Source organism: Methylomonas defluvii, from assembly GCF_033949435.1.
In the GTDB taxonomy this organism is placed as follows: Bacteria; Pseudomonadota; Gammaproteobacteria; order Methylococcales; family Methylomonadaceae; genus Methylomonas; species Methylomonas defluvii.
On sequence record NZ_JAXARY010000001.1, the window covers coordinates 229931 to 287601 of the forward strand.

Here is a 57671-nt window from a genome sequence, read left to right on the forward strand (position 1 = left end):
TTACTTTTTTAACCCCGATTATCAACGCACAATTTCTATTGAGCGGAACCGATTAGCTAAAAGCTATAGCAAATGTCGAATTTTATTTTGCCAAATTAATCACCATAAAGCGGCCGGTCGTGACCGGCCGGTATTGGCCGGGTCTTGTCTGCCAGTTCCTAAAAAACTAGGAAATTTGAACGACAGGTTTCGGGTTTAAATCCGTTTAAAAATATCCCGTTTCGTCTTTATTTGGCTGCGTTGTGGTGGGCGAAGCCTAGAGGTCACAGAACTTCAGAGTCAATGGCTATCAATCGAATTGGCCTAAAGCTAACTTGGCAGCTCAGCCTATTCGCAGTACGATAATCCTGTTATGCAAGATCGGAGATATCAATGCCCTCGTTTTCATCGCGCTCACGTCGCTTAAGACAGTCAAGTAAGCCGAACCAAACTGGATTCGTAAATTCGGTATTGTCTGGTCATCATGCCACGGTCAATTGCCTCGAATGCAATCGACTCATGGCACCCAGGGTCGTGACGTATTATGGTCAACCACTGCGATCAATCTGCCCGTTTTGCGGTGCGACCTTTGCAAAGTTTCCGAGTGGCTTACAGCGCCTTTTGCAGCGTTTTCATACTCGGAAGCTATCGTTTACTGTTTTTTTTCGTCTTTTGATTATTGCTATTGGTTTTGCCGTCATCGGGTATTTAAGTTCTTGGGAGTTTCTACCTCGCAGCTTGGGACGTTTTGCAATATTCGGTACCATTGTCTTTGCACCGCTAGCCTTGGCAGAACTGATTTTTCAATGTGTTGAAATCATAGCAGCCAAGTTCTCTCACCAAAGTAATCACTATTGGGCGGCTATAGTCTTATTGGCCATATTTATTGCTAATCAAGTTCAAGAAGCTACTGCTTACCTCGTGATGTTTTTCATTGTGATGTTGATTCGCTGGCTCATTTCTGGCTTAGCTCAATTCCGCGAAGCATCACAAGAAACACACTTCAATAATTAACCAATCCGCGGGCTCGATTGTAGTTAGCGACCTGATTGATCAGATCATTTCTATTTTGTCCCGCAGCACTTTTCAATAGTTCGGCGATATTATTTCCATCGTTCGAACCCTCCTCATCTAGGAGTTTCCGCTTTGCGTAGCCCAAATCTCCAGCATTGTCACCATAGACGGAAATGCCTGAGAAGGCATCAATCATAGCCGCTCGGTAATAGACTTGCTGGCTGGGAGTTAGTTTATCCGCTACTTCATTAACTCTTTGGTCGGCCCAGTTTTTTGTTGCCTCTTTAAATCCAGAATAAGATTGAGATGCACCATACTTTATAGCGTCCCAGTAATCAGCACCCTTAGTATATGCTTCGTTAGCATGAGTCCAGAACTCCTTGACGAATTGTTGGCTACCAACTCCTACTGCCTCGATGTTTTTGACTGAATTATAAAGACTGCCCCCCAGATAATTGTAAGAAGCCTCTGCGGCCGAAGGCGTGTCATTAGCCGCAGCCGTAATCGATTGCCTAAAGTGCTCCGCCTTGACATTCGCCAATTGCCCAAAGCCTTCTCTTGAATTTTGTTCACGCTCAGCCAGATTTCGATCGTGTTGTGCTTCAACACGGGCTTCGCCACCGGCAATTTTTCCCGTCGCTGAACCAATCTGTGCCCGTGCTCGTTGATTTAGCGATTCGGTTTCAGCGCGTGGGTCTTTGAGATTGGCCTGTTCGACGATTGATTGAACCCTACCAGTTTCCGGTGCATTGGTTTTCAGAGATTCGTTATGGTTAGCGTTCCAGGATTGATCGGCCTGTGGCGCATTAAAGGCATCGCCCAACAGTTGGTAACCCGAGATGTGCGCTTGGTGCGATTGTTGATCGTCCAGCGTGCGGTAACTGGGTGACGAAAATCCGGTCAGTAACGAGATGCCGGCAGCAGCATAGGCTTGATCGGCATCGCTGATCCAACCTGCCGCTTTCCATTGCGACGCCAACCGCTGTGTATCACCTCGTAAGCCATACTGGTCCAACGTACGATCCAGACGTTCCATCAAGCCAGAATCATGCGCGATTTTGTATCCCGTTTCCGCCGCACCGAAACTCGCTTGTGACCCGAAGCGTTGTTGAGCCGATAGCGTTTGTTGATAGGATTCACTGGCAGATACGACATCGCTTGCACTGTGTTGCAAGGATGACAGATCTTGGTTTTGCAAGCCCATAGACGCCACTTGACGTGTACCCGTTTGCGCATCCAGCGCCAGGCTTTTCGCTAACCCCGCTTGATAGCCCTGACTGTCATTGACGGTTTGACTGATGTCGGCGGCGATAGCGTCGGACTTGTCCTGACTGACTTTGAAATCGTTCTGCAAGCGGCCGGAGATTGCGCCGCTGAGTTGGTCGTTACCGAGCTTGGCCCCGGCGTTGGCACTACCGGCCACCAAGGCCGAGAACTGATCGGCGGATATGCCGGTATCGGCATGTTTTTTGGCAAAGGCTTCACCGAACTGGCGGTTGTAGGCATCGGTATAACTGGAACTGCTGGCGATTTGATTACCCAAGGAACGGCTGTCAAAGGCATCGCTGGTGATGCTGGCCGACTTCGAGGCCGTGGACGACACGCTGTGCATGAAGCTGCTGGTGGCTTGCTCGGACGCTGAATAGGCCGACGATACGGCCGCACTCATGTCCTTGCCGGCGGTAAAGGTCGGCAGCACCTTGTCAACGCCGGTTTGTGTGACCGCCGACAATGGACTGTATTGATGTTGCGCTTGCGCATTCAAGACCGGTGCCGGGCTAATCACATCGGGCGTAGCGATTTTTTCATTTACGTAATCGCCACCGTCCATCCGCCCCAGGAAATGGGTGGCGGTCACCGCACCCCGATAGATCAGCATCAAGGTAATAGCCGGCGTCGACGCCGCCAGCATGCCGCCGATCGACAGCCATTGCTGCAACTCCATATCCAGCTGGTAAATGCCCATCATCGATGGCAATTTGTAGGTGGCCGTGGTCAGTGCCGCCATTTTGCCGGCGGCCGACATCTGGATGAACAGATTGATCACCGCCAGAATCGGCATCCACAATTGGATCCACAGCAGCATCGAGAAGTAGCCGATATTCATCCGGATGCCGACACTACCCAGCATTACCACAAAGGCCATGATAGGCGCAATGGCATAACTCAAACCTTCGATGAAGGCCATCATCGGCCGCACGATTTTCGAGAACAAGGTTTGTTCAGCCGCCCATTGGGTATTGCGTTGTTGAATGGCTTGTTCCACCATCGCTGCTTTGTTCCAATGCAAGCCGTCTTCATGCCGGCCGATCACGCCTTTCTCAAACATCGGCATGATCGCCGACATCAGCATGTAATCGGCGGCATCGACTACGCCGGGGCCGACCAACGCATCGAAGGCATCCTGGACTTTCGGCACGGTGTCGGCTGCCGCCGGTACGCCCAAGGTCGGTTGCAACAAACTTTCCAGCGCCGTCGTGAAATTACCGTTGGCCACGACACTCAAATCGGCCCAAGCATCGGTGCAGGTTTTGGTTTGCGGTTGACCACCGACATAGATTTGGGTCATGTAGATGTCGGAATCAAACCTGATCGCATTCAGTGGATCGGCATCACGTAAAATCGCATCCACCGATTTCAAATTCAAATCTACCCCGGTCAAGGTACATTCGCGGACATAGTTGGCAAACGAGGTTTCCATGTCGCTACCGGCATTCGGTGCGTTAGCCGCACCTAGATTCACCCGCGACAACAGATTCTTCCGCACCGCCGTCAAGGTCTGCAAACTGTCGGCAAAGCCGTTGCCGGTCATCGACGGTGTGCCAAAGCCTTGTTCGAACAGCCGTGTGGTGCGATAGCCCATGTTCGACATGACGCTGCCCACCACGGCTGGCCCCAACGGTACATTGTCGACCACCACCACGCTACCGGTATAAGCATCCTCAATCGACACCCGTACCGACGGCGCATACAGCATCAACCACAACACATAGGCCAGCAGTAAATCCTGATAGCGAATGCCGCGGCCGTCCCATTGCAACAAAGCCCGAAGCATCACAATGATGACGCCGATCAAACCACCGACGGCTGCCGCGGTCCGGTAATCGCCGGTTCCGGAAATCATCGCTATGGCATTGAGGACGGCTTGCAAATAGGCGGAATCGCCCACGGAGAAGATTTCAAACATGGGCAACCTGCCTTTTAAAGAACGCGGGAGAAATACATAGCGTGAGACGGAGAATGAGCGTTTAAGGACTTGGCCAAGCCGTACCGGTAGCCGGCAACTGCGCCACGGTACCGTAGTGTTTAGGCTTCACGGAAGTCATCAATTGCTGATAAAACGCCATCAAGGTTTGCGGATTGCCATAGCGTCCGGCGATGGTGACGTATTCGTCCTGAATCTGCTCGCGGGCATCCTTCAAGGCATCCATCAGCAACTTGGCATAGGCATGGTCATTCATGTGTGCGGCGGTTTGCACGGCATTGAGTAAGTCGTTGACGATCAGCTGCGCCAATTCCAAAGCAATCACCGGCGCCGCTTCTTCGGCCCACAGTTTGGCGATGCCAGCGTCTTCCCGTGCCAGGTTGTGGATCATGCCGCCGATAGCATCCGGCACGGTTTGCATGAAGGCTTTTTCGCTGTCGGTGATTTGACCGCTGTTGGTTGAGAATTTGAAGATAAGGCCGTTGCCGGTATTGGCCGAACCCAACAGGATCTCCATCACCCGCTGCTTCAAACCCACCAGATTGACGTTCTGGACAATGGGTTTCAGACATTGATCGGCATCGTGTCCATCCGAACAGGTATACAGCCTGACGGTTTGATAACTGTTGCCGGCGTCGTTGCCGTACATCAAATCCTTGATCCGCAACACCGGCGGCGGTGCGCTGATGGCGTTGTTCTCGCCTTTGCCATCGGGCGCAGCTTGCGGCGCATCGACGATCACGGTGCCGGAAATACTCATCGCCGCTTCCAGTAAACTGTTGCCGCCGAAACGAAACCAACCGCCGGCGTTCTGATTGACCAAGGCCCGCCAGACCAGATTACCCTGAATGATCTTGGTCATATCCGTCGGGTCGTTCTGCTTGATCTGCTGTACCGGATCGCCCAAGGTGCTGGTATTGGTCCAGCTGGAAAACACATCCGAAATACCTTGGGTAAACGAGGCATTGGACAGATTGGTTTTACTTTGCAGATCGAAGGCTTTGACCGTATCGTTGACCAAACCCTGAGCCAACCTGCAGGAGTTGCTGAACATCTGGTTCATCTCCTGGATCTTCTTTTGCAGGTCGGTCATCACTGACGCACACCAGGGACACATTGCACCTACCGCTAGCTGAAATGCATACCCTGCGGCATTGCCGGCCACGTTGCGCAGCAATTGCACGAACTGGTTGAAGTTGATGAAACTGAAGCTGCCGGCAAACAAATCGATGCCTCCGCAGCCGGCGCTGAATGACGGCGGCACGAACGACACCAGATTGGTGTTGGTGATACCGTTCCGCGCCACCAAGCTGCCACCGGTAATCACGCCGCGGCGCTGTCCCAAATGCGCGGTGGGTGCCGTGAAGTTGGTCATGGTGCCGAACATGCTGTCCATTTCCTGTTGCAGGTCGGCATAAGCTGGTGTGGCACTCTCTACCAACAGGATCAAGACCACCACCTGGCGATAGCGTCGTGATAGCGAAAATGACGTCATGGCGTGCTCCCAAAATGTGCACTGCGTTGCAATGCCTGGATCAGTGACAGTGGATCTTGAGTGACCGCAGGGCTGATGCTACCGGTGGCCGGTAACAACATCGGCGTATTACGAATGCCCTGAGTGGTTTGGTATTGCGAGGCATCGATCCAACCGGCTTCCTTGGCGGCCAGTAGAATCCGACCGGTGATTTCTTCCAGCGACAATGCGCCTTGCGCCAACGGTACAATTTGCTTGGGCGGTTTCATCAGAAACAGCGCCGGGGTTTGCTCAACCCCCAACATCGCAGCCTGACCGTTATCACGTTTGAACTGGCTAAAAAAACCGTTCGGCATCGGCAAACCATCGAGCGACACGGGGTAGATTTTGAAACCGTAGGCGTTTTCCAGCATGGCCAAAATCGGTGCCTGGACGTGGCAATAAGGGCAATCGGAACGAAAGAAAAACAATAGGCCGGCTTGGGCGGCAATCGCTTTCAAAGCGCGCTCGGCCACCACGCCGGCCTGATGATTAGCTTCATTGGCCGCATAAGTTGCCACCGGCCGACGCACCGTTTCATCGAGTTGCGGATCGGACATCACCACGTAACGGGCCGCGTTGGTAAAACGCTCGGCTTTATCCATCATCACCCGCTGCAGGTAATAAAACGCCGCCACATTCTCGGGACTGGGATCGTCGATGGCCTGGTTCAAGTAATGTTCCAGGTTTTGCTTCAACCAGGCGGAGGACAGCGGTTGGGGTTCCGCAGAAGACTTGGCTTGTGTTTTGGGTTCAATGTCAGCTTGAACGACGCTGGGCGGTTTGATTTCAGGCTTGGGTTTTTCCTGATCCGCTTGAATTTCGGGTTGCGATTTTTTAACCGGCTCCGGCAGCACCTCATACCAAAACCAGCCGCGTTGCTTGTCTTCGAAATACGACGCAGCCGGCCTGTCGACATACGCATCCCTACAAACCGCCGATGTCGGCAGTAGCAGTACGAGCAAAAAGTGATATGGGGTTTGCCTTGGGTTCATACCCCAATTGTCTACGACACCCAAGACCTGGTCGTCATCGAAATCGCAATAATTTTGGCGATTTCGACAAAGCGGTCCAAAAAAATGCCACTGAGTGGCCTGTATCGACGAAACCGCCGAAATCATCCTCATTTCGCAACCGTACCACGCGCCCGAATCTCTACAATTCGGTTCGGAGTTCTGAAATGTGCTGCAAAAACCTAACAACGCCTGGAAGGCATGAACGCCATGCGCAATCGGACTTTGTGGATTAGGCACTGGCCATGACCACACACGGGAAAACCTATTCAGGGTTTTTGTTTAGAAGTCTGTATAGGTAAACACCATCGAAAATGTCGTGCCAGCAGGAACCGGCAAGCCCATGGCCTCCATGGGTTAAGGCGGGGCGTGTTGGTATTAGGTCGTTCCCTCGATTTTTGACGGTGCCGGAGGCATTGAATATTCATCATCAAGCTCACTAGGTTTTTTGCCGCGAAAAACCTGTGGTTAAGGATAGGTTTTTTACATGAATTCGTTAAATGCAGAGCACGATGAATCGGCATTAGTCGATGAACGCGTGATTGAGTGGCTGGAAGCCCAGGTTGAGAGTTTGCATGGCCAAGCCCGCATGCTGGTCGATGATTATTGGCGACGCGTTAACCTGGAACGCAAAATACATCCGGCATCGCTACGCGGCAGAATGGGGGTGCGCATCCGCCGCCGGGAAAGCGCTTATTCGTTCACCATCGAGTGGTTTCTGATCGCCTCGCTATCGATCGACGGCAAAACCAAACCGGTCACCCAGCACATCAAAAAGGGCAAAGGCTATCGCTATCCCTTGCAGCACATTCTGAAAAAAGAACCGGATTGGGAAGTCTCGCTTGTGGAGGAATTTGAAAACGAGTTTGTCGATCTACGCAAACAAATCGATTTATTGGGTAAGTTCCGCGATGCATTTCATCGCTGTCGGCAAAGTTTACGCGAAGGTCTGGACTGAAAGTTATCCACAGGGGCGTAGCCCCTTATTAAGATTAAAAAAAGATTATAAATAGATTAGCACCCGATTTTTCGAGTCGTTGAAAATCGCTGTAGTCCACGCCGAACATGGCTTGCAGCGATTCCAAAAAATTGACCGAGCGTTAGTCGAATGCCGTGTGTTTTGTCAGCCGAATGCCGTGCTTTGCGTTAGCCGAATGCCGTGGGGTGTCAGTCGAATGCCGTTACCTTGTTAGCCGAATGCCGTGCCTCTGTCAGTCGAATGCCGTGTGCCCGTCAGCCGAATGCCGTGTCGGGGCGGCATCGACCGGGCTAAAAGTGCGTCAGTCGAATGCCGTGCCTTTTTGTTCAGTGTTGATTGAGCTCAAGATGCCGTTTTTGCGTCGGCGTCGGTTGTTTTTTGACCTTGACGACATCCTCATCGATTTCAAAATTCTCCAAAGCACCGATCATGACCAAAGCTTGCAAGGCTTTTCGCATCCGTAGTTTGAAGTCGCGGGGGTTTTGGGTGCTACTGCCGCTAAGTTGGTAGAGCGTTTGCAGTTTCAACGGATACGGTGCGGCATGCGACGACAGGAAGCCATGCAGCCATAACGCCAGTGGATGTTTACGCAATTGCTGCCGCTGTTCGAATTCGATATGGGTGTATCCCTCTTCGAACAGTCGCAGCATCGATTCGGTCAGTTCCACCACATAGCGCTGAGTGAGTTCGTCGCGGTGGTAGCGCAGAAAACCTTTTTCACCAAACGTCTGCCGACCGTGGTAGGTGATTTCGACGAAGGCGCCGCCTAAACGCGCCATGGATTCCTTCAACCATTCGTGTTGACTTTTGCCGGTCGATCGGGCTAACGCCACCAGCAGCGCGTGCGCACTGAAGGTGACGCTAAAGCCCGGCAATTGCATTCTGGACAGATGCACGATCTGCATCCAGACGTCCAGATCGGACTGATTGAGCTGAACGCCCAGATAACGGACTTCGATGCCCTCGACTGCGGCCAACAAGGTGCGTTTTTTGTATGCAATTCGCTCATTACCCTGCACACCAGCAAACAACGCACTGCGCAAACAGGCATTCGGCGTGCCGCGCATACCGGCTGGCCAACTGGGAAGTGTCGCTAAAGGCTCCACGTGTCGGGGCTGGGCTTTCTTGCGTTCAGTCAATGACTGGAAGCGTTCGGTCAGATTGGTCAGTGAGGTGACGGTATTTTGAGTCATACCCACCTCACTTTTTCAAACTGCGGGGATCGCAGTGCGTGGCTGGCGAAGTCGCCGGCGGTGGGTTTTGTTGGAGCATCTGGCGCTCTACGTCGGTCAGGTCCAGTTGATGATGACAGTATTTGCGCCAAGCCCGTTCCAGGGTCATGGGATCGGGCGCTTCGGCGCTTTCATTTCTGACAGGTTCATCCAGGGAGGAATCCGTTATGGTTGACCCTACCGGATCATCGCGTCTGACCACATGTTCGATGGATGAGGTACACCATACCGAACCGCCCAAACGACTGGGCTGTCTAGCGTGGTCGAGGCGCCAGGCTAACTCGGCCGGTGGAACCAGCGATTCAATGACGGTTTCGCTGACCAGGTCAGACGGCGCGGGTAAGGTACTACAGCCCATACAGATCAGGATGGGAATTAGTGTGCTAACGGGGGTGTTTCGGATACTCATGTCGTCTCCAGTCGATTTTTGAAGACTCAACACAGTAAGCATTATTTTTTAGGGCTCATCTTCGAAATCGCGATAATTATTGCGATTTCGAAGATGACCTCGAAAAAAAGTTAGGCATGATGGGTCGCCATGAAAACCCATCACTCTTCATTTCGGATTCCTTGGCTGCAACGTTGGTTTGGCGCGAGTCAACCCGTACCTGTGCCTTGCCCGGCCATCCAGGAAGACGAGATTCCCCGTTACCCGCCCTTCATGAAGGGGCTGCCGGCCGCGCCGGTGGCACGCGTTCTCGGTACCCAAGCCGAACTGATTCAGACCATCGAACAGACCTTAGCGCTACCGGAGGCGCTGTTTCAAAGCATCGTATTGCCGGTGATCGCGCGTTATGCCGCCTTCAGTCATCTGCTGCCGGCATCGGAGTCGCATCATCATCGAGGGGCTGGCGGCTTGTTTCGACATGGGTTGGAGGTCGCGCACTGGGCCACGTTGGCTTCCAAAGACTGTCTGTTTGCCACCGATGCCACCCCTAAAGTCCGAAAATCCCTGGAACTGCGCTGGCGACTGGCTGTGTGTTTTGCCGGGTTGCTGCATGACATCGGCAAACCGGTATCCGACATGGCCGTGATCGACCAACAGGGCGAACACACGTGGAATCCTTGCGATGAAAACCTGACGGATTGGGCTAACCAGCATCACATCGAGCGTTATTTTTTGCGCTGGCGAGAGAATCGGCATAAACGTCATGAACAGTTTTCGGCCCTGGTCATCGAGCGGGTATTGACCCGCGAATCGCGTGCCTTCATTCTGGAGCCCGGCCCTGAGGTCATGCAAGCTTTGTTGGAAACCATCCATGGCCTGGATCGGGGCTCCAAATGCTATGCGCTGGTGATGGCCGCCGATTGCATGAGTGTGGAACGGGATTTGAAGGCCCACTACCACGGTTTGGAATCCGCGATGGGCATGCCGGTTGAACGCTACCTGTGTGATGCCATGCGCCGTTTGATTAAATCCGGTCAATGGCTGGCCAACGAAAAAGGTGCCAGGATTTGGCGATTCGAAGACGGTCTGTATATCGTCTGGCGCACCGCCGTTAAAGAAATCCTGAGCCTGCTGGACAAAGATCACATCCCCGGCATCCCGCGCGATGAAGATACCCTGGCGGATATTTTGATCGAACGCGGGCTCGCGATTCCAAAATCTCTACCCAACGGCGGACGGTTTCGTTATTGGCGCATGCAAACCGAGAGTCTGAATGGCAGCTTGTTCATGTTGCGCTTGGCCTCGATCGAGCTGGTATATAGCGGGGAACCGCCGGTCGCTGTGATCGGTGCCGAAGTGAAGGATGAGACCGAGTCACCTGCTGCTGATCAAATCCCGTTAGTCTCCCAGTCTACGAGCGAACCTAACGTCAAGGTCGGCAAGCGGCGAAAAGTGAAGGCGCATGATAACCCGGTCAAAATCACCGCGGACGAGCCCAAAAGTGAACACGTCGCTGAACCGATTTTACCCGCCGATTTAGCGGCAATTTTGGCCATGGATGCGCTGGCAGACAGTGGCAGTGGGTTGAGCGATCGAGAAGATGACGTCGTGAAGGATACGATTGGACAACACCTAAACGACACCGCCTCAAATGCACCAAGCAGCGACTCGACAGGCGTGATTGAAGTCGAGTCAGACTCCCTTGCACCGAACACTACTCAGCAAGATCAAAGTGACGTGGCCCGACACTGGCTGGCATCGCAAGGTCAAGCAGGGCACTGGCTGATTCAACTGGCCGCTATTGTCACAGCTGAACACTGGCGCTGGGGTACGGATATTTTGGAGGTGCAGCAACAGTGCTTGCTGAGTTTTCCGAAAACGCCGGATGCACTCAAGCTGGAAGCCCATCAGTTTATTCGCGTCCTTGAGGAAAAAGGCTGGTTGGTCACCGATGTGCTTTCGCCTATGCGTAAGGTCAGAGAGATCCAGCAGATCCGTGGCGTACATCTCGCTAGTGAACCAAGCGGGATGTTCAAACAGCTTTTGGCCAACACCACCATACCCGATGTCTATCGGCCTCAACCGATTGAATCAGAACTGTCAGTTCAGACACGGGAACAGAATGCCGAGCGCACGTCAAAAAACACTCCAAAGCCATCAGCGCTATCACCCAGTACGCCTGGAATTAGTCCGGAAATTCCTCTCGATGCAAAACCCTTGCCGGACAACGCCACACCCAAGTCTGCTTCAGTTGTACCCGACAACCCCGGGCACGTGACCGCCAAGCCTTCCAAAGCGAAATCGGACACGGGCGCCCACAAAAAGCAGCACTTCCGGCAAGCCATCAGACACTGGATGGACGAATTGCAACATGCACCCGCGCGAACGGCAGTGGCTGGAGATGACGCGGCATGGCTTGATGTGGACGAACAAGCCATAGCGAATTTTCTGAGTGACACACCCGGCTTGACCCGCACCCAGTTGATGCGTGAACTCGCCAGTCATGGTGATTTCCGAAGTGTCGGTACCTGTTTACAACTGCGTCGCACGCCATGAAATCCGATTATGACTACCAGTTTCCCTGGCGGCCGATCTTCGAGGTGTATGCCATCTCGGGTTGGTTAGGCGGTGCCGGATTGGCGCATTTCACCAGTCGTTGGTCTGGCTTGCCGCGCGAACCGTTCGATTGGTTGATGACGGCATGTGGTGTGATGGCGTGTTGGCGGTTGTCGCCGGCGTTGAGTCTCTGGTACCGTAAACGCCGGTTGCGCCAGTTTCGGTTCCAATACCTGGATGTTGAAAAGCTGGTAGCGATGGTGAAACAGCATCCAGAGGCCTTGTGGTTCGGCTGGGGTTTCGATTGGGTGCAAAAGCATGCCCAGTTGGCTTACGAGATCTTGAAACGCGATGTCTCGACGCTGATTCCCAGCGATCATCAGCGCATGGGCTCGGCCTGGATACACGGTCTGGAAGTCTCCGAAAGTGACATTCGTCAGCCCTTGCACCATACGGCCGGCCATACGCTGCTGGTCGGTACCACCGGTGCCGGCAAAACGCGCGCCTTTGACGTGTTGGTGACGCAAGCCGTGTTGCGCGGCGAGGCGGTGATCATCATCGATCCCAAAGGCGACAAGGACTTGATGGCCTGCGCCAAACGGGCCTGCGCCTTGGCCAAGCGTCCGGATCGCTTCGTGTATTTCCACCCGGCGTTTCCAGAAGACAGCGTGCGCCTTGATCCCTTGCACAATTTCAACCGGCCGTCGGAAATCGCCAGCCGCATCAGCGCCATTTCACCCAGCGAAAGCAGTAGCGACCCGTTCAAGGCGTTCGGTCAAAAATCACTGGATAACGTCATCCAAGGTTTGATGGTGATCGAGGAACGGCCAACCCTGGTCAAGCTGCGCCGTTACCTGGAAGGCGGTCCTTCGACGTTGGTGATTCAAGCTTTGGAACGCTATTTCGACAACAACCTGGGCCATTGGCGGCAAGAGGCGCGGCCTTACCTGAAGAATGCCAAGGACATCGATTCCAAAGCATTAGGCTTGGTGCGGTTTTATCGAGAGGTCGTGCAGTACCAATTGCCGAATCTGGATTTGGAAGGCTTGTTGTCCTTGTTCGAACACGACCGAGCCCACTTCAGCAAGATGGTCGCCTCCTTGATTCCAATCATGAACATGCTGACCTCGGGTTCGTTGGGGCCTTTGCTGTCACCGAATCCGCATGACGTAGATGATTTGCGTCCCATCACCAATACCGGCCACATCATCGAAAAGGCCCAGGTCGCTTACATTGGTCTGGACTCGTTATCGGACGGCATGGTGGGCAGTGCGATCGGTTCGATTCTGTTGGCCGACTTGGCGGCGGTTGCCGGCGACCGTTACAACTACGGTGTATCGGACCGACCGGTGAATGTGTTTGTCGACGAGGCGGCTGAAGTCATCAACGACCCTTTCATTCAGGTGTTGAACAAAGGCCGTGGCGCCAAGATTCGCCTATTCATCGCCACCCAAACCTTTGCCGACTTTGCCGCCCGCACGGGCTCACAGGATAAAGCCCGCCAGGTACTGGGTAACGTCAACAATCTGATTGCCCTGCGCATCATGGATAGCGAAACCCAGCAGTACATCACCGACAATCTGCCAAAAACCCGCTTGAAATACATCATGCGCACCCAAGGCGTGGCCACCAGTGCGACTAATCCTACGGTGTTTTCCGGTAATGTCGGTGAACGCCTGATGGAAGAAGAAGGTGATTTGTTTGCGCCCCAGCTATTAGGACAACTGCCGGACCTGCATTACATCGCCAAGTTATCTGGCGGCCGGATAGTCAAAGGTCGGTTGCCGATTCTGCATTCTGCACAAGACCGCCAAAGCGCCTGATCATGACGCGCAATCTGTTGTTCAGCCTGATGCTTTGGCTACTGGAAGTGATCCTGGTGGCCAGTTTTGTTTCCGACCGCTGGACGCGTGAGCTGCAGCTCGCCGAAGACCGGATGATGATCGGCTATTTTGGCGCCGATAAAGAATCTCAAATCAGCCACACCGCGCAACGCTGGTTTGACCGTTTGTTCGTCAGCACCGGTATCCGAGAAAGTGTGTTCCGCTACTTCATCCCGACCGAGCGCGAACGGCAGATGTCCAAAGGCTTCGAGGATGTGGGGCGCCACGATTTGTTTCCCTTTATCGAAAGCCGGCTCAACGTGCTGTGGGACACGATCTTTCAAATGATCAAGCGCCTGACTACAGCCAGCGTCTGGTTACCGTATCTGGCGGCTTCCTTGCTGCCGTTTGTCGTCGACGGACTAGTGCGGCGCAAGATCAGCCAAACCAATTTCGATTACCCTAGCCCCATGGCTCATCGCTACAGTCTTTATCTGATTTTGGGCGCGCTGTATCTATTGTTGGTCAGTTTGACCTTGCCGTTTCCGATTCCGCCGCAAGCCGTGCCAGTGGGCGTTTTTGTCGTGGCCTACGCCGTCAACGTGCTGCTGGCGAATACGCAAAAGCGGGTGTAGACATGCAAGCTTTCCGCACCAAAAAGGTTCATTTCAATCACGTTACCGTCTAACAGGGTGCCATATCCCTAGTAAACTCATAGATCTGATTCGAGTGCAGTTTTTCAAGATATGTTCGGTTTTTGCTGTGAATCTGTGTTATTGACGGGCTACTTCTTGCGTGGATCATCGTTAGGATTCGTATAAGTAATACCCCATGGTCCAGTGGCAATTAGTTGTACGATTGTTTCCTCATCAGTTGTCCAAACATAATGAGTATGACCAGCGGGTAGCACAAAGCTAGAACCAGTTTTAAGCATTTCACCCTTATTCGTATCGAAGATTTCACCCATGCCATTTCCCAATTCGCCGCGCAAGACTGTAATTGCTTCGGTAAATGGATGTATGTGTGGTGGAATTGGATAATTAGACGGAAATTTCAACCAAGCTATAAAAACTTCCGCTTTATTCGGGTCGCCAACAAGAACGACACTTTTAGCGCCTTTTGGAAGTATCGGTTCGTCATTCCAGTGGACCGTTTCAGGCGTAAACGATTCCATCTTAGCTGCACGCATGCGATCGATTTTATCCTGAGCAAATACGGAACCCGCGAAAGAAATAATCATTGCAGCCATCAATATTTTCATCTAGTTTCTCGTTTTTCTAGTTGTTTTTAACTACCGGATTACAGCGGATTTCTGAATTGTACTATTCACAAAACCCATATCAATACTCACAGAAGGGAGAAAATCACAGTCTATCAATGACAGACGGTACGATCAAATCAGTAGAGCCGGGTAAAAAATTTTTTGAGGGCAAAAGAACAATGAACAGTAATGATTCAGTTAAAGCGTTTGTCGCTCATCCAGACATGCAAAAGCGGCTTGCCAAACATTTGGTTTTGAAGTGTTTTCGAAACTCGGTGCTGGAAGATTTACACGCTGGCACCATTCCGTCGTCTAAGACAGGTGACTATAGCGATGTTTTCGTCCATACCCCATACGGTGACATTCCTTGGAACGATCTGTCCCGCATCGACAATGCGGAAATGAAAGTACTCATGACAGATGTGGTGAACAGGACATATCAGTTTATTCAAGATCTATTCGATGAAGAGCGCAGCGCTGATTTGTTTCTCAAATTAGCTGAAAAAGATTCGACCCCCACTTGGGATGATCCGAAATAGTCTGCAAAAAATGCTTTTCGGCAAACTAAATTTGACAGGAGTGAGCCGGCTAAAATCGCTGAAAATACTGTCCACCAGCGATTGCAAGCAGGACGCAACAACTGCGGAGATATGCAACATAGGAGATTTGTTGTATGACTCCCACTTCTGCTTTAGTTGCAATAACGCATTTTGGCGCGTAATTGTCCGAATTTCAGAAATTACGTTCAGGGCAGAGGTTTATAAGCCAGCAGTCCGGCCAGAGTTTCCAACAGTTCGTCACGGGGATGATTCCTGAGCCAGACTAGCGCGATTATCCGGCTAGGGCGTTGACGTATATTGATATATCGAATGTCCTTATCATCGGGTTGAACGGCGACGGATGGCATCAGCGTGACGCCGACATCGTTCTTGACCATGAAACGCAAGGTTTCCAGGCTGGACGCCCGGAAATCGTGTTCCACGAAGCGGGAAGGATTGCACAATTTCAACGCCTGATCCCGCAAACAATGGCCCTCATCAAGCAATAGCAGATTTTCCTTCGCCACCATACCTAAGTCCACCTCCTCCAAATCGGCAAGGGGATGGTCGGCGCATACCGCCAGTGTGAACGGGTCCTCGAATAACGTCCTTGACTCCAGGGCCCCATGTTCCATGGGTAAGGCCAGCAAGGCCGCGTCCAATTTTTTGTCGAGCAGCAAGGCAATGAGCGTATGCGTTTTTTCCTCGACCAGCTGTAATTTAAGATCCGGATAATGCTGTTTGATGCGAAACACATATTCCGGCAGCGCATAACTTGCTAGCGAAGGAAACGCTCCCAACGACAGCATGTTGCGATGCCGATCACTGGCGTGGGCGGCGATTTGCCGAATGGACTGAACATCGTCAAGAATTCTGTGCGCGATGGGTAAAATTTCGCGACAGGTTTCGGTAATCTCCACATTATTTTTCTCGCGCACGAACAAGTCCACGCCCAAATAATCCTCGAGCTTCTTGATTTGAGTGCTCAAGGTCGGTTGACCAATTGAGCATTGCTCGGCCGCCTGACTGAAGTTTCTTAATTCCGCTACCGCTACCAGATAGCTTAAATCGCGCAGGTTCATCGATGCTTTCACCGCTCTGTGGATTAGGACATCGCCTAGATGCCGGTCGACTAGGAATAATATCACCTTGCCACCGCAGCCCATTGATTTGAAAGATGAGGTTATCGATGAAATCAATTTCAAATTGCAGGTGATATTCGGTTGAATAGGCTTGCCAAAATGATCAATGCGCGGATTAGCTATCCCAAGAGACCAGCCGAGGAAATGAATAACTTCCAAAAAATCGGCGGCACTGTGTTGATCGCCTCCGGAGCCTGAATGACTTGATTCGTGGCAATGGAGTCAAAGACTTATAAGCCGCTGGTATTATTCGTAAGCGACATATAGACTGAAAAATCACCGGCATGCTTTTTCATACAAATCACAACAAGGAACAGAGGTGCACCATGAAAACCAAACAAATTTTCCTGGCTTCCGCATTGGCGGTAGCTATATCGGCAGCAATGACAGCCAATCCGGCTCTTGCCGACATGCAGCCGACGACCAACAGCTTTTGGTGGCCGGAGCAATTGGATCTGAAACCGCTGCGTCAGAACTCGTCTGAGTCCAATCCGCTCGGTAAAGCCTTCAACTATGCCGAGCAATTTAAAACCCTGGACCTGAAAGCGGTCAAAAAAGACATCGCCAATGTACTGCATACCTCCCAACCCTGGTGGCCGGCCGACTACGGTAATTACGGGCCGTTTTTCATCCGCATGGCCTGGCATAGTGCCGGCGTGTACCGTATCTTCGACGGCCGCGGCGGTGCCTCCGGCGGCCAGCAACGCTTCGAACCACTCAACAGTTGGCCGGACAACGTCAGTCTGGACAAGGCCCGCCGCCTGCTGTGGCCGGTCAAACAAAAATACGGCGCGAAACTGTCCTGGGCCGATTTGATGGTGCTGGCCGGTAACGTTTCGTTGGAAGAGATGGGCTTCAAAACCATCGGCTTCGCCGGGGGGCGCGCCGACGACTGGGAAGCCGAGATCGTCAACTGGGGTTCGGAGAAGAAATTCCTGGCCGACCAACGCCACGATGATAAAGGCGAACTGGCCAAGCCGTTGGGAGCGACACAAATGGGCTTGATCTACGTCAACCCGGAAGGCCCGGGCGGTAACCCTGATCCGTTGGTGGCCGCCAAACACATCCGCGAAGCCTTCGGCCGTATGGCGATGAACGACGAGGAAACCGTGGCGCTAATCGCCGGCGGCCATACCTTCGGTAAGGCGCATGGGGCGCACAAACCCGACGAATGCGTCGGCAAGGAACCGGCCGCCGCCGGCATTGAGGAACAAGGTTTGGGCTGGGTCAACAAATGCGGTAGCGGCCATGGCGTTGACACCGTCAGCAGCGGCCTCGAAGGCGCCTGGTCGACCAACCCGACCCGCTGGACCCACGACTATCTGACTTGGCTGTACACCTTCGACTGGCAACAAACCAAAAGTCCGGCCGGGGCAACGCAGTGGATTCCGAAAGACGGCAAGGGTGAAAACTTCGTCCCTGATGCCCATGATTCGACCAAACGCCACCCGCCGATCATGTTCACCACCGATATTGCGTTGAAAATGGACCCGGAGTATCAAAAAATCTCCAAGCGTTTTCTGGATAACCCCAAGGAGTTCGAAACGGCGTTCGCCAAGGCCTGGTTCAAACTGACCCACCGCGATATGGGACCCAAGGCCCGTTACGTCGGCGCCGAAGTACCGGCCGAAGATTTTATCTGGCAAGACCCGATTCCCAAAGTCGACCACAAATTGATCGACGCCAAGGATGCCGCCAAGTTGAAATCGACGATCCTGGCCTCGGATTTGACCATTCCGGAATTAGTCAGAACGGCTTGGGCTGCGGCGGCGACTTTTCGCGGCACCGACATGCGCGGCGGCGCCAATGGCGCGCGGATTCGTTTGGCGCCGCAAAAGGATTGGGAAGCCAACGATCCCGCCGAATTGGCCAAGGTACTGGCTAGACTGGAAACTATCCAAGCTGACTTTAACCGCAGCTTGAAAGGCGGCAAGAAAGTGTCGCTGGCCGACGTGGTTGTGCTCGGCGGTACCGCTGCGGTGGAAGAAGCCGCCAAGAAGGCCGGTGTCAAGGTGCAAGTGCCGTTCAAACCGGGCCGCATGGATGCCTCACAGGAACAAACCGACGTGCATTCGGCAGCCGTTCTGGAACCCAAAGCCGACGGTTTCCGCAATTATTTCGGCAAGGATAATGCGCTGTCGCCGACGGAAATGCTGGTCGAACGCGCCAACTTTCTGACCCTGAGCGTACCGGAAATGACAGTGCTGGTGGGCGGCATGCGGGCGCTGGATGCCAATACCGGTCATGCCAAACACGGTGTATTCACCAGTCGGCCGGGTACGTTGAGCAACGACTTCTTCGTCAATCTGCTCGATATGTCCACCCAATGGAGCAAGTCGGCCACCGAAGGAATCTACGAAGGGCATGATCGGGCGACAAACCAAGTCAAATGGACCGCGACGCCGGTCGACCTGATCTTCGGTTCCAACTCCGAGTTGCGGGCGGTGGCGGAAGTCTATGCTTCCGACGATGCCAAGGAAAAGTTTGCGCAGGATTTTGCCAATGCCTGGGCCAAGGTGATGGATTTGGATCGGTTTGACGCTCGCTAGCTTTAGTTTAGCCAGACACCCGACTTGACCGAAATCTAGTCAAGTTGGGTATCCGCTAAACCATCAAACAACTCATTTGACAGATACCCGAGAATGACGAAATCCCAGCTCATCGAACGCATTAGCCTTAGATTGCCTCATTTACTGCAACGCGATGTCGAAATGGCCATTAACATCACCATTGATGCGATGACTAATCATTTGGCAAAAGGTGAACGCATTGAAATTCGTGGGTTTGGTGGATTCTCGGTTATTCAGCGAGCCGCTGGTATAGGGCGTAATCCCAAGACAGGCGAACAAGTGAGTTTGCCCATTCGGCATTCCACCCACTTCAAACCGGGACTGGATTTACGTGAGCGTGTGTCTCTTTCTAGCAACCGTTTTCCATTGATTAAGAACTAACAACCAGTCATTCAGATTTTAAAGCAGCCATCTATTTTGATTGCGAAGTCCACTGATTCGGATAACGTTGTACATGTAGTATGGGAGATTTTGGCGGCTGAGGTTAGTCAGTAAAGCCCCTTGCTATTCCGTTCATCTGCATCAGTAAGTTATGACTGATGTATTTCAATTAGCAGCCATTCCTCACATTTTCTTGTTAATGATCGTTAGGATCAGGCTGATTTGGATTTGTCACTCATCGATGACGCGGGACAAGGCGACGACGGCGATGCTTTCAACGTTGTCCCTTGCGGCGTGTAACAATTGGGATCGACGGACGAGTCTTCGCCGCTCCGGCCGTGAATACCCCAATTCAGCGCTTGATCCTGGGCGTAGCGCTTACCCAATTCCTGGGCGATTTGGGCGCGGGCCAATTCGACGCCGAGATAAAAGGCGTGTCCGCCGTCGTTCTCAACGCCCAGATGCGGAAATAAGGCGAATGGGTCGCTGTCGGTCCACAAGCCGTCACGGTTGAAAATATGAATGCCTTCGGCTGAAATCATGATGCGAAAACTGGGGTCGCGGATGGCGGTCTGTAATTCTTGTATTTCCGCCAACGGCAGAGGAAACGGCGCGCGCTCGTGTAGCGCCATCAGACCATCGTCGATATGTTTCGGCAGGCGATTGCTTTCGCGCGCGGCCAGCATGATGCGGCGAATAAGATCGGCTTCCTTGATCGCCTTGCAAGCGTGTTTACTCACCTGAGTCGCCAGTATCTGGCGTACCTGCAACTCCGAGCAAAGGCCCAGCAACATGGCGTTCATGCCGGCGGTATCGACATGGGTCAGCTCCGTGAGATTGCCCACGCCCATCATGATTTCCACGTTTGGATGTCGCCGCCGCACTTCGTGGTAGCGGACAATCGAGTCGGCAAAGCCGAAGTGGATCGGATCGAGTATCGGATCGACGATGAATGGACGGCCTTTGTTCTGCATTTTGGCAATTACGCGGTCAAGAGAATCCATGTCGGCGTGCGGCGTGGCAATCAACACCGGCGTCGAGGCAACCTCATCCGCGATCCACAGCGTCTCTTCATTGAGGCTCAACAGAAAATCGGCGCCTGCACGCCCCGCCAGCAATAAATTCTCAGGCTCAAGCGAATCGACGCTGACCAAAAAGCCCTCGCTCTTCAGGGCCTTGATCGCGTCGGCCAAATGCGGAAACGGCGTCGCCGGCAGACAGCCCAGGTCGATCACGTCCGCGCCGTCACGCCGATATTCCTCGGCGCGGCGGATGATGGCGGCGACATCAATGTGCGGCGCTTCGACAATCTCCGCAAAGATGCGTAGTTCGTAACGGCTCAGGTCCGGGCGCTGCCGGGTTTTGCCGAAAAATTCAGGCAAGTCGTGCAATTCCTCCGGCCCTCGCTCAACCGGTATGCCAAAATGTTGGGACAAAGCGTCCAAATCGCCCCGGCAGCGGCCGGGAACCAGAATCCGGTCGACGCCAAAGGTATCGGTCAGACGGCGTTGTATCATGTCGGCCGTGATGAGCGCCGCCACCGTAACGCCAAGCACATGCACGGTGTAGTCGAAATCCGGCGCCATGTCTTCGATGGTGCTGCGCAACTGCTTTTCGGCCAGCTTTCCGGTAAGAAACAGAATATGTTCCGCCATGTGTTAAGTGTGCCCGAAGACGGTGTCATATGAATCGTTCACCCCTTCTGATTAAGGACGCGCTGGTACTGGCTTAGCCAAGCCGATGCGCTCGAAATATTGTTTCAACTCCACCTTGATCGGCATGAAATACACGTGCCAACCGCTTTCCGCCGCCGAGTCGATCAGTCGATTGGCGAATTCGATGTTCCAGTCGTAATCGGGCCGGAAATGCTTGGGAAACTTGACGTGATTTTTCACTTCCCAATAGTTTTGCGAGGCCAGCGTCACCACCGGGCTGATGCCGATGTAGGTTTCCAGGCCGTCCATGTGTTCGGCAAACAGTTCCACCAAGCGATGGTCGTAGAACGGTTGCGAAAAAAAGCCGTTAGCACCGGCATCGGCCTTGCGCTGAATATAATGGCATTCGTGTTGCAAGCCTTGCCGATGCGGGTCGAATCCGGCATAGATGTTCAACGCCGGAAAGCGCCGGCGTACCGCTCGAATCAAGTCAACCACGTCGGTATTGCAATAGCTGCGTTTCAAACCTTCCGGCGGGTCGCCGGTAACCAGCAAGACGTCGTCGAGTTGGTATTGCTCGATGATGCGATACAACTCGCCGCTTTCGATTTTAAAATCAATGGCCCGAAAATGCGGAATGAAACGGTACTTGTTCCGGTCGATGCGCGTCGCCAGTTCCCAACTGCGAATATCGAAACGCTGAATATCCGGCACGTTGATGATATTGATGCCGCTATCCAAGCTCTGCAAAAACGCATATTGCTTTTCAAAGGCGTCCAAGCTTCTGGGGACGATTTCAAAGGAAATGTTCATGGGCAATGTTTTGGTCAGGGATTTCACCGATGAGCTCAAGGTTCAGGCTTACATTCAGCTCAGAGCCATATCGCATTAAAACAACCCGCTGATGACGCCGTCATCGCTGATGTCGATGCGTTCGGCGGCAGGCACTTTGGGCAGACCCGGCATCGTCATCATGTCGCCGGCGATCGCAACGATGAAACCGGCGCCGTTGGCCAGCCGCACTTCGCTAATTTCGACAGTGTGGCCGCTCGGCGCGCCCTTGCTGTTGGGGTTGGTCGAGAATGACATATGGGTCTTGGCCATGCAGATCGGAAATTGGCCGTAATCGGCCTGCAAAGCCTTGATCTCGGCCACCACTTTCGGACTGGCGCTGACTTTCGCCGCGCCGTATAGCTTGGTGGCGATGGCTTCGATCTTGTTCCATAGCGGCAGTTCGCTGTCATAGACGTAGTTAAAGCCGGGTTCGCGGTTGTCGACGATGTTCAGCACTTCGCGTGCGAGGTCTTCGGCGCCGGCGCCCCCGTAAGCCCAGTGTTTGGCGATCACGCATTTGGCGCCCAAGGCTTCACATTGGCTTTTCAGCCATTGAATTTCGGCGTCGGTGTCGAAACTGAAATGGTTAATGCTGACCACGCAAGGCAGACCATAGTGGTTTTGGATGTTGCTTAAGTGCCGTTCCAGGTTGGCGAAGCCTTTTTCCAGCGCAGCCAGGTTTTCCTGGTTCAGTTCGTCCTTACCGACGCCGCCGTGGAATTTCAGCGCCCGCACCGTGGCTACCACTACGACGGCCGACGGTTTCAAGCCGGACATGCGGCATTTGATGTCCAGAAACTTTTCCGCGCCCAAATCCGCGCCAAAGCCCGCTTCGGTCACTACATAATCAGCCAGTTTTAACGCGGTTTGTGTAGCGGTCACCGTGTTACAGCCGTGGGCAATGTTGGCAAATGGGCCGCCGTGAATGATGGCCAGATTGTTTTCCAGGGTTTGCACCAGATTCGGTTTGATCGCGTCTTTCAGGATGGCGGCCATCGCACCGTGAGCGTTGAGGTCGCTGGCGTAAACCGGCGTGACTTTGTCTGATTTGTAGCCGATGACGATGCGGCCCAGACGTTCTTTCAAATCAGCGCGGCTGGTGGCTAGGCACAGAATCGCCATCACTTCCGACGCAACGACGATGTCGAAGCCGTCTTCTCGCAAATAGCCATTGGCTGGTCCGCCCTGGCCGACCACGATTTTGCGCAAAGCGCGGTCGTTCATGTCGATGACACGCTTCCATTGAATCCGGCGCGGGTCGATGTCCAGCTTGTTCCCGTGATTGATATGGTTGTCAATCAGTGCCGACAACAGGTTGTGCGCGACACCGATGGCATGAAAGTCGCCGGTGAAATGCAGATTGATGTCTTCCATCGGCACCACTTGTGCGTAACCGCCGCCGGCCGCGCCGCCCTTGACGCCGAAGCAAGGGCCCAAAGAAGGCTCGCGCAGACAGATGATGGTTTTCTTACCCAAGCGATTCAGCGCATCGCCCAAGCCAACCGTGGTTGTGGTTTTGCCTTCGCCGGCCGGGGTTGGTGAAACCGCCGTGACCAGAATCAATTTGCCGTCTTTGTTTTCGGTCAGGCTATTGACATATTCCAGGGAGATCTTAGCCTTGTAATGGCCGTAATGGTCGAGATGTTCGGCCGGAATGCCGAATTTTTCGCCCGCCAAGGCTATGATGGGGCGCATGTTGGCCTGTTGGGCAATTTCGATGTCTGACATGGATGCGTTCAAAAAAGAGTTAAATCGGAGTGTGATTGGGCGTTATTGAAACCCCGGCAATTAGCCGGGGCAATGGATACAAGAAACGAAAGGATTATCCCAGCGTGGCGCGCAGGGTCTTGGCCGCGGCCACCATGTGGGTCAGCGACGGTATCACCTCGTCCCATTGGCGGGTTTTCAGGCCGCAGTCCGGGTTGACCCACAATTGTTCGACCGGAATGCGTTCGGCGGCCTTCTGCATCAGTGCAACCATGTGCTGCTCGCTCGGGATGTTGGGCGAGTGAATGTCATACACGCCGGGTCCGATGCCGTTCGGATAGTTGAAATGCTCGAAGGCATCCAGCAATTCCATGTCGGAACGCGAGGTCTCGATGGTGATGGCGTCGGCGTCCATGTCGGCGATCGCGGCGATGATGTCGTTGAACTCGGAATAACACATGTGGGTGTGAATCTGCGTTTCGTCCGCCACGCCGTTGGCTGTGATGCGAAACGACTCCACCGCCCAGTCCAGATAGTCCTGCCATTGTGATTTGCGCAGCGGCAAGCCTTCGCGCAAAGCGGCTTCGTCGATTTGAATCACGCCGATGCCGGCTTGTTCCAAATCCAGCACTTCCTGGCGAATGGCCAAGGCCAGTTGCTTGCAGGTGACCGAACGCGGCTGGTCGTCGCGGACGAATGACCAGTTCAAAATGGTCACCGGCCCGGTCAACATGCCTTTCATCGGTTTGTCGGTCAGAGACTGGGCATAAGCGATCCATTCAACGGTCATCGCGTGCGGGCGGCTGATGTCGCCGAACAGGATGGGCGGTTTGACGCAACGCGAGCCATAGGATTGCACCCAGCCGGCTTGGCTGAAGGCGTAACCGGCCAACTGCTCGCCGAAGTATTCCACCATGTCGTTACGCTCGGCTTCGCCATGCACGAACACGTCCAGTCCGAGCGCTTCCTGTTCGCGCACGGAACGGGCGATTTCCGCCCGCATGGCGGCTTTGTAGCTGGTTTCGTCCAGTTTGCCGGATTTGAACTGGCTGCGGGCCAGGCGAATTTCCGATGTTTGCGGAAACGAGCCGATGGTGGTGGTGGGGAACTTGGGCAGTTTCAGTAGCGCGGCTTGTTTGAGCGCGCGTTCGGCATAGGGGCTGTTACGCTGCCCCAGTTGCGGGGTGATGTCGGCCAGTGCCGCCTTAACCGCCGGGTTGTTGACACGCGCCGAATTGCGGCGGGCTTCGATGGCGGCGCGGTTGGCGTCCAGTTCGGCTTTGACCGCATCACGCCCTTGGTTCAGCGCGGTGGCCAGCACGCGCAGTTCGCCGAGCTTCTGTTTGGCAAAGGCCAGCCAGGATTTGATTTCGGCGTCAAGTTTCTGCTCGTTGTCCAGATCGACCGGCACATGCAGCAGCGAGCAGGACGGTGCCAGCCACAGGCGTTCGCCCAGTAGTTGAGCAATCGGTTCCAGACTATCCAGCACCGCGTTGAGGTCGGTTTTCCAGATGTTGCGGCCATTGATGACGCCGAGCGATAACACTTTGTCCGCAGGCCACTGCGCGATCAGCGCTTCGACATCATCGCGGCCGTTGATGGCGTCGACATGCAGGCCGGCCACCGGCAGATTGGCGGCGAGACCCAGGTTTTCCGCCAGTTGGCCGAAATAGGTCGCCAGCAACAGTTTTACTTGGCAGTCGCTTAAGTGCTGGTAGGCCGTATGGAAGGCGTTTTGCCAAACAGCATCGAGTTCGGTGACCAGAATCGGTTCGTCGATCTGCACCCATTCAACGCCTGCATTCGCCAGCGCTTCCAGCAATTCCGCGTAAACCGGCAGCAGTTTAGGCAACAGCGCGAGCTTGTAGGAATCGTCCTTGGCCTTGCCTAACCACAAATAGGTGACCGGGCCGATGATCACCGGCTTGGCGGCGATGCCTTGGGCCTTGGCTTCCGCCAGTTGTTCCAGCAGGCGGGACGCATCCAGCTTGAATTCGGTGGCGGCGGTGAACTCGGGCACAATGTAATGGTAGTTGGTGTCGAACCACTTGGTCATTTCACCGGCAGCCACCCCACTACAACACGCCGCCGCTTCGGGCGCGGATTGCGCCGAACGGCCGCGGGCGACGCGGAAGTAGTTGTCCAGCGCATCGCCATGAAAGTCCCGCACCCGCTCGGGCAGATTACCCAGCGTGAAGCTCATGTCCAGCACCTGATCGTAGAAAGCGAAGTCGCCTACCGGTACCCAATCCAGTCCGGATTGCGCCTGCCAATGACGCCGGCGTAACTGCTTACCGAACGTCTCGAGTTCGTTACGCGAGGACTCGCCGTTCCAGTACGACTCTAAAGCAAATTTCAGCTCGCGCTTCGCGCCGATACGGGGGAAGCCTAAATTGTGAATTTTTGTCATGAATAACTACCGTCTGTTGAATGTTTGACACATAAAACATTGTAAACAGACAAACGAATGACGATAATCGATAATTCCTCATCAACTCATGAGAGATATTCATCAATATGGAATTGATCCACCTGCGCATCCTGCTGGCGTTAAAACGCCACGGCACCCTCAGCGCCGCCGCCGAAACCCTGCATCTGACCCAATCGGCGCTGTCGCATCAAATCAAAAACCTGGAACAACGCCTGGGCGTCACGCTGTGGTACAAGCAGGGCCGCTCGCTGGTATTGAGCCAGGCCGGGCGTTATTTGTCCGAGGTGGCCGAATCGGTGATCGCCACCGTCGATTCGGCGGAAAGCCATTTGGCGCAGTTGGCCAAAGGCAAGACCGGCAAATTGACGATAGGCATCGAATGCCATGCCTGCTATGAGTGGTTTCGCAACATTCTGCAACCCTATCTGCGCGCGTGGCCGGATTTGACCGTCGAAGTCACATCTCGCTACCGCTTCGAATCGTTCGAAGCCATCCGCCAATACAAGCTGGACGCCGTGCTGACCTCCGACCCGGTGGATAACGGCCTGCTCAGCTACCAGCCGCTGTTCGATTTCCAACTGGTGTTGATCGTGCCCGATAGCCATCCGCTGGCCGGCCGAGCGGAAATAACGCCGGCCGATCTGCGCGGCGAGACCGTGTTGACCTACCCGGTGGCCCGCGAGCGGCTGGACATGTTCCGCAAGGTGCTGCAACCGGCTGGCATCGAGCCCGCCGCCCATATTCAAGTCGAGGAAACCGACATCATGCTGCAACTGGCCGCCGCCGGCCGTGGCGTTTGCCTGCTGCCGGAATGGCTACTGGCCGACAAATCCGCCAAACTCGGTCTGACCGGCTTGCGTTTCGCCGGTCTACCCATAGCGAAGACCATGTATCTGGCTTGCCGACACGAGGATGCCGAGCTGGAGTATTTACGCTGGCTGGTGGAACATGCCGCTAAGGCGGTGGGTTGAGGCGAAGCGCATCGTTTAATCGATGCGCTTCGGAATTTGATGGGTCTGATTTATTTCTTTTCCATTTCGGCGATGGCGTTTTCCAAGTCGGTCACGCCTTCGCTAATGCTCCCGGCTTTGGCCGCTTTCAATGCAGCTTTAAGTTGTTTACCGGCACGCGGCAAGTGAATCGAGTAGCTCTTACTCGCTTCTTCTTGAACCTTGTAAGCATCGACAGCGGCAGTGACTTTTTCCAAAAATACCGCCGAATCATTGGCCTTACTCGCTTCAATTGCGTTTTGGGACAACGCGATCAAATTGGAAAAGTCCTCGTTCATCGCGGATCCCGCAGCGAAAACACTGAGTGAGAGAAAGAATAGAATAATTGCAGTTAGAAAATTTTTCGGTTTCATATCTTTTAATTTGACTCGGTAAGAAATTTCCCAGGCTACAAAAGAGCTTGATGCTTCGGTAAGTAGCGCTGAGGTTGCGGTAGGTACATTGTTTGCTGCATCGCTCCTCGTACCGTTGACAAATTAACAGGAGTACCTGAATTAAACCTGAAAACAATAAGGTTTTTTTGTTTGATTACACGTTTTAGCGACTTACTGGCGAATTTGTTTGCGGCAGTGGTTGTTCCAATGTTTTGGCGGCGTGTGCCTGGAAGTCGAGCTTTGCTTGAACGATCTATGAGAGCACAGTATGTAGTTAAATTAAATCAATAAAATCACTACATATAGTGATTCTGGCTTGACACAGTCACTATGCCTGCCTAAACTACCGACCCAAGACGGTTCCCCCCGAAGGGGATTAAAAGGGAATCCGGTCGGCGATTTTGCGTTTTTCGCATGATCGCCGGAAAGCCGGAGCTGCCCCCGCAACTGTAATCGGCGAGTTTAGGTTCACCCCGTGCCACTGGACGCGAGTCCGGGAAGGCCGAACCTAAGCGGCGACCCGAAAGCCAGGAGACCTGCCCTCGAAACTTTAATCAATCGGGAGCGGGGTGTCTCCGAGGACGATGGCATGCGATGCCGATTGGACGATCACTCAATCATGCGCCTGCCGTTGCTGCTTCATGTCCCCGCTCCCTTCGTGGAGAAACACATGGATACCGCCCCTCAACCCGCCAGCTTTTATCCCGACCCTGTCGAGCCCGTTAAACACGCCTCTTCGTATCCGACGGATAGCGGCTTGGAAGTCATTCGCCGCAATCGTGCCGTGGTCGCCTTTCAGCCGGAAAAAATCGCCATCGCCATCACCAAGGCCTTTCTGGCGGTTGAAGGCCAACACAGTGTGAATTCATCCGGAATCCGCGATCAGGTTGCGCAACTTACCGCCAGTGTGGTCGAGGCATTGACGCGACGTTTGCCGGGCGGCGGCACTGTACATATCGAAGATATTCAGGACCAAGTGGAACTGGCATTGATGCGTTCCGGGGCCCACGACGTGGCCCGCGCTTATGTACTCTATCGGGAAAAGCACGCCGAGCAGCGCGCGGCCCAGCAAGCAATCGACCATGCCACACCCGTTTTGCAGGTGGACGATCACGGCCAGCGCCGGTTGCTGGATAGCGCCGCGTTCATCGCGCTGTGCCGCGAGGTCTGTGCGGATTTGGTTGACGTCGACGCCGAGCGGGTCTGGAGCGAAACTCTGACCAATCTGTACGATGGGATGCCGTTGGAGGCGGTGCGTCAGGCCTTGGTGTTAGCGGCGCGCACCTTGATCGAAGCCGAACCGAACTACACCAAAGTCGCCGCGCGTTTGCTGTTGAGCAATCTGCGCCTGGAAGCGACCGGCTTGGCCTTGACGCAAGCCAACATGGGCGAACGTTACGCCGGCTGCTTTGCCGACTTCATCGCCGCCGGCGTCGCCGCCGAGTTACTCGACCCGCGTCTGGCCGAGTTCGATCTGGAAAGATTGGGTGGAGCACTGCTAGCTGAGCGCGATCTGCAATTCGATTATCTGGGCCTACAAACCCTGTACGACCGTTACTTTCTACATATCGAAGGCCGCCGCATCGAATTGCCGCAGTGCTTTTTCATGCGGGTGGCGATGGGACTGGCGTTGAATGAGGTCGACCGCGAAGCGCGCGCTATCGAATTTTACCGACTGCTATCGAGCTTCGACTTTATGTGTTCAACGCCGACCTTGTTCAACAGCGGCACCCGCCATTCCCAGCTGTCGTCGTGCTACCTGACCACGGTATCCGACGATCTCGACGGCATTTACCAAAGCATCAAGGAAAACGCGCTGTTGCAAAAATACGCCGGCGGCCTGGGCAACGACTGGACCCCGGTGCGGGCGCTAGGCAGCCGGATCAAAGGCACCAATGGCCACAGCCAGGGGGTAATTCCGTTTTTAAAGGTGGTCAACGACACCGCCGTCGCGGTCAACCAGGGCGGCAAGCGCAAGGGAGCGGTCTGTGCCTACCTGGAAAACTGGCATCTGGATTTTGAAGAATTTCTGGAACTGCGCAAAAACACCGGCGACGAGCGTCGCCGCACGCATGACATGAACACCGCCGCCTGGGTATCGGACCTTTTTATGCAGCGGGTGCAAGGTAACGGCGACTGGACCTTGTTTTCGCCGGTCGACGTGCCGGACTTGCACGATCTTTACGGCGCTGCCTTCGCCGAGGCTTATCAAGCTTACGAAGCCAAGGCCGTGCGCGGGGAGATCAAGTTATGCAAGCGCATCGGCGCGGTGCAGCTTTGGCGCAAGATGCTGACCATGCTGTTCGAAACCGGCCATCCGTGGATTACCTTCAAGGACGCCTGCAATCTGCGTTCGCCGCAGCAGCATGCCGGGGTGATTCACAGCTCCAATCTGTGCACCGAAATCACGCTGAACACCTCTAACGATGAAACCGCGGTCTGCAATTTGGGCTCGGTGAATCTGGCCGCGCATCTGGCCGAACACAACGGGGTTTGGCAATTGGACGCCGATAAATTGCAACGCACCATCGCTACCGCGATGCGTATGTTGGATAACGTCATTGACATCAATTTCTACGCCACGGTTAAAGCGCGCAACGCCAACCTGCGCCACCGCCCGGTCGGACTGGGCATGATGGGTTTCGCCGATTGCCTGCACCAATTGGGTATCGCTTATGCCAGCCGAGAAGCCTTGGAGTTTGCCGACTATTCGGCCGAATTGCTGTCTTACCACGCTTATCAAGCCTCGGCCGATCTGGCCGAGCAACGCGGCCGTTACGGCAGTTTTGCCGGCAGTTTGTGGCAGCAAGGCTTGTTGCCGCCGGATACCCTGGAACGCTTGGCGGAAACGCGCGGCGATCTGGGTGTGCCGACCGGCGGGCAGTTGGATTGGCAAGCGTTGCGCGAGCGCATTGCCCAAGTCGGCATGCGCAACTCCAATTGCGTGGCGATTGCGCCAACCGCGACCATTTCCAACATTGTCGGTGTGTCGGCGTCCATCGAGCCGGTCTATCAAAATTTATACGTCAAATCCAATCTGTCAGGCGAGTTCACCGTGGTCAACGCCGCACTGGTCCGAGAGTTGAAAGCGCTGGATTTATGGGATGCGGTGATGGTCGCCGATCTGAAATACTTCGACGGCTCGCTGGCCGCCATCGAGCGGGTGCCCGCCGGGATTAAAGCCCGCTATGCCACCGCCTTCGAAATCGAGCCGGAATGGTTGGTCGAAGCCGCCGCCCGCCGGCAGAAATGGATAGACCAGTCGCAATCGCTGAATCTGTATGTAGCCGCACCGACCGGCGGCAAACTGGACCAGTTGTACCGGTTGGCCTGGCAACGGGGCTTGAAGACCACCTATTACCTGCGCACCTTGGGTGCCACCTCGATGGAAAAAACCGGTGCCGACGAGACCGCACCCAAGGCCTGTTCGATTGCCGACCCGGATTGCGAGGCTTGCCAATGAAGACTACGTTAAGCTTTGACGATTGGGATACACCTGTTTCTTCGTCCGCAAGTATCGGGGCATCGATCAACTCGACCACACAGCCTGTGAGTCACAATGTAGACAGCCAAACCTATGTAGCCACGGGCTCGACAATGGCGGCCGTCGATCCTGAACAGAAACGGGTGGTCAACGGCCAAGCCGACATCAATCAACTGGCGCCGTTCAAATACCCGTGGGCTTGGTCGTTTTTCCTGAATGCCAACCGCAACCACTGGACGCCGCTGGAAATCTCGATGGCGCAGGACGTGCACGATTACCAACACAAATTGACGCCGGCCGAGCGCCATGTGTTCGAGAACGTGCTGGCTTACTTAACCACCTCGGATATTCTGGCGATGCGCAACATCGGCCTGGCGGTGATGGAGAAAATGAGCGCGCCGGAACTGCAAATCTACCAGGCCCGGCAAGTTTACGAGGAAGCGCTGCACACCTGGACTTACCAGCACTGCATCGAAACCCTGGGGATCGACCAGCGCGAAATCTACAACCGTTACCGGGTGGTGCCAGAAATCCACGGCAAGATCGCCGTGGCCAACCGCCGCTTGCAGGGCGTGTTGCAATCCGGCCAGCCGTTGACCGATCGCGACGCGCTGCACGAATTCGCGATGGCCTATCTGTTCTTCGCCGCCGTGTTCGAGGGCTGCTGGTTTTACAACGGCTTCAGTCCGATATTCGCGTTGCAGCTACGCGGCTTGATGAAAGGGGCTGCCGAGCAACTGCAATACATCATGCGCGACGAAGTGCTGCACTGTGCCTTCGGCATCCGCGTGGTTCGGCAACTGCTGGAAGAAGAAAACTTGACGCTCGACCCGCAAGCGCTAAGGCAAATGTGGGACGAAGCCGAAGCCGCCGAAACGGCTTACGCCGGCTACATCCTGCGCGAACCGATACTGGGCTACAACGCCGGCTTGCACGTCGAGCAATTCCGCCACGTCGCCAACCGCCGCGCCCGCCAAGTCGGCCTTACTGAACCCTTCCCAGGCGCCGAAAACGTATTGCCGTGGCTGGACGAACAAGCCAATCTGCGCAAGGAGAAAAATTTTTTCGAAACGCGGGTGACGGAATATCAGACCGGTGGAGCGTTGGTTTGGGAATAGGCGGCTAGAGCAGCCGAAAATCGGCAAAACCGAGGCGGTCGCAGCTACCCTGAATCCGCTATTTCAAGTAGCGAGTAATGCGTTTTTGCTTGCTGATTTTTCACTGGAGAACCCTCTTGTTCAGCAAATATTCTGATAGCAAACATGAAGCAAAACATTGCCCGCGTTGTCAGGAGCAATTTATTTGTAAGGCCAATCGCATTCATCGCTGTGATTGCTCGAACGTTTGTTTGTCCTTTGAAACGATTGAGTATGTCCGCCAACTTTACGACGAATGTTTGTGCCTGAATTGCTTGAAAGAGTTGGAAGCTATTGTAACGTCGCTAAAATAACCAAGAGTTGGCCGTTTCTACAGGGGCTTTGCGAATTACTGTGAAACCGGAGACATGAGCTCAAATTCATGCATTTACGGAAAAAGAATAGGGGGGCAGTAAAGTCAGCTTAGGTGCCAAAACCAGCCGCTTACGAACAAGTTTTTCATTTTTCTGAATGTCGCAAAAAAAGAGGGGCGGTTTCGTCGGTGTATACACCTCTAAGCCAACACAAATTTCAAACTTTTTTTGCCCAATTAACGAAATCGCAATAATTATCGCGATTTCGAAAACGACCTCCCGAAAATTCTCTTCACAATAATGACCATCCCAACCGGAGGTCATTATGGAACCCGTTGCCATCCCCCAATCAATCGACGATCCGATCCACATTCTGCTGTGGAGTGCGGACGAGATCGTACCCTTCATGGTGAGTATGCTCACCGGCATGTTGATCGATCACTTCCTCCCCGGCCTGGCGCTCGGGTTCATTGCGGTCAAATTTTACCGGCGTTTCCGCGACAACCGGCCTGACGGCTATACCTTGCATGCGTTGTACTGGCTTGGACTGTTGCCGAGTCGGGCACAGACCATACCCAATCCTTACATCCGCAGGTTCCTGCCATGAGATGGTCGGATTTTCTGCAAACCTGGGACGGCCACGAGACCGAGAACCGGTTTAGCCGCGTCGTCATCATCGGCCTGCTGGTCATTTGCGTGATTACCTCGCTGGCCGCCTGGCGCACCGAGCGCAGCATCATTCTGGTGCCACCGAGCTTGACGCAGGAAGTCGAAGTGACGCGCAGCCAGGCATCCAGCGAGTTCAAGGAATCGTGGGGCTTGTTCCTGGCAGAACTCCTCGGCAACACCACGCCGGCCAATGCCGATTTTCTGAAAACCGCGGTCGAACCGATATTGGCGCCGGATATTTACCGCAGTGTCCTGGATGCCATGAGCGATCAAATCAAGGCCATCAAAATGGACAGGGTCGCGATCAGTTTCACTCCGCGTCACGTCGATTACGAAGCCGAGACCAACAAAGTCTTTGTCAGCGGCGAACTCAAAAGCCAAGGTCCCAGTTCCAAACCGGACGTCAAACCACGTACCTACGAATTCATCATCGCCATCAAAAACTATCGCCCCCGGCTGGAATACATCGACGTGTATCCGGATTCCCCCAGAACCCTGGCCCGTTTGAAAGCCACTCAAGGCCAACCACATGAGGATCATCCATGAAACGACTCTTTTTTCCTTGGCTACTAGCGACCTTCACCCAGGGCAGTTGGGCCGCTGATGAGTTACCGGTGACGGTATTACCGCCGGTCACCACCGTGGCCGAAGAGTCACCCGCATCGCCATCACAGCCGGTTGCCTCGTCGCAGCCAGACTTAGGCATCGAGTTACCACCGGTCGATGCCAGCATATTGAAAGCCGCCAAACAACAAGCGGCAGCGTCAAACTCAGTTTCAGCCACGTCCATCGGCCCCCAACACATCGCGGTTAAACCCGGCATCAACGAACTGATGCCAATTGCCGTCGGCCACTTGAATCGCCTGGTCACGCCGTTCGAGCATCCTGTGGTCACGACCACCAGCCAGGCGACTACCAGCACTAAAGGCAAAATCGTTTATGTCGCCACCTCGGATGAAACGCCAGTCACCTTATACATCACCCCCGGCGACAACCAGGATATTGCGCTATCGCTCACCCTGATCCCCAAACGGATTCCGGCGCGGGAAATTCACCTCGATCTGGATAAAGACAGCTACCAACTGCTGAACCAATGGCAACGCTCGGATGCCGGTAATCGAAATTCTGGCCAACAGGAACAAGCCTACATCAGCCAGCTAAAAACGTTGTTTCGGGATTTGGGTTTGCAAAAGACCCCAGCCGGTTATTCACTCCGCGAACCGAAGCTGCAGGAGCAAATTCGCTGCCTGCAAGACCGCGTGCAGATCAAAACCGGCCAAGTCCTGGAAGGCCAGGACCGATTGATTTTGGTTGGACTTGCCAAGAATACCGGCAGCGACATGCTCGAGTTCGACGAACGCAGCTGTGCAACGACGCAGCAAGACGTGCTCGCCGTGTCGGTCTGGCCCAACGTGGTATTGAAACCCCAGGAAGCCACCGAATTATATGTCGTGGTTCGACAATCGCCTGAGGCGTCAGTCAGTTTGCGGCCTTCATTGTTGAATGGGGGGCAACGGTAATGGCGGTCGTAGATGCATGGTGGACACGCTTGAGCCCAACCGCCAAACGCAATCTGTCCGTCGGCGGCATCGGTACCGTGCTGTTGGCCGTTATCATCGCGCTAGCCACCGTCACCCCGGAAGTCAGCAAACCGCTGAGTAAACAGGCGACCATCCAACACATCCTGACCGATAGTGATCCGCGCTCGTTGGGCATCGACGGCATTTCCGCACAATTGCGCGATCTGCTGCAGAAGAACGACGAGCAAGCTCGCCGGCTGGCTGCCATCGAAGAACAGCAACGCAGGGAACAGCAATCCGACGAACTGCGTTTCAAACAATGGACCTCCGCCGAACGGGAAGCCTATGAAGCCAAACTCCAGGCCGTCACCGGTGAAGTCGAGTCGTTGAAGAACAAAGCCTCTACACCGCCAACGACCGGCACCCAAGTCGACAACAACCAAGCACCATTGGATCAGCCGGTACCCGGAAGACCATCAAACCGCCGCCCAAACAACCCACCGTTCGACAATGGGCAAGACGATCTCAATCGCGTTTTCGAGCAAGCGGCTATTCCTGGACCGACACCCGGCAATGCCGGTGTCTCGGGAGGAAGAGCCAACAGCCAAGCGGCGGCGGTGATGCAGATTCGCGTCATCCAGGAAGGCGCCGAGCAGTCCAACGGTAAAGACAAAGACGCTGCCCCTCACGGCCAGTCGCAAGGCCACGCCAACAGCGACGTCTTTATCCCTGCCGGCAGCATTTTAACCGGCGTATTGCTGAATGGTCTGGATGCCCCGACCGGCCGCAAAGCCAAGAAAGAACCCATGCCGGTGCTGTTCCGGATCAAGAAGGAAGCCATTCTGCCCAACCGATTCCATGCCGATGTCCGCGAGTGCTTTCTGTTGGCTGCCGGCTTTGGCGATTTGAGTGCTGAGCGCGCCTATTTTCGCGGTGAGACCTTTTCCTGTGTCCGCCAGGATGGCGGCGTGATCGAAGTGCCGATGAATGCCTATGCCACCGGCGAAGACGGCAAAAACGGGGTGCGCGGTCGCGTCGTTTCTAAACAAGGTGCGCTGCTTGCCCAATCAATGATGGCTGGCTTTTTACGCGGCTTCTCCGATGCCTTCGGTCGTAACCAGATCCCGGTGCTGATGACCGGCGGTCTGGGTGCGCTATCCGGAACCACGCCGTTCCAAAGCGCCTTTTCCTCGCAATCGATGGAAGGCGGCGCATTGAAAGGTGCTGGCTATGCCATGGAACGGTTGTCGCATTTTTACATGGACATGGCCGAAGAAATTTACCCGGTCATCGAAGTCGATGCCACCCGCCAGGTCAACTTCATCGTGCAAAAAGGCACTGCGCTGAAGCTGAAGTCACCGAGTTGATTCCTTAATCCCAACCCAAAGGTCGTTATGACATTACGCCGCATACCACTATTACTGCTCACGCTATTGGGTGCCTCCATGGCCCTGGCTGCCAACCCGCCAAAACCGCCGGTCTCGGACATTGCCTCAGGCCTTTTGTCGATCAAAATCGACGGCATGCAGGACTTACCGATCTCAGGTCTCAAGATGGTCAAGTCCGGCGAGCAGGCGGTGTTTATTTCCAGCAACGGTCGCTTTGCCTTTTACGGCGGCAAATTGATGGACATCTGGACTCAACAGGAGATCAAGGAACTGGCCGATATCGACAAAATCGCCAACCGCATCGACCTATCGCGGATGAAACTCAAGGCTGATGATCTTGGCGCCCTGACTGTCGGCCACGGCAAAGGCCAGGTGCTGGTTTTCATCGATCCGCGTTGCCCATATTGCGGCAAGGTGATGAAAGACCTGCAAGCCTTGCAAGACCAATACACCTTCAAACTGGTGATGGTCCCCATCCTCGGCCCCGAATCGCAAAACATCGTCGTGCAACTGGCGTGTCAATTGGGCACCAACGATACCAAGGCCAAAGGCGCTGTGCGCGAGCGACTGTTGAAACAGGATTACGCGGGCTTGCCGACCGAACCGCCGGTGCAGTGCAACAAAGAGCCACTGCAAAAAGCCGTGGTCACCGCCAAGTTATTCGATTTGAAGGGTGTGCCGTTTCTGATTGCGCCTGACGGACGCACCCACAGTGGCGCGCCGGAATCGTTAGCTGATTGGTTAGCGGATAAACCGAAACCGTCATCCAGTCTGGCAACGACGCCCGATACAAACGCCCAAAACGCAAACGCACCGGAGAATAAGCCATGAACGCCTTACCTTCAATGTCACGTTATGGCTTAGCCGTGCTATTGATCAGCATTTTCAGCGGCTGCGCCACCACCGATTACGGCTGCAAAGGCATGCCTGACGAGCCGAGCTGTCTGTCGACGACGCAGGCTTACCAAGTCACTAATACGGCGATAACCGAAGCACCTCCGGAAAATATCCCCAGTTCGGAGTCAACCTCAACACCGGCACTCGCACTACCGTTACAGCAACCCGTGCCCAAGATCGAAGATCCCACACCGATTCGTACACCCTCACAGGTCATGCGCATCTGGATCGCGCCTTGGGAAGATGCAGACGGCGATTTGATGGTGTCCAACTATGTCTACACCGAACTGGAACACAGGCGTTGGATGATCGGCAAGGCGGCTTCGACAACCAGTTCTTCGTTGATCCCGCTGCAAGTCGAACAACGTCCACCGGAGAGACGCGCCAATGTCGATACCGGGGACGACGAGCGTCCAGTCAATGGATTGAGCAAATCATTGCCTTGATGGGGCAACCCATTTAACCGCAGGTCCCACACACCCTGCGAGACTGAGCGGACAACCGCTTAAAACCTGCCGGACTAACCCTCCGAGATTCGACGGGCAACCGTCTCTTAACCTGAATGAGGATATTTTTGATGAAAGCGTCAAATCGAAGCGGGGTCTTGATGGCCCTGGCATCGTTATTGTTTATGTTGATGGCCAATGATGCCATGGCCGGTACCGGCGGTACCGAGTTCAACACCGTCTGGACCTTGCTCACTGGCTGGGTTGAAGGCTTGCTTGGTCGGATCATTGCCATCGTGTTCGTCATCGTCGGCCTGGTCGCCGGTGTCGTACGCGGCAGCATCATGGGCTTTGTGCTGGGGATTGCCAGTGGTGTCGGCCTGTTTGCGGCACCGACCATTATCACCAATATCGTGACTGCCACGATTTAGGCCTTACCACGATGACCGGTTCAATTATTGATACCGAGACTGCGGCGGGCAACCGCCGCCTTGCTTCATTGGCACACGATAAGCGGACCGTCAGGGTCCAAGACGTCAACGGCCAGCCAATCAACCCTTGCCATCCGGCCAGAGCCCGGCAGTTATCACGCAAAAAACGTGCGGTTCGCGTTTGCCGGCATCCCTTTACGATTCGTTTAAATCCGGAATACCCAGCCGAAGCCTTGCAGAAAATTTACGAAGAGGATCACGCACCATGACTAACTCGCAACGCCAACGTGCCGATCAGTTGTTCACGGTACTGGCCTACGAATACGACCATCATCTGTTTCTGATGGCCGATAGCAGTATTGGCTTCGGCTTTCTGTGCCGGCCGATGACCGGCGCCGATGCCAGCGTGTCGGCTCGGGTCAACGTTTTACTGAATCAGGACTGGCCGCCGGAAACGCTCTTACAAGTGTCACTGTGGACCTCACCGGACATCGAGGAATCGCTGGCCATCATGCAAACCCGGCGTTTGAAACAGCAAAAACCGACCTATAAAACCATGACCCAAGCCAGTATCGAGTTCTTGCGGCAAGGCACCACCAAACCGCCGGAAGCGATCTCCGGAGCACGCCTGCGGCGCAGTCATATTCTGGTCACGGTCAAATTGCCGATGGCCTATCCAAGACCCAGTGAACAAGACATCCGTCGTGCCAGCGAATTGCAAATGGCCACGCAGCAATCGCTGTCGACCATCGGCCTGTATCCGGAACTATTGGGCGCCGATCAGTATGTGCGCATTCTGAACACGATTCTCAACTGGCAGCCCGATGCCGGCTGGAAAGATCGGGTGGTACCCGAATGCGATCCGACCCAACTGATCCGCGACCAATTGCTGGATTACGACAACGCCCTCGAACTCGATGAAAAAGGTCTGTGGCTGGGACATAAGCGCGTCAAGACACTATCCGCCAAACGCACACCCGATCATTTTTACTTCGGCAGCGCCAAAAGCTATTTGGGCGACATTCTGTCCGGTACCCGTGGCATCCGCCAGAATGCTTTGCTCAGTCTGACCTTGCATTACCCGGATGCCGAATCGACCCGGTCAAAACAAGAAGGCGTTAGGCAATTCATTACCAACCAGGTCAATACGCCGATTGCTCACTTCCTGCCGGTGTTGGTCCAACGCAAACACCATTTCGACGTGTTATTCGACGCCTACCATGACGGCGACCGGCCAATCCGGGCCTATTTCGGCGTGCTGCTGTTTTGCGACGAAGCTGAAGAAGCGGCGGCGGTCTCCAATGCGCGGGTGTATTTTCGGGAGCTGGGTTTTCAACTGTTGGAAGACAAGTATTTCTGCCTGCCGTTTTTTCTGAATTGTTTGCCGTTTGGGCCGGAACGTTCGGCGATTACTGATTTGAAACGCTATCGCACCTTGGCCACCCGGCATGCGATTCCGTTGTTACCGCTATTCGGCGATTGGGCGGGCACCGGCACGCCGACTTTGAATTTCGTCTCACGCAACGGTGAACACATGGCGGTCTCGTTGTTCGATACCACCGGCAATTACAACCTGTGTATCGCCGCCGAATCTGGCAAAGGCAAATCCTTTCTGACCAACGAGATCATCGTTAGCTATCTGACCGAGGGCGCACAAATCTGGGCCATCGATGTCGGTCGATCTTACGAAAACCTCTGTGAAGTGCTGGAAGGCGATTTCGTCAAATTCACTCACGGTTCGGGGATTTGCATGAATCCTTTCGAGATCGTGCAGAACTTCGAGGAGGAAGCCGACATGCTGGCCGGCTTGGTCAGCCAAATGGCTGCGCCAACCGAGAAACTCACCGACTTTCAAACCGCAGGTCTCAAACGGATATTGAAGCAACTGTGGACTGAAAAAGCCCAATCCATGTCGGTGGACGACATTGCAAAATGCCTGTGTACCGAAACCGATCAACGCTTGAAGGATGTCGGCGAGCAGTTGTTTCCGTTCACCACCCGAGGCGAATACGGTCGCTACTTCAACGGCAAGAACAACGCCAAGTTCACGAATGACTTTACCGTCCTGGAACTGGAAGAACTCAAGGGCCGCAAGCACCTGCAGCAGGTGGTCTTGCTGCAGCTGATTTACCAGATCCAGCAGGAAATGTATCTCGGTGAACGCAACAGGCCCAAGATCGTCATTATCGACGAAGCCTGGGATTTGCTCACCGAAGGCGATGTCGCCAAGTTTATGGAACACGGCTATCGGCGGTTTCGTAAATACGGTGGCGCGGCGGTAACCATCACCCAGTCGGTGAACGACTTATACCGCAATGCCGCCGGCCGCGCCATTGTCGAGAATTCGGCGAATATGTATTTGCTCGGCCAGAAAGCCGAAGTCATCGAAGGCATGAAGCAGGATCGTCGATTGCCGTTGTCGGATGGCGGCTATGAATTGCTAAAAACCGTGCACACCTTACCCGGCGCCTATTCAGAGATTTTCTTCATCACGGAGATGGGTTCCGGCATCGGCCGACTGATCGTCGATCCTTACAAACGCATTCTGTTCTCCACCAAACCCGAAGACGTCAACGCCTTGAAGCAGCTCCGCCGGCAAGGCTTGAGTTTGGGTGATGCCATTCAACAACTCATCGACAACCGCAGCAGCAAACCCAGGGAGATTACCTATGGATCCTAAATCGCAATGGCTCAGCACCACGCTAATTGCTGCTTGTCTGGGTGGCATCGGCGGTTGGCTGGCGGCACAACAGCAGCTACAACAACCCTTGGCGCGCCTGAATCTGGTTACACCGGTGTTCGTCCTTGATCGCGCCAAGCTGATTCAATCGATACCGCCCAATGCCAGCCAGGAACACATGGCCAAGATCGTCGAGGATTGGCAAGGTCAGGCCAAAAAGCTCAGTGATGCGGGTTATCTGGTCATCGATTCGACGGCGGTGGTGGCTGCTCCGGAGGATGTCTATGTTCGACAAGCCGGACGCTAAACGTAGGATTAAACCACGGTTCCGTTCTCGGCCGCGTTTAGCCCAGTTTCTACTCAAGGCGGTACCGATCTTGTTGCTGGTGTTAGCGGTGGAGCGCTATATCGGCCAACGTTTTCTGATCGGTGGCGACGACCAGGTCGATCGCTGCCTGCCGGACAAATGGATTTACCTGATCGACACGCACAACAAGGACATCTGGCGCGGCGATTTGATTGCCTTTCGCGCCGAACGCATGGCGCCTTTTTTTAAGGATGGGCAGATCATCGTCAAAATCGCCGCCGGCGTGACCGGCGACACCATTCACGTCGATCCACAGCACACCACGGTCAACGGTGAACGGGTCATTGATGGGTTGCCGTTGACCGAGAAACTCAAAAGGCCCGCGACCCAATTCAAACGTCATGAAACCATTCCACCCGCTGCCTATTGGGTAACCGGACAAACCGACAAAAGCTTCGATTCACGTTACTGGGGCTATGTCTACGACCACCAAGTCATTGGACGGGCCTATGCGTTGTTTTGAGCCACCTCAATTTCGTTGGCGGCAAGTGGCGGTCTGTTTTCTTTGCTGGTTCAGTGTGCAATCGGTTCAGGCAGAAGAAGCTTGGCTGCAACGTTCTCAGGCTATTTTGCAGGCATTGGAAGGCCAGGCTAGGCCCGATTGGTTGAATGGCCAATCTGAACAGTTGGACGTGAAACGCCAGGCGCAACAAGTGTTGGAAGCGTCGCAAGCGATCCAAACAGAGGCGCTATCGACTGGATCGGAAAACGTCCAGCCGACATCCATTTCGAACAAGCCACTCACGCTGTTGTTTGTTTCCTTCTCGCTGGGTGAGTCCGCACTGAAAAGCATCTTCGAAGAATCGGCAGGTCGGGAAGACATATTGCTGGTGTTGCGCGGCCCAAAGCCTGGTCAAAAACTACCGGCGTTAATGGCCGATCTCAAGCGATTGTTGAAAGGCATTGATCCTCTGCCCAACATCGTGATCGACCCCACCCGTTTTCAGCGCTGGTCGGTAACGTCAGTACCGGACATCGTTGTCGAACAGGAAGGCAAATCTCGGTTACACGTTCGAGGTGTCAGCAGTCTGTCCTGGCTGGACGAGCAGATTAAAGCCGGCAAACAAGGTGATTTGGGAACGATGGGCGATGTCGGCGAGATTGCTGAAATCGATTTGCTTGAAGAGATCAAACGCCGGATGGCCGCCATCGACTGGAAACAAAAGCAGCAACAAGCTATCGCTCGGTTTTGGGAGCAGCAGAAATTCGAAGTGCTGCCGGTGGCTCAGGCCGATCGTGATCGGAGCGTGGATCTGACCATCACCGCCCCGCGCGATCTGACGGCACCAAATGGTCAACTGATCATCCGAGCAGGACAAACCGTCAATCCCTTGGATAAGATACCGTTTGGCCTATGCCTGAAGGTGTTCGATGCCACTGTGCCGGCACAAGTTGAGCTGATTCAACATCAGTCCTGCCAGAACAAACAGGCTCGGGTGATGTATTTGGCCACGTCGCTGCCGCGCCAGTCCGGGTGGGACAGCTTGCAACGTTTGGAAACCGCGTTACAGGCACCGGTGTATCTACTGACGCCGGATGTGCGCAGTCGTTTTCAATTACAGCAAGTACCGGCTATCGTCGAACAATCCGGTAACCACTTAGTGGTTCATGAACGAAAACTGCCTGTCTCTTCGGGAGAGCGATCATGAAACGATTCGTTTTCCCTTGGGTTTTGGGAGGCTTGATAACACTGGCAACCCCGCTTTATGCCGACACCACCAATAGCGTCGATCCGTTGTGCTCGGACGCCGAACTGTGGTCCGGCAAACTGATCACTGATATTTGCTGGAGCTGTCTGTTTCCGATTCGAGCGGCCGGGGCGTCGCTGGGTGGCGGCACTGTACCGAGTATCGCTACCGACGAGAAGTTCTGTTTCTGTACCGATAGCATGAACATTCCGGAACTCGGTATGACCATGGGCTTATGGAATCCGGCCCGGTTGATCGAGATCGTTCGTAATCCCTGGTGTTCGCCTGCGCTGGGCGGGCATAAGTTCAGTGCTTCAAATGTGCGATTGATCGCCACCACCGGCAAGGCCGACTTCGATGCCAGCGAGATGTCGTTTTTCAATTACCACTATTTTGCCTTTCCTCTGACTATCCTGCTGGACCTGTTCTGGGATGGTCGTTGCAACAGTGATGGCTATCGGGATTTCGATCTGTTGTACGTCTCAGAACTCGATCCCACCTGGAACAACGACTTGCTGGCATTCTTCACCAGTCCGGAAACAGCCTTGTTTGCTAATCCGGTGGCCATTTCCGCATGTGTTGCCGATGCCGCAGCGGCGGCCACCGGCAATCCATTGGATGCCTTGTTCTGGTGTGCCGGTGCTTGGGGTCATATGTATCCTTTATCCGGCATTTCGCCGACCAGTTACGGCACCGATCCCAGAATTACCAGTTTGTTGGCCACGCGGGCGACGGCGTCATTGCATCGGCGCGGGTTGGCCTGGAAAACATCGGGCAACGATGCTTTGTGCGGTGGCTATATCTACCCCTTTATCCCGAAATCGCAATACCGGCTATCGATGTTTTATCCGGTCGCCGAAACCGAGTCCAATCACGCCATTGGTGAGACCACCTTCAAGTGGGGTGCGGGTCGCACGTATCCAGGGCCAGGTGAAGATCATCTATACATCTTATGGCGTTTTCAAGACTGCTGTGTTGGCCTATAGCGATGCGTCAGATATTTGAACCGCAAGCACTAATTACACAAAGCCTTTCAGCGATACTCTGCGTGACGCTGGCCTGGACACCGTTTGGTATCTCCTGGGCGGATGCGATTCAAGCGGCCGGGCGCGATGGCCAGCAACTGGGCGAGCAAGTCCTCGGCGGTTTTGCGTTTCCGCTCGATACTGGCAATGGTTCGCTGACCTTGAATCCTGGGACGGCTCAGGAAAGCGCCATTTCCATAGGCACCCTGTTTCCGGATACCCATAGCACCACGACTACGACCCAAGACTTTGCCGATCTTTATGGCAACAACCCCGGAACGATCGCAGCCGGGTTGGACGCACAGACCGCCTTGAACGGCGAAACCAGCTTCACCGGTGAAGCCTATCGCACCTTGATCGATAACGCTCACCAGTCACACCCGGACTTACACGCCGATCCGATCTGGCAAGCCGGCGACCAGGTGTTTGCCGATTTTACCCCATGGGCACAGTCGTTCTCGGACTGCACGACCACAACGACCCAAACCGAAACCCAGCAATCGGTGCGGGTGCCGGATTATCAGCTTTGTCTCCGGCAACCGACGGTGCCGCAAAGCTGCACCGCCACTCACCAAGTCAATGTCGAGCCCTTGATCCGCTTCGTCAGTGGCGACGGCGGGTTTTCCAGTTGCGGGCCGGGCTGTATGGATTTGTATGTCGGCAGGGTCGGTGATGATTATTGGGAATCCGATTGCGGCTTGTTTACCTGGCAGGTCAAATACGAGGTCTTGCATCCGGAAGCCATCACCAGTGCCACGCTGGAATACGTCAAGTACGATGACCACACTCGGGTCTATTACGATAATCAATTGATCTATACCGGGTCGAGTGGCTGGTACGGGGATTGCGAGCTTTACACCAGTTGGAACGAATATCCCAACACTAATGTGCTGTATGCCTTCAACAGTAGCGGCATCAAGGTGTTCAAAGAAGAAACCCGCGTGTCCGGACGCGGCGAAGGTTATTCGCGAATTCGCTTGCGTTATGACCTGTCGAAACTGATCACCCAGGACGAATGGAGCTGGAGCGGGCCGAATTGCCAAAACCTGGCCAATGCAATTACCGATGGCATTTGCCAGGCTGGCAGTCAATTGAGTTGCACGAACGATCCTGCCAATGCTTCGGGCTGTTACGTCGATCCCACGTCGCAAGTGATGGTCTGCGGCTCAGATTTGGCCCAAGCCCCGGTGGCCAGTTCGTCAGGGATTCGCAATACCTGCATGGCTATTCAAGCCTCAGGGCATTGCGATTTGAATCAGTATGGGCAATGTTGGACCGACACCGCCGGCACCCACTGTTTGGAGCCGCCTGCGAATGGTATGCCCAACAAGACCTGTGAATCATTGGAAACCAAAGGCTGCTCGTTCATCAAAAGCCAATGTACCAGTGTACTCGCCTCAGGCACCTGCTGGGACAGCGTCGATACCTACGACTGCGGGCAAACGGTGGGCATTCCCGGCATTCAAAGCAACACCCAACAACAATGCGCCGGACCGATCCGCTGCATGGGCGAAGAGTGCATCAGCGTGAATCGCACTCAGAGCCAGGATTTTAGCAAGGCGGTCGCCTTACTCAATAGTGCCCAGCAAATGGCGATGGACTTACAGTGCGACTATGCCAATGCCGATTTGCAGCAAAAGGATCCGACTACCTGCCAGGTATTTCAAGGCAAACCCGCCAGTTGCAAAATGGTCGGTGGCGCGCTCAGTCTGGTCGATTGCTGCGAAACGCCCTCGGGTGCCATGGGATTAGGTCAATATATTGATTTGCTGATCGCCACCAGTCAGATGGACGGTGCCGTCATGGCTATGGACAGCACCTCCGCCTTCCGGGGCGCCTGGGAAACCATGCGTACTCCGTTTACCTTGGCCGGCGATGCCTGGAACAGTTTTCAGGCGGATTTTGCTTCGGGCGTCAATAACTTGGTCGGCACCGACATGCTGAGTACCAGCGACATTGCCTCGCAAGGTTTACTGGATTCACTCAAAGGCGAATTGATGAAGTCGGTGGCGGAATGGATCGGCCAGACCTTTGGCGAAGCGGCTGGTAACGCACTGTTCAGTGCCGGCGGTCAGGCAGCATTTGATGCGGCGGGCAATCTCACACCCGCCGCGCAATCGGGTGGTGTGCAATTAGGCGGCGGCGCGGCAGTGGCAGGACAACTGCTCAGCACCTTGATGACAGCCTATACCGTGGTGATGATCATCATCATGATTATCCAGATCGTCTACTCCTGCGAAGAACCAGAATACGAACTCGCCGCCAAGAAACAGCTCAAAGTCTGCACGGATCTCGGTACCTATTGCGAGAGCAAGGTGGCTGGTGTGTGTTGGGTGCGTAAGGAAAGTTACTGCTGCTACAACTCGCCGCTAGCGCGCATCCTCAACGAACAAATCAAACCGCAGCTGGGCATGGATTTTGGGACGCCGGAAACTCCCAGTTGTACCGGGATTAAAGTCGCAGATCTGGACCGCGTGGACTGGACACAGGTCAATCTCGACGAGTGGTTGGCGATTCTGGCTCAGACCGGGCATTTGCCGTCCGCCGCCAATGCCGCTTCCATGCTGAATCTGGATCAACTCACCGGAACGGGCAGCCGACTCAATCCGCAGAAATACGGCGCGGCCTCCAGCGGCCGACAAGACACCTTGACCCGCACCCAAGGCCGGATGACCGACCTGGACGTCCCTACGGTCAAACGGCAGTCGGAACTGGAAGGCTGGGGTATGGGGCCGCAATAATGCGGCCAGAGGCTTACTGAACGGCGTCTTTCAAACCTTTACCGGCTTTGAAAGAAGGTAATTTAGCAGCAGCAATGGTGATTGCTTCGCCGGTTTGAGGATTGCGGCCGCTGCGTTCGGCACGCTCTTTCACTTCGAAGGAAGCGAAGCCCACCAAAGCCAAAGAATCTAACACGACAACAGTTTCAAACCTTATCAACAACTTTTAGTTCGATCATCACATTCAAATGACGTTCCAATAAAACCGGTACCCGACCGCCGGTGATCAAAACTCCCGCTTCCATATTTTTTTCCATCGCAAACCCCGTCAAATTTGCGCTGGTGATGAAGCAAGAATTGGCATCGGCCAATGCAATCTTGGCATGAACTCTACCGCCAGAGAAGACATCGGATTTTCGGACCCATGCGTAAAGCGATGTCTCGGGAACGAGCTCTCGCATCTTACCGATCACGTCGATGCTCACACTTCCGCCATGATCATGTGATGACTCCAGCAACATCGAAACCTTCACTCCGCGGGTAATCGCTGCATTCAGCGCATCGATGATCGACGATACGTCATACGCGACGAAACTGGTGATGAACAGTGATTTTCTGGCTGACTCGATGACCTGTAGCAATGCTTGTTCCGTTCGGCGAGCCGAAACGAAAGGTGTCGTCGGTCCGGTCCATACGAGTTCCAGGGATTGCTCGGCGCTGATTTTGTCGATTGTGTGAGACGAGGCGGCCAACATCGCGGCCAACTCACCGGCAGAGACTTCGCTGGCCTGCCACGACTTTTTCAATCGATCGAGAGCAAACGCCACTTGATGAGTGCTTTCGAAATCAGTCAGCGAAATGGCTTTGGATTTTGCATTCCTGACTCTGTTGGCAATGGCAGCGACTTTTTCACGAGGCACCAGTGTCACGACTTCGGTGATGGCATCCAGCAATGCCTCCATGTCAGAACCCCTTGAAGAAACCGGCCTCGGCATGTTCGAAGGTCGGCACCAACAACGCCCTGTCGAGATAGCGGTTACCGCGTTCACATGATGTTTCCGCCACGAACGAGCAAGCATGGCATGCGGCGGCATGTAGCGTTCTATCCTTTCCAGGATCATGCTCCGAACACAACGGGTCGGAAGAACACACTTTGGCCCGTTCCAACGCTTGTTTCAGCAATCTTCCCAAGTTTTCCGGTTTACCGAGTTCGACCAGACCTCCCAAAGTGCCATCGGAATCGGCCGCAGCAGTGTAGATCAAGATACCGGCTTGCGGAATATCCATATTTTCCGCGTAGATCCGTTCACGAATACTGGCGGCGTTGTAACCACATTCCAGGGCCAATTCCCTGATCAAGAGATGTGCCAGCGTGTGTAGCATGGCATACCGAATACCAGGGTAGTCGGCATCGGCGCTCAAGTGTCTAGCATTACGCCAACCTCGGTGACCAGTCAGCAGGACATCGTCGAGGTCGGTAACGGCTCTTTGGGCTTCCCAATCTCTCAGCGCCAGTTCATCGAATTGAATGAAGATACCTTCACCATGAACCTCGCTGGCTGGCACCCATTCGGGTTTGACGCGAGAAATCGGCGCCATTGCCGTTCTATCCTGTCCAATCGACTCGTCCGGCGATTCGACCCGCGTGAAACCGATCAAGGCATTGACTTCTCGTAAGCGTTCCAATAGCAACACCCGGCTGATTTTCGACCGGAATCTCTCCGGCACGGCGACGGGTGTACTCATGAAATGCGGATAATCGGCCGGAGGATTCGGGGACGACAATACCAACCATTCGGGGCCTTTGATGTCGGATTGCTCGACTGGCTGATTCGTACCGTTCTTGTGATCTTGAATAGCAGCCCAAATCGCTTCCGCTTCGTATGCTTCGATGCCTTGGGCTTCGCTGCGTTTCTTCAGCGCTTTGACGGTACCTTTCAATTCGCCGAGATCTTCGACATCGGCAAAATCATCCCAATGATCGATGATGATCTGCGACAAAGGTGATCCATTCTGTTGCGGAATAGCCAATGCCGATAGGTTCATCGGAAACCAACTGTTGGTGGCTCCCAAAAGCACCGCTCTGGGTTCTTCGGTGCAATCGGCATCGAATTTATCCAGGTGCGGGTGACGCCCTCGGCAACCCGGAAGATTTTCCCTACCGGCGCGCCCAAAGGCATGCGCCATGCTGCGGGATGCCGTACAAGCATCGCATTTGACCCAGAGATTTTCGGTTTGTAGCGATGCACCGCTTTCGAAAAAACGTAAAGTACCTTTGCATTCGCTGGGACCACCATGTACGAAATAATGCCACGGAAAATCGTCCAAATGGCCGCCACGACAGGCCAACAAGAAACGCGCGGGAACCGCATCGGCATCCTTGGCTTTGTCACTGCCTTTCGAACCCGTGCAGCCTTTATGCACGAATTTCGTCATTTCGGGTCTATATCGATTTTCTTTCAAACCGAACAAACCCAGATCATAAGGTGAGAGCAAGCCGCATTTCACACACCGTAGCCACCGGGGAAAGGGGCGCACGGGAACACCGATGTTCGACTCGGCCGACCAAACATCGACCACTTCGTTCTTGCTGAATGGAGGCATGCGCAGACTTTCGACCTGTCCGCCCAGCACCTGCCGCACGGCATTCAACAAACGGGCCTCATGGATGGGTTGGCATCGGTCGCGCTCCCAACGGTCGATACCGGAGGTCACCACCGACATGTTCGGCAAATCGATCAGAGCCCCCGGACCATAGGTCCACAGCAATTGGCTGGGACGCACCTCGCCAACCGGCGTCTTTTCACTCATGCTTCACCTTCTTCATCTCGTTCCGTGACCGTCGGGCGCGGTCTCCATTCTTGATCTTCGTCCAGTCGATTCGTGTTCATGATCAATCTCACACCGGGCTCGACTTCACGCATCGACATCGGTACCGTCCAATCGTCCCAGGCTCGCAAACCAGGTGTCTTGATCAACGCAACGGTGGTGTCTCTTTGTTGTCCCCGTTTTTCATAAGCCAGTATCCTCCCCGGTTTGTTGGCTTCCTTGGCCCAATCGTCCGCCCTGGATTTCAACTCCTCCTTCGCCAATTGCTTCTTGGCGTTGTCCTCGACGATACCGGCGCGTTTCGCCAAGACTTCGACGACGTCGACGATTTCTCGTTGATGGGCTTGTTGTAAGTGGCTGGCGCCATCGTTCGGCGCAAACTCGTCATGGCTGAGACGCATGACACTGAGCATCGCCCCGGTCAGTCCACGATCCATCGCTCGCGGCGAGAACGGTGTGACAGACTGTGCTTCGACGTGCTTGTAGAATGTCGCGTGATAATGCTCGAAAGTTTCGTAGTGCGAGAGATCGCGGGGTCTAGCCCAGGTCAATACCGTGCAGACCAGGCCCGGCGAGGCACGTCCGACTCGACTGGTGGCCTGGATGTATTCGGCGGTTCCCTTGGGTTGACCATTCACCGCCATCAATCCCAGACGATTCACGTCGACCCCGACCGACAGCATATTGGTGGCCAATACGACATCGATGGCCCTGACTTCTCCGTCGCTCCAACGGCAGACGTGTTTACCCTTGTCCGAGTCGTATTCGACCTTGAACTTCACTTCCAACTGATCGAGGTACTTCGGTATGTCCTGATTGGATACACGAGACGTCAACTCCTGGATGTTGTTGACACTCCTTTGGCTCAAGCCCGGTCGATCGACCAGGCTCATCTGGACACGATAGGATCGCGTTTGTACGTCGTCCTCGGCCAGACGTTTCATGCCGCCCAGTTCACGTAACGAATTGAAATAACCCACCATCGTCATGTAAGGATCGGCAGCCGAGCCGAATCGCTCGAACAGCGTCTGACCGGCGGTCAAGAATGCCGTATAGACGCGAATCAACATGGCCGGCCGCGAGCTACCGGGCGAACAGACTCCTAGGTACCGGCGTCCCGGCCTTTCCTGGATCGGACGCTGAACCGAGAAAAAGTTGTCCTCGACATCCAAGCCATGGGGCGGAAATACCGCAACCTGGCGCATGAACACGTTGTTGACTTGTTCGCGCGCCTTGCGTACCGTTGCGGTCGAGGCGATGATCTTCGGCCGTATGATCGAGCCATCGCATTGCCAAGCACTCAGCTCGTCCACGGCCGTCTCATAAAGACCGACCATGGTCCCTAGCGGGCCGCTGATCAAATGAAATTCGTCCTGGATGATCAGATCTGGTGGGCGTATCGGCGAAATCGCCTTGACCTTCACCGCTGGCAAGCTTTTCTTTGACTGATGAGAACCGTGGCAGTCGGCATCCGGCAATACCAAGCCGTGCCTCGGGCATTCCTGGTTTGCCCGACCGAACAAGGTCCGAACCTCGCCGCGCCAGGCCATCATCGCAAACTTGTCGACCGTGCTGATCATCATCGTCGGTGGACGATGGTAGATTTCTTCGTCAACGACCAAAACCGGTATGCCTGGATGAGAACGTTTACTGGATTTTCCTTTGGAGAATTCGCACTGGCCTTTTTTGTCGCCACAGTAGATCACGGTACGCAGCGTGTCTCGATCGACTTCGATGTCACGGCCCGGTGCGATTTCAGAACCGCACCACGGGCAACTGGTGAGCTGTGCCGGCGATGCCAAGCCAGCTGTATTCTGACCCGGATTGCGCCTGGCCTCGATGGCGCGATGACTGTCCTCGGTGGTACCCGGCGTCACCTTGTTACCCACCCACAGACCAATGGTGAAGGGTTCACGGCCCAGGGATTCGTCCCCCTCGTTCAGCGCTTCCCTGCGTATTACATCCATCGCGCAGATCAGCGCCGTGGCACGCTGGAATTGTTGTAAGGTCAACAAGCGCAAGGTATAGCGCATGATGACGGTCAGGCCGCGAGAGCCGTCGTAGCCACCCAAGTTCGGTTGCATGCGTCGAATGGCCATGGTGAAGGCGGCGACGCCCAAATACGCTTCGGTCTTACCGCCCCCGGTCGGAAACCACAACAAATCGGCGTAAGCCTCGATGGGTTGGGTTCGATCCGGATGTTTGGGGTCGGCCAAAGAAGGAATGGCAAGCAGCAAGAAGGCGAGCTGGAAGGGGCGCCAACTGCGATTTTTCGGCACGTCGATGCTGGCCAGCGTGCGCTCTTCCTTTCGCCTCATCGCCAACGAATAGATGCTGCGTACCCGCTGAGTCGCCATCGCACGGTTGGCGAAGCGAAAGGCCGCCAACGCCGCATCATTGGTTTCCAAGGTGGTGATCCCTTCGCGAAGACGCAAAAGAATCGAATCGCAGCGCTCCATGGCCAAACGAGCCTGAACGTCGTGCCCCACGACAGCCTGGCCGATAAAGCTACGTTGTTCGCTTATCCACGCCGCATAATCGTCGGTCAAGATGCGCAACGCATGTACCAATTCTTCTCGCTTCAAAGACGCCAAGGTTTGCATGTCCAGCCAGCCGTTATGCGACATCTGGATCATCGCCTGTCGATCTCCGGTGTCTTCTCCAGGCGTCTCCGTCACCGGCACCTCGTATTGGGGCATGATCACGGTACGAATCTCGGTGGCCAACGCCACGTCTTCACTCGCCAGGGCATGAACCGCCACACCGTGGCCGACACCGAACTCGACGCGATTGCGGTAGATCATCTCCAGGGCTTCGCGCTCTGGGTCCGCACCATTGGCATCCAAGACAGGCCGGCGTCTAAAGATCGCTTGGTTTTCAGTCCCCGGTGCCGCCCGCACGATCACTTCTGGCTGGAACAGCCAAGCAGTATCACGATTTTCGGGTGGTTCCTCCTGGGCATTGACCAGAAATAGCGTCACCAAACGGTCACCATTGGCGTTCGGCGCACGAATGCTGCCTTGAATCCTGATTTCCGGTCGTTCGGGATCGGGTGCCTGATGGGGAATGACGCCCGTCGTCAGTGGCAACGTCAGTTTGCCGCCACACGGTATACGCTGCCAAACCCGTACCCTGACTTCTTCCTGTTCCACCCGAATCACGTTGCCATCGGCGTCGCGTATCTTGCGGTTGATGGTCTTGGTTACACCGCCATCCTCGCCCGATAGGCGTTCGTAACATCCGAAACGAACCTCCACTTCGATCGTGGGTGCATCGCCGGCGACACAAAACGTGAGCCCCATGCTCGAAGGAATCAGCGATTGGTTGCTACTGGCATCGATTTCATCGCCAGCATCGGATTCGGGTTCGACACGACCGGTCGCTCCGGCGAATTCGGCACCGGGTTCGTGTTGGCCAGGCACCGAGGTATCCACCGACTCCTCGTCTTGATCGATGCGAGAGCCTTCCCAGCCGTCAGCGGCGCCAGTATCTTGTCTGGGTGCCAATTTGCCGACCAGATAGCGATCGCGCACGCTCATGTCGACGATTCGTTCGTGTGCCCCATCGGCGGGGCCGAGTAGATCGTCCATCACGGCCAATTGCAACAGCTCGCGAATGTAGGCTTTTTCCTTGGCGCTTTCCCTCGAGCCGATCACCGGCACGTCCTCGAGACGCACTTTCGCGATCTTGGCCAATCCCTCGATGAAGTCGTTCCATTGCAGCCGCCCCACGGAACCCGAAGACGGCGCCGAGAAACCGGAATCAGCCAAAACCACCGGCACCTCGAACGGCAGCGCTCGGTCGAAATACAGCGTGGTGTCGTCGAGATCGGAACGAATCCGCATGATTCGGGCGACTTTCGTGATGGCCTGGGTGTCGTCGATGACCAGAATCCAATCGTCTTCCCGAATCGACTGGTACAGTGAACGTTCACCTCGAAGAATCAGCACGAAGGTTTTCAGGATGGGATCGACGGGTAACGCTCGATCCACTGCTATCCAGGCATTGATGTCGGTCATTCGGTGTTTCCTTTCAGGTCGGTATCAGTTGGGCCAGGATCGTGATCCTTGGAGGTCGACATCGAGCGTTGGCGTATGGCTTTTCCCAATTCCGTGAGTCGATAGCGTTGCATTCGACTGGTGGGTTTGTCGGGCAGGGTCATTTCGATCACCCCGGCAGTCAACGCCGGTTTCAGGTAAGCGCTTCGGAAGTGCTCTTCGCCCTTCAAGCCGAGCGCGGTCTGGATTTGCATGCGGGACATTTCGCCGACCACGGCTCGAATCACGCGCTCGACTTCCCCTGCGACTTCCCCTGTGACTTCGGGGGTAGTGTCGGTGATCCTTCGCGAGCCTTCATCCGGCAGAAAGAGCTCGAAAGCCTTGCGTGCCCGGTCGTTGGTATAGACGGGCTCGGCGTGGCCCAATGCTTGCCATTCGCGGCGCATCATGCGCAAGCCGGTGCCGGCCTGTTCGCACATGTCGATGCGGCGCAGGGCCATGGCAATGGCCGGGTTGCGCACTTCCTTCTCACCGGGTTCCAGCAGGCGGTCATCATCGCCAAAACTATCGCCGGGGTTCCACAACTCTATGCCATCGGTGAAGAACCGGATGACCGCCTTGCGGGAGTGGTCGCCGTAATCCTGATGCAGCAACAGATTCATGGCGGCTTCGCGGAAAACGCGAAATCCGGCGGGCGCATCGCGGCGTTCCAGCGTGGCCGGATCGATGTCGCGGAAGGTTTTGGGCATGAAGAACAGGTATTTGGCCAACAACTGTTGCCAGCTTTGCAGAATGTTCTCTTCACACACCAGCCGATCGATCCAGCGCGTCTCGGGCATCTCGTCGCGGCGGCCGTAACCCAGAAACTGCACGTCCAAAATCGGGCGTGGCAGTAGGTTACGCACCGCGCGCAGCGAACCGAACAAACCGATACAGGCATTGGTGGGCAATAGTCGCCCACCATCTTTGATCAAGTAGCCCCAGTCGTAAAGAAAGTCCAAATGAGGCTGTTCCACGTCGAAGCCGGGGTTGGCGGCATGAAACCGGTCGCGAGACCACTTCAGGCTGCCGCCGTGGAGAGCCTCGTCGAGATCGACCCGCGTGAAGGGGTGGCCATCCCAACGATCGGCGTTGGCATCCCGCAGCATGCGTTCGATGTCGCGAGGCTGGGCCTTGTAATCGCCGCCACCCTTGCGAATGAAGGTACGGCGGATGTCGCCATCCAAATAGACCGGTTTACGGCTACGCGGATTCTCGGCGACGTGGAAAGCCAACACGATCTTGCCGTCGACGTCATGGCGATGTTCGGTGATGTCCAAGTCGTGATTGACCTTGTTGTCGGCATGCAGCACCGACAGAAAATCGTTTTGGATCTTGTCGGGTTCGTCGACACCTCGAATCTCGAACTGCTCGCCGTCCTGCTTGATACCCAATACCAACCAGCCGCCATGGGTATTTGCGAACGCCGAGACGGTCTCGAACGCGGATTTCGGCAAGGCGTTACGCGCCTCCTTGAATTCGGCGTCGTTCCATTCGCCGGATGACAGCAAGGATTGGAGATTATTCGTCCTGACGTTCAAATCAGCCATTTAGTGATTCTTTTAACTTTCGCTGCGCCACAGAAGATAATTTACCTATCAGCTCTTTTACTTGAGCTTTGAAAGAAATTTGTCGATTCGATCGACCTGTTTTGACCGATCCAAATACTCGGCATAGGCATCTCTAGCAGATTTGATCAACTGGTCGTAGTACATGACTCGTGCATTTAACGGTTGTAATGTATTGGTTACATAACCTGCAGGTAAGTATGACTCTTCCTCTTCGGCTACGGGGCTCCCGAGAACGAAAATGATCGAAATCAATGGATTTTCATTTCCTTCCGCCTTCAAACATTTGGCGAGTGCCGTCCTGTATTTTTGTCCTTGCTCTTGTAATTCCACCAACTTCATTGGTCGACCAGCGCGTTTCAATTCCACAATGATGTGCTCTCCCGCATTCGTCTTATAGCGAATATCCAAACGCCCTTTACTTTCATCATCAGTCAAATCAGCAGCGAAATCCTTGTAATCTCGTTTTAATGTTTGCTCGATTCGTTCACTACCCGCAGCTCTTTCCCAGCCGGGATCTAGTAACCATAAATTTTCGAACAGATGTGCTTGAAGGACCTTTTCCTTGGCGTCAACATCGACCAGATCTTCAAATTTCACGATTACATCCAATCTCGCCCTGACGATATCCCTATACATTGAGCCCTCCAGCATAGATAAGTCAGCTAACAACGGTAGCAACGACTCTGCAGTTAGGGCAGGTAAATTTCCAAGATTATGGCTGGCATCCTTCAATCGAAGTCGTTCGAATGCAAGCATTCCAGAGCGATATAAATCCTTACGATCTTCCTCGGATTCAAGTTCCACGCCTAAAATCACTCCAAGTGTCCGCCTTGCGGCGTCTCTTTGACCTTCTGGTAGATTGTCGATCCACTCTCCCAAAATTGGGGTCTCTTCGACTGCTTCCTTTCCTCGCGCTTCATTTCTCAACTTCGTCCAGTCATCAGAAATTGAAACCAAGGTTTTGCGGAGAAAATCTCTCAAGGCGACATATCGCTCATCGTCTTCCATCAGCCGCTGTCTATCACTGGTGGCAATATCTTCCTCACTTTCGACGTCCAGAAAATTGGCTTCGATTTGACCGGTCAGATAATTCCCAAGGAGCATATTGAATCCCAGTTTGTCCAGGATGTTTTCCTGGATCAAGCGTCCTCTGGCAATCACGACCAACCCATTCATTAGGCCTGCATCTTCGGATGCCAATTTTTTGGGTCGGGACGCAGCGCCTAACCAACCACCTACGATCCAATCGGGACGAATAACTGATATTTGGTTTGGTAACAAGAAACGTTTCTTTAAACCAGGACAAAAACCAGCTGGGATACGCTCCGAAGGTTCAAACTCCCACAAAAATTCAATCGCCTTGAAATCCTCTCGATCTGCCGGTCCGATCGCCAAATCATTGATTCGGACATCAAAGCTATCTCCATTTTCTGATTTGATGCCAATGATCGAAAAGCGCCTGGCGATACGCTTTCTTAAAGCATTTACCGTTTGGCTCGTGCGCTTCTTTTTCAACTGAGTCAGAATTATTCGAGTGCCCTTTGATGGAGGTTCATCGTTGGTAGGAACGGGTTTATATTCCTCGTTACGTGAAACAGCGGCTTCGATTCCCTTCGTTTCCATTCGAAACGCATGATGTTCGCTACCTTTGGTAGTGATGACGGCGACGACATCGGCAATGGAAAATAGTGCAAGCTTACCGATGCCTTTCCTTCCCATGAATGCACGACCACCTGGAGATTTGGCTCCTTCTTTTTGTCGTTTGTCATAACCGACATAGAGGAAACGGTCATTGATATCGTTCAAAGCCATACCAACTCCATCGTCTTCAATCACGATTCTGTCCTTGTCAATTTTGATACTGACGTTTTTTGCATCGGCATCCCAAGCATTGGCCACTGCCTCGGACAATACTGCCGCTGCATTACTGTATAGATGCAAGCCCAGATGATCGAGAACCCGCAAGTCCAACTGCATTTTGTATGGTGAATCGCTCATTTTTTATCCTTTTTCTGAATTCCTGCCGTTTCAATCATTTATGGTTTGGCTCTGAATTTCATGCATGATTCGTCACCTTGAGTTTCCACGAATTCATCGCTGATCAATTCATTTAGTGCGTCACTCCAACAACCCGGGTCGGCACCACAACCATTCAAAATGGCTGATTTCGTGAACCAACCTTTGTGAGCTTCGAGCCAGGCGAGGATTTGATCGGATGCGTTCGAACCCCAAGAATTACCGCGCTTGGAACTTTGAGATGAAGCTGAAGGCTCAGGCGATGGAACAGGCGTATCAAACAAACTGGTTTGAATAGATTGCTGCACCGATGAAGGTTTGCTCTTTGATTTAGGAGTCGACTTGATCTTGGTATTAGATTTTCCATGTAACCCGGCAGCGACTTCTGCTTCGTAACGCTGACGGTTCAATTCCGACAGTCGCCGTAAGACTTCGACACGTGCAGGCTCCGAAATGGTGAAGCGGACGCGGTCGTTCTCCGGCAAATATGGCACTTCGTGGAAACCGTGACCGAGGTCAAGGTCATCCCAACCGTAGGCACTCATGACGGTGGTGTCTATTTCGCGTTGCAACTCACGCAGCGCTTCAATGCGAGGATCGCGATCGGTGTCGTTATGGATGCGGTTGTAGACATCCGTCAAACCAATTCCAAAATCTCTGGAAACTGCGGCTCGACTATCCAAAAATCGTCTGGCAATGGTACCCAGATCGTCAGGAAATACGAGTGGGAGCGGTAACGTCTCAAGAGCATCACTCGGAGTATATCTCAGTCGGCTTTCTAGACGAGAAGCATTCTTACGAACCCACACCTCGTGAAACTGGCTAAACAAAAGCCCCAGAAGTGCAA

General features: G+C 54.4%; 44 protein-coding genes, 1 pseudogene and 1 riboswitch (1 of these 46 cut by a window edge). Of the genes and pseudogenes, 26 read left to right on the plus strand and 19 right to left on the minus strand.

Annotation, left to right across the window (positions count from 1 at the left end):
- Positions 1–372 precede the first annotated feature (372 nt).
- A complete protein-coding gene (locus tag QLH52_RS01110) occupies positions 373–993 on the plus strand; it encodes a hypothetical protein (RefSeq protein ID WP_319960278.1) in 621 nt (206 codons plus the stop codon).
- Here the strand turns inward: QLH52_RS01110 and QLH52_RS01115 are convergent.
- The 3 genes from QLH52_RS01115 to traF all read right to left on the minus strand — a co-directional run bounded on the left by QLH52_RS01115 (position 983) and on the right by traF (position 6832).
- On the minus strand, positions 983–4180 hold the full coding sequence (locus tag QLH52_RS01115; RefSeq protein ID WP_319960279.1) for a conjugal transfer protein TraG N-terminal domain-containing protein: 3198 nt from the start codon (positions 4178–4180) through the stop codon (positions 983–985). The two genes, QLH52_RS01110 and QLH52_RS01115, sit on opposite strands and share 11 nt — an antisense overlap.
- Positions 4181–4241: 61 nt before the next feature.
- On the minus strand, positions 4242–5693 hold the full coding sequence (locus QLH52_RS01120; RefSeq protein WP_319960280.1) for a conjugal transfer protein TraH: 1452 nt from the start codon (positions 5691–5693) through the stop codon (positions 4242–4244).
- The gene (gene traF, locus QLH52_RS01125; RefSeq protein ID WP_319960281.1) at positions 5690–6832 is read right to left on the minus strand and encodes a conjugal transfer protein TraF; all 1143 of its coding nucleotides are present in this window, start codon (positions 6830–6832) and stop codon (positions 5690–5692) included. The genes QLH52_RS01120 and traF overlap by 4 nt, the downstream gene beginning before the upstream one ends.
- A 379-nt stretch (positions 6833–7211) precedes the next feature.
- On the opposite strand from traF, the gene mobI reads away from it, so the two are divergent.
- Positions 7212–7682 (plus strand): conjugative transfer protein MobI(A/C), encoded by a 471-nt coding sequence (mobI, locus tag QLH52_RS01130; RefSeq protein ID WP_319960282.1) that lies wholly within the window; start codon positions 7212–7214, stop codon positions 7680–7682.
- A gap of 347 nt (positions 7683–8029) precedes the next feature.
- Here mobI and trfA read toward each other — a convergent pair whose 3' ends face one another.
- Together trfA and QLH52_RS01140 are read right to left on the minus strand one after the other, a co-directional pair.
- Positions 8030–8896 (minus strand): plasmid replication initiator TrfA, encoded by an 867-nt coding sequence (gene trfA, locus QLH52_RS01135; RefSeq protein ID WP_319960283.1) that lies wholly within the window; start codon positions 8894–8896, stop codon positions 8030–8032.
- Between the two features lie 7 nt (positions 8897–8903).
- On the minus strand, positions 8904–9344 hold the full coding sequence (locus tag QLH52_RS01140) for a hypothetical protein (protein ID WP_319960284.1): 441 nt from the start codon (positions 9342–9344) through the stop codon (positions 8904–8906).
- A gap of 129 nt (positions 9345–9473) precedes the next feature.
- Here QLH52_RS01140 and mobH point away from each other — a divergent pair, with 129 nt between their 5' ends.
- Genes mobH through QLH52_RS01155 form a run of 3 tightly spaced genes read left to right on the plus strand, consistent with a single transcriptional unit; the run spans position 9474 to position 14337 of the window.
- Entirely contained in the window at positions 9474–11879 is a 2406-nt protein-coding gene (gene mobH / locus QLH52_RS01145; RefSeq protein WP_319960285.1) for a MobH family relaxase, read from the plus strand.
- Positions 11876–13702 (plus strand): conjugative transfer system coupling protein TraD, encoded by a 1827-nt coding sequence (gene traD, locus QLH52_RS01150; protein ID WP_319960286.1) that lies wholly within the window; start codon positions 11876–11878, stop codon positions 13700–13702. Before mobH ends, traD begins: the two co-directional genes overlap by 4 nt.
- Positions 13703–13704: 2 nt before the next feature.
- A complete protein-coding gene (locus QLH52_RS01155; protein WP_319960287.1) occupies positions 13705–14337 on the plus strand; it encodes an IncC plasmid conjugative DNA transfer DtrJ family protein in 633 nt (210 codons plus the stop codon).
- Between the two features lie 149 nt (positions 14338–14486).
- On the opposite strand, the gene QLH52_RS01160 is transcribed toward QLH52_RS01155, so the two are convergent.
- Positions 14487–14963 (minus strand): cupin domain-containing protein, encoded by a 477-nt coding sequence (locus QLH52_RS01160; protein ID WP_319960288.1) that lies wholly within the window; start codon positions 14961–14963, stop codon positions 14487–14489.
- Between the two features lie 116 nt (positions 14964–15079).
- Between QLH52_RS01160 and QLH52_RS01165 the strand changes: the two genes are divergently transcribed.
- Positions 15080–15502, plus strand: a complete 423-nt coding sequence (locus tag QLH52_RS01165; RefSeq protein ID WP_319960289.1) for a hypothetical protein — start codon at positions 15080–15082, stop codon at positions 15500–15502.
- Between the two features lie 206 nt (positions 15503–15708).
- Here the strand turns inward: QLH52_RS01165 and QLH52_RS01170 are convergent, their stop codons facing one another.
- On the minus strand, positions 15709–16584 hold the full coding sequence (locus QLH52_RS01170) for a LysR substrate-binding domain-containing protein (RefSeq protein WP_319960290.1): 876 nt from the start codon (positions 16582–16584) through the stop codon (positions 15709–15711).
- 386 nt (positions 16585–16970) lie between these two features.
- On the opposite strand from QLH52_RS01170, the gene katG reads away from it, so the two are divergent.
- Positions 16971–19193 carry a catalase/peroxidase HPI gene (katG, locus tag QLH52_RS01175; RefSeq protein ID WP_319960291.1) on the plus strand — a complete coding sequence of 741 codons (2223 nt, stop codon included), beginning with the start codon at positions 16971–16973 and terminating at the stop codon, positions 19191–19193.
- Between the two features lie 93 nt (positions 19194–19286).
- Entirely contained in the window at positions 19287–19595 is a 309-nt protein-coding gene (locus QLH52_RS01180; protein WP_319960292.1) for an integration host factor subunit beta, read from the plus strand.
- A gap of 212 nt (positions 19596–19807) precedes the next feature.
- Here QLH52_RS01180 and QLH52_RS01185 read toward each other — a convergent pair whose 3' ends face one another.
- The 4 genes from QLH52_RS01185 to metE form a co-directional block, all read right to left on the minus strand.
- Positions 19808–21250: a DUF6513 domain-containing protein gene (locus QLH52_RS01185; protein ID WP_319960293.1), complete on the minus strand. Its 1443-nt coding sequence runs from the start codon at positions 21248–21250 to the stop codon at positions 19808–19810.
- Between the two features lie 51 nt (positions 21251–21301).
- Positions 21302–22063 (minus strand): methylenetetrahydrofolate reductase, encoded by a 762-nt coding sequence (locus tag QLH52_RS01190; protein WP_319960294.1) that lies wholly within the window; start codon positions 22061–22063, stop codon positions 21302–21304.
- A 75-nt stretch (positions 22064–22138) separates the two neighbouring features.
- Positions 22139–23812 carry a formate--tetrahydrofolate ligase gene (locus tag QLH52_RS01195; RefSeq protein WP_319960295.1) on the minus strand — a complete coding sequence of 558 codons (1674 nt, stop codon included), beginning with the start codon at positions 23810–23812 and terminating at the stop codon, positions 22139–22141.
- A gap of 94 nt (positions 23813–23906) precedes the next feature.
- On the minus strand, positions 23907–26201 hold the full coding sequence (metE, locus tag QLH52_RS01200) for a 5-methyltetrahydropteroyltriglutamate--homocysteine S-methyltransferase (RefSeq protein ID WP_319960296.1): 2295 nt from the start codon (positions 26199–26201) through the stop codon (positions 23907–23909).
- 107 nt (positions 26202–26308) lie between these two features.
- Here metE and QLH52_RS01205 point away from each other — a divergent pair, with 107 nt between their 5' ends.
- Positions 26309–27193: a LysR family transcriptional regulator gene (locus tag QLH52_RS01205; protein WP_066986838.1), complete on the plus strand. Its 885-nt coding sequence runs from the start codon at positions 26309–26311 to the stop codon at positions 27191–27193.
- Positions 27194–27243: 50 nt separating this feature from the next.
- On the opposite strand, the gene QLH52_RS01210 is transcribed toward QLH52_RS01205, so the two are convergent.
- Positions 27244–27585 (minus strand): hypothetical protein, encoded by a 342-nt coding sequence (locus QLH52_RS01210; protein WP_066986841.1) that lies wholly within the window; start codon positions 27583–27585, stop codon positions 27244–27246.
- Between the two features lie 361 nt (positions 27586–27946).
- Positions 27947–28164: riboswitch (cobalamin riboswitch) on the plus strand.
- 112 nt (positions 28165–28276) lie between these two features.
- Between QLH52_RS01210 and QLH52_RS01215 the strand changes: the two genes are divergently transcribed.
- The 17 genes from QLH52_RS01215 to traN all read left to right on the plus strand — a co-directional run bounded on the left by QLH52_RS01215 (position 28277) and on the right by traN (position 46392).
- Positions 28277–31069 carry a ribonucleoside-diphosphate reductase subunit alpha gene (locus QLH52_RS01215; protein WP_319960297.1) on the plus strand — a complete coding sequence of 931 codons (2793 nt, stop codon included), beginning with the start codon at positions 28277–28279 and terminating at the stop codon, positions 31067–31069.
- On the plus strand, positions 31066–32208 hold the full coding sequence (locus tag QLH52_RS01220) for a ribonucleotide-diphosphate reductase subunit beta (protein ID WP_319960298.1): 1143 nt from the start codon (positions 31066–31068) through the stop codon (positions 32206–32208). The genes QLH52_RS01215 and QLH52_RS01220 overlap by 4 nt, the downstream gene beginning before the upstream one ends.
- A 77-nt stretch (positions 32209–32285) precedes the next feature.
- Positions 32286–32540 carry a cysteine-rich CWC family protein gene (locus QLH52_RS01225; protein WP_083960721.1) on the plus strand — a complete coding sequence of 85 codons (255 nt, stop codon included), beginning with the start codon at positions 32286–32288 and terminating at the stop codon, positions 32538–32540.
- Positions 32541–32865: 325 nt separating this feature from the next.
- Positions 32866–33147 carry a type IV conjugative transfer system protein TraL gene (gene traL, locus QLH52_RS01230; protein ID WP_319960299.1) on the plus strand — a complete coding sequence of 94 codons (282 nt, stop codon included), beginning with the start codon at positions 32866–32868 and terminating at the stop codon, positions 33145–33147.
- Positions 33144–33755 (plus strand): TraE/TraK family type IV conjugative transfer system protein, encoded by a 612-nt coding sequence (locus tag QLH52_RS01235; RefSeq protein ID WP_319960300.1) that lies wholly within the window; start codon positions 33144–33146, stop codon positions 33753–33755. Before traL ends, QLH52_RS01235 begins: the two co-directional genes overlap by 4 nt.
- Positions 33752–34729 (plus strand): TraK domain-containing protein, encoded by a 978-nt coding sequence (locus QLH52_RS01240; protein WP_319960301.1) that lies wholly within the window; start codon positions 33752–33754, stop codon positions 34727–34729. The genes QLH52_RS01235 and QLH52_RS01240 overlap by 4 nt, the downstream gene beginning before the upstream one ends.
- Positions 34729–36096, plus strand: coding sequence for a TraB/VirB10 family protein (locus tag QLH52_RS01245; RefSeq protein ID WP_319960302.1), 1368 nt, complete (start codon positions 34729–34731; stop codon positions 36094–36096). The genes QLH52_RS01240 and QLH52_RS01245 overlap by 1 nt, the downstream gene beginning before the upstream one ends.
- A gap of 27 nt (positions 36097–36123) precedes the next feature.
- Positions 36124–36948 carry a DsbC family protein gene (locus QLH52_RS01250; RefSeq protein ID WP_319960303.1) on the plus strand — a complete coding sequence of 275 codons (825 nt, stop codon included), beginning with the start codon at positions 36124–36126 and terminating at the stop codon, positions 36946–36948.
- The gene (locus tag QLH52_RS01255) at positions 36945–37460 is read left to right on the plus strand and encodes a TraV family lipoprotein (RefSeq protein WP_033155947.1); all 516 of its coding nucleotides are present in this window, start codon (positions 36945–36947) and stop codon (positions 37458–37460) included. The genes QLH52_RS01250 and QLH52_RS01255 overlap by 4 nt, the downstream gene beginning before the upstream one ends.
- Positions 37461–37591: 131 nt before the next feature.
- Positions 37592–37891, plus strand: a complete 300-nt coding sequence (traA, locus tag QLH52_RS01260; protein ID WP_033155948.1) for a TraA family conjugative transfer protein — start codon at positions 37592–37594, stop codon at positions 37889–37891.
- A gap of 11 nt (positions 37892–37902) precedes the next feature.
- Positions 37903–38160: an RRXRR domain-containing protein gene (locus tag QLH52_RS01265; protein ID WP_033155949.1), complete on the plus strand. Its 258-nt coding sequence runs from the start codon at positions 37903–37905 to the stop codon at positions 38158–38160.
- Entirely contained in the window at positions 38157–40571 is a 2415-nt protein-coding gene (gene traC / locus QLH52_RS01270) for a type IV secretion system protein TraC (RefSeq protein ID WP_033155950.1), read from the plus strand. Before QLH52_RS01265 ends, traC begins: the two co-directional genes overlap by 4 nt.
- Entirely contained in the window at positions 40561–40878 is a 318-nt protein-coding gene (locus tag QLH52_RS01275; RefSeq protein ID WP_033155951.1) for a hypothetical protein, read from the plus strand. The genes traC and QLH52_RS01275 overlap by 11 nt, the downstream gene beginning before the upstream one ends.
- Positions 40856–41401, plus strand: coding sequence for a signal peptidase I (gene lepB / locus QLH52_RS01280; RefSeq protein ID WP_033155952.1), 546 nt, complete (start codon positions 40856–40858; stop codon positions 41399–41401). Before QLH52_RS01275 ends, lepB begins: the two co-directional genes overlap by 23 nt.
- Positions 41388–42587 carry a TrbC family F-type conjugative pilus assembly protein gene (locus tag QLH52_RS01285; RefSeq protein WP_084153244.1) on the plus strand — a complete coding sequence of 400 codons (1200 nt, stop codon included), beginning with the start codon at positions 41388–41390 and terminating at the stop codon, positions 42585–42587. The genes lepB and QLH52_RS01285 overlap by 14 nt, the downstream gene beginning before the upstream one ends.
- A complete protein-coding gene (locus QLH52_RS01290; RefSeq protein WP_033155953.1) occupies positions 42584–43612 on the plus strand; it encodes a TraU family protein in 1029 nt (342 codons plus the stop codon). The genes QLH52_RS01285 and QLH52_RS01290 overlap by 4 nt, the downstream gene beginning before the upstream one ends.
- 2 nt (positions 43613–43614) lie before the next feature.
- Positions 43615–46392 (plus strand): conjugal transfer mating pair stabilization protein TraN, encoded by a 2778-nt coding sequence (gene traN / locus QLH52_RS01295; protein ID WP_033155954.1) that lies wholly within the window; start codon positions 43615–43617, stop codon positions 46390–46392.
- A 13-nt stretch (positions 46393–46405) separates the two neighbouring features.
- Here traN and QLH52_RS01300 read toward each other — a convergent pair.
- The 7 genes and pseudogenes from QLH52_RS01300 to QLH52_RS01330 form a co-directional block, all read right to left on the minus strand.
- Positions 46406–46561 (minus strand): annotated as a pseudogene (locus QLH52_RS01300) (HU family DNA-binding protein); the annotation flags it as partial.
- A gap of 16 nt (positions 46562–46577) precedes the next feature.
- Positions 46578–47333 carry a DISARM system phospholipase D-like protein DrmC gene (drmC, locus tag QLH52_RS01305; protein WP_033155955.1) on the minus strand — a complete coding sequence of 252 codons (756 nt, stop codon included), beginning with the start codon at positions 47331–47333 and terminating at the stop codon, positions 46578–46580.
- A gap of 1 nt (position 47334) precedes the next feature.
- Positions 47335–49182 (minus strand): DUF1998 domain-containing protein, encoded by a 1848-nt coding sequence (gene drmB / locus QLH52_RS01310; RefSeq protein ID WP_033155956.1) that lies wholly within the window; start codon positions 49180–49182, stop codon positions 47335–47337.
- Positions 49179–53192 carry a DISARM system helicase DrmA gene (gene drmA / locus QLH52_RS01315; protein ID WP_319960304.1) on the minus strand — a complete coding sequence of 1338 codons (4014 nt, stop codon included), beginning with the start codon at positions 53190–53192 and terminating at the stop codon, positions 49179–49181. Before drmA ends, drmB begins: the two co-directional genes overlap by 4 nt.
- A gap of 23 nt (positions 53193–53215) precedes the next feature.
- Entirely contained in the window at positions 53216–54787 is a 1572-nt protein-coding gene (locus QLH52_RS01320; protein ID WP_051669797.1) for a Fic family protein, read from the minus strand.
- 57 nt (positions 54788–54844) lie between these two features.
- Positions 54845–56806, minus strand: coding sequence for a BbrUII/HgiDII family restriction enzyme (locus tag QLH52_RS01325; protein ID WP_033155958.1), 1962 nt, complete (start codon positions 56804–56806; stop codon positions 54845–54847).
- 38 nt (positions 56807–56844) lie between these two features.
- Positions 56845–57671: the end of an Eco57I restriction-modification methylase domain-containing protein gene (locus tag QLH52_RS01330; RefSeq protein ID WP_033155959.1), read on the minus strand. It continues 3538 nt past the right edge of the window; 827 of the gene's 4365 nt are visible here — the last part of the coding sequence; the start codon falls outside the window, past its right edge — the gene reads right to left on this strand; its stop codon occupies positions 56845–56847.

Bases quoted from the DNA above. Each gene is read 5' to 3' on its own strand.
- QLH52_RS01110 (WP_319960278.1), top strand. From the start codon at position 373: ATGCCCTCGTTTTCATCGCGCTCACGTCGCTTAAGACAGTCAAGTAAG.
- QLH52_RS01115 (WP_319960279.1), bottom strand. From the start codon at position 4,180: ATGTTTGAAATCTTCTCCGTGGGCGATTCCGCCTATTTGCAAGCCGTC.
- QLH52_RS01120 (WP_319960280.1), bottom strand. From the start codon at position 5,693: ATGACGTCATTTTCGCTATCACGACGCTATCGCCAGGTGGTGGTCTTG.
- traF (WP_319960281.1), bottom strand. From the start codon at position 6,832: ATGATTTCGGCGGTTTCGTCGATACAGGCCACTCAGTGGCATTTTTTT.
- mobI (WP_319960282.1), top strand. From the start codon at position 7,212: ATGAATTCGTTAAATGCAGAGCACGATGAATCGGCATTAGTCGATGAA.
- trfA (WP_319960283.1), bottom strand. From the start codon at position 8,896: ATGACTCAAAATACCGTCACCTCACTGACCAATCTGACCGAACGCTTC.
- QLH52_RS01140 (WP_319960284.1), bottom strand. From the start codon at position 9,344: ATGAGTATCCGAAACACCCCCGTTAGCACACTAATTCCCATCCTGATC.
- mobH (WP_319960285.1), top strand. From the start codon at position 9,474: ATGAAAACCCATCACTCTTCATTTCGGATTCCTTGGCTGCAACGTTGG.
- traD (WP_319960286.1), top strand. From the start codon at position 11,876: ATGAAATCCGATTATGACTACCAGTTTCCCTGGCGGCCGATCTTCGAG.
- QLH52_RS01155 (WP_319960287.1), top strand. From the start codon at position 13,705: ATGACGCGCAATCTGTTGTTCAGCCTGATGCTTTGGCTACTGGAAGTG.
- QLH52_RS01160 (WP_319960288.1), bottom strand. From the start codon at position 14,963: ATGAAAATATTGATGGCTGCAATGATTATTTCTTTCGCGGGTTCCGTA.
- QLH52_RS01165 (WP_319960289.1), top strand. From the start codon at position 15,080: ATGACAGACGGTACGATCAAATCAGTAGAGCCGGGTAAAAAATTTTTT.
- QLH52_RS01170 (WP_319960290.1), bottom strand. From the start codon at position 16,584: ATGAACCTGCGCGATTTAAGCTATCTGGTAGCGGTAGCGGAATTAAGA.
- katG (WP_319960291.1), top strand. From the start codon at position 16,971: ATGAAAACCAAACAAATTTTCCTGGCTTCCGCATTGGCGGTAGCTATA.
- QLH52_RS01180 (WP_319960292.1), top strand. From the start codon at position 19,287: ATGACGAAATCCCAGCTCATCGAACGCATTAGCCTTAGATTGCCTCAT.
- QLH52_RS01185 (WP_319960293.1), bottom strand. From the start codon at position 21,250: ATGGCGGAACATATTCTGTTTCTTACCGGAAAGCTGGCCGAAAAGCAG.
- QLH52_RS01190 (WP_319960294.1), bottom strand. From the start codon at position 22,063: ATGAACATTTCCTTTGAAATCGTCCCCAGAAGCTTGGACGCCTTTGAA.
- QLH52_RS01195 (WP_319960295.1), bottom strand. From the start codon at position 23,812: ATGTCAGACATCGAAATTGCCCAACAGGCCAACATGCGCCCCATCATA.
- metE (WP_319960296.1), bottom strand. From the start codon at position 26,201: ATGACAAAAATTCACAATTTAGGCTTCCCCCGTATCGGCGCGAAGCGC.
- QLH52_RS01205 (WP_066986838.1), top strand. From the start codon at position 26,309: ATGGAATTGATCCACCTGCGCATCCTGCTGGCGTTAAAACGCCACGGC.
- QLH52_RS01210 (WP_066986841.1), bottom strand. From the start codon at position 27,585: ATGAAACCGAAAAATTTTCTAACTGCAATTATTCTATTCTTTCTCTCA.
- QLH52_RS01215 (WP_319960297.1), top strand. From the start codon at position 28,277: ATGGATACCGCCCCTCAACCCGCCAGCTTTTATCCCGACCCTGTCGAG.
- QLH52_RS01220 (WP_319960298.1), top strand. From the start codon at position 31,066: ATGAAGACTACGTTAAGCTTTGACGATTGGGATACACCTGTTTCTTCG.
- QLH52_RS01225 (WP_083960721.1), top strand. From the start codon at position 32,286: ATGCGTTTTTGCTTGCTGATTTTTCACTGGAGAACCCTCTTGTTCAGC.
- traL (WP_319960299.1), top strand. From the start codon at position 32,866: ATGGAACCCGTTGCCATCCCCCAATCAATCGACGATCCGATCCACATT.
- QLH52_RS01235 (WP_319960300.1), top strand. From the start codon at position 33,144: ATGAGATGGTCGGATTTTCTGCAAACCTGGGACGGCCACGAGACCGAG.
- QLH52_RS01240 (WP_319960301.1), top strand. From the start codon at position 33,752: ATGAAACGACTCTTTTTTCCTTGGCTACTAGCGACCTTCACCCAGGGC.
- QLH52_RS01245 (WP_319960302.1), top strand. From the start codon at position 34,729: ATGGCGGTCGTAGATGCATGGTGGACACGCTTGAGCCCAACCGCCAAA.
- QLH52_RS01250 (WP_319960303.1), top strand. From the start codon at position 36,124: ATGACATTACGCCGCATACCACTATTACTGCTCACGCTATTGGGTGCC.
- QLH52_RS01255 (WP_033155947.1), top strand. From the start codon at position 36,945: ATGAACGCCTTACCTTCAATGTCACGTTATGGCTTAGCCGTGCTATTG.
- traA (WP_033155948.1), top strand. From the start codon at position 37,592: ATGAAAGCGTCAAATCGAAGCGGGGTCTTGATGGCCCTGGCATCGTTA.
- QLH52_RS01265 (WP_033155949.1), top strand. From the start codon at position 37,903: ATGACCGGTTCAATTATTGATACCGAGACTGCGGCGGGCAACCGCCGC.
- traC (WP_033155950.1), top strand. From the start codon at position 38,157: ATGACTAACTCGCAACGCCAACGTGCCGATCAGTTGTTCACGGTACTG.
- QLH52_RS01275 (WP_033155951.1), top strand. From the start codon at position 40,561: ATGGATCCTAAATCGCAATGGCTCAGCACCACGCTAATTGCTGCTTGT.
- lepB (WP_033155952.1), top strand. From the start codon at position 40,856: ATGTTCGACAAGCCGGACGCTAAACGTAGGATTAAACCACGGTTCCGT.
- QLH52_RS01285 (WP_084153244.1), top strand. From the start codon at position 41,388: ATGCGTTGTTTTGAGCCACCTCAATTTCGTTGGCGGCAAGTGGCGGTC.
- QLH52_RS01290 (WP_033155953.1), top strand. From the start codon at position 42,584: ATGAAACGATTCGTTTTCCCTTGGGTTTTGGGAGGCTTGATAACACTG.
- traN (WP_033155954.1), top strand. From the start codon at position 43,615: ATGCGTCAGATATTTGAACCGCAAGCACTAATTACACAAAGCCTTTCA.
- drmC (WP_033155955.1), bottom strand. From the start codon at position 47,333: ATGGAGGCATTGCTGGATGCCATCACCGAAGTCGTGACACTGGTGCCT.
- drmB (WP_033155956.1), bottom strand. From the start codon at position 49,182: ATGAGTGAAAAGACGCCGGTTGGCGAGGTGCGTCCCAGCCAATTGCTG.
- QLH52_RS01320 (WP_051669797.1), bottom strand. From the start codon at position 54,787: ATGGCTGATTTGAACGTCAGGACGAATAATCTCCAATCCTTGCTGTCA.
- QLH52_RS01325 (WP_033155958.1), bottom strand. From the start codon at position 56,806: ATGAGCGATTCACCATACAAAATGCAGTTGGACTTGCGGGTTCTCGAT.